At 65.0% G+C, this 55,391-nt stretch carries 56 protein-coding genes, 2 tRNA genes and 1 pseudogene (1 of these 59 running past the window's edge); 26 read left to right on the plus strand and 33 right to left on the minus strand.

What is annotated here, in order from left to right:
* Positions 1–212: 212 nt before the first annotated feature.
* The 4 genes from Q8Q53_RS08580 to Q8Q53_RS08595 all read right to left on the minus strand — a co-directional run bounded on the left by Q8Q53_RS08580 (position 213) and on the right by Q8Q53_RS08595 (position 6,060).
* Complete coding sequence (locus tag Q8Q53_RS08580; RefSeq protein ID WP_305701352.1) at positions 213–893, minus strand: spermidine synthase; 681 nt, start codon at positions 891–893, stop codon at positions 213–215.
* 166 nt (positions 894–1,059) lie between these two features.
* Positions 1,060–2,433 carry a class II 3-deoxy-7-phosphoheptulonate synthase gene (locus Q8Q53_RS08585; protein WP_305701353.1) on the minus strand — a complete coding sequence of 458 codons (1,374 nt, stop codon included), beginning with the start codon at positions 2,431–2,433 and terminating at the stop codon, positions 1,060–1,062.
* 102 nt (positions 2,434–2,535) lie between these two features.
* Entirely contained in the window at positions 2,536–5,481 is a 2,946-nt protein-coding gene (locus Q8Q53_RS08590) for a pitrilysin family protein (RefSeq protein WP_305701354.1), read from the minus strand.
* A gap of 60 nt (positions 5,482–5,541) precedes the next feature.
* A complete protein-coding gene (locus Q8Q53_RS08595; RefSeq protein ID WP_305701355.1) occupies positions 5,542–6,060 on the minus strand; it encodes an FKBP-type peptidyl-prolyl cis-trans isomerase in 519 nt (172 codons plus the stop codon).
* 116 nt (positions 6,061–6,176) lie between these two features.
* Between Q8Q53_RS08595 and Q8Q53_RS08600 the strand changes: the two genes are divergently transcribed.
* From Q8Q53_RS08600 to Q8Q53_RS08640, 9 genes are all read left to right on the plus strand, one after another.
* On the plus strand, positions 6,177–6,752 hold the full coding sequence (locus tag Q8Q53_RS08600) for a NifU family protein (protein WP_305701356.1): 576 nt from the start codon (positions 6,177–6,179) through the stop codon (positions 6,750–6,752).
* 40 nt (positions 6,753–6,792) lie between these two features.
* Positions 6,793–7,386, plus strand: a complete 594-nt coding sequence (locus tag Q8Q53_RS08605; protein WP_305701357.1) for a malonic semialdehyde reductase — start codon at positions 6,793–6,795, stop codon at positions 7,384–7,386.
* 22 nt (positions 7,387–7,408) lie between these two features.
* The gene (gene tsaB, locus Q8Q53_RS08610; protein WP_305701358.1) at positions 7,409–8,032 is read left to right on the plus strand and encodes a tRNA (adenosine(37)-N6)-threonylcarbamoyltransferase complex dimerization subunit type 1 TsaB; all 624 of its coding nucleotides are present in this window, start codon (positions 7,409–7,411) and stop codon (positions 8,030–8,032) included.
* Complete coding sequence (locus Q8Q53_RS08615; RefSeq protein WP_305701359.1) at positions 8,029–8,496, plus strand: GNAT family N-acetyltransferase; 468 nt, start codon at positions 8,029–8,031, stop codon at positions 8,494–8,496. Before tsaB ends, Q8Q53_RS08615 begins: the two co-directional genes overlap by 4 nt.
* Positions 8,497–8,668: 172 nt before the next feature.
* Positions 8,669–9,115, plus strand: a complete 447-nt coding sequence (locus Q8Q53_RS08620) for a MucR family transcriptional regulator (RefSeq protein WP_305701360.1) — start codon at positions 8,669–8,671, stop codon at positions 9,113–9,115.
* Positions 9,116–9,255: 140 nt separating this feature from the next.
* The gene (locus Q8Q53_RS08625) at positions 9,256–9,678 is read left to right on the plus strand and encodes a Fur family transcriptional regulator (protein WP_305701361.1); all 423 of its coding nucleotides are present in this window, start codon (positions 9,256–9,258) and stop codon (positions 9,676–9,678) included.
* A gap of 4 nt (positions 9,679–9,682) precedes the next feature.
* Positions 9,683–10,444 (plus strand): 1-acyl-sn-glycerol-3-phosphate acyltransferase, encoded by a 762-nt coding sequence (locus Q8Q53_RS08630; protein WP_305701362.1) that lies wholly within the window; start codon positions 9,683–9,685, stop codon positions 10,442–10,444.
* 41 nt (positions 10,445–10,485) lie between these two features.
* Positions 10,486–11,820 carry a tRNA (N6-isopentenyl adenosine(37)-C2)-methylthiotransferase MiaB gene (miaB, locus tag Q8Q53_RS08635; RefSeq protein ID WP_305701363.1) on the plus strand — a complete coding sequence of 445 codons (1,335 nt, stop codon included), beginning with the start codon at positions 10,486–10,488 and terminating at the stop codon, positions 11,818–11,820.
* A 104-nt stretch (positions 11,821–11,924) separates the two neighbouring features.
* Positions 11,925–12,959: a PhoH family protein gene (locus Q8Q53_RS08640; RefSeq protein WP_305701364.1), complete on the plus strand. Its 1,035-nt coding sequence runs from the start codon at positions 11,925–11,927 to the stop codon at positions 12,957–12,959.
* 300 nt (positions 12,960–13,259) lie between these two features.
* Here Q8Q53_RS08640 and Q8Q53_RS08645 read toward each other — a convergent pair.
* Positions 13,260–13,336 (minus strand) — tRNA-Met (locus tag Q8Q53_RS08645).
* 112 nt (positions 13,337–13,448) lie between these two features.
* On the opposite strand from Q8Q53_RS08645, the gene Q8Q53_RS16285 reads away from it, so the two are divergent.
* A complete protein-coding gene (locus tag Q8Q53_RS16285; RefSeq protein WP_371136534.1) occupies positions 13,449–13,595 on the plus strand; it encodes a hypothetical protein in 147 nt (48 codons plus the stop codon).
* A gap of 50 nt (positions 13,596–13,645) precedes the next feature.
* Here the strand turns inward: Q8Q53_RS16285 and Q8Q53_RS16290 are convergent.
* Together Q8Q53_RS16290 and Q8Q53_RS08655 are read right to left on the minus strand one after the other, a co-directional pair.
* Positions 13,646–13,921 (minus strand): annotated as a pseudogene (locus Q8Q53_RS16290) (2'-5' RNA ligase family protein); the annotation flags it as partial.
* A 79-nt stretch (positions 13,922–14,000) separates the two neighbouring features.
* Positions 14,001–14,546: a peroxiredoxin gene (locus Q8Q53_RS08655; protein ID WP_305701365.1), complete on the minus strand. Its 546-nt coding sequence runs from the start codon at positions 14,544–14,546 to the stop codon at positions 14,001–14,003.
* Between the two features lie 168 nt (positions 14,547–14,714).
* Between Q8Q53_RS08655 and Q8Q53_RS08660 the strand changes: the two genes are divergently transcribed.
* The 3 genes from Q8Q53_RS08660 to Q8Q53_RS08670 are packed head-to-tail and all read left to right on the plus strand — an operon-like array spanning position 14,715 to position 18,144.
* Complete coding sequence (locus Q8Q53_RS08660; RefSeq protein WP_305701366.1) at positions 14,715–16,676, plus strand: alkyl/aryl-sulfatase; 1,962 nt, start codon at positions 14,715–14,717, stop codon at positions 16,674–16,676.
* A 35-nt stretch (positions 16,677–16,711) separates the two neighbouring features.
* A complete protein-coding gene (locus tag Q8Q53_RS08665; protein WP_305701367.1) occupies positions 16,712–17,197 on the plus strand; it encodes a YbjN domain-containing protein in 486 nt (161 codons plus the stop codon).
* Positions 17,197–18,144 carry a DUF3617 family protein gene (locus tag Q8Q53_RS08670; protein WP_305701368.1) on the plus strand — a complete coding sequence of 316 codons (948 nt, stop codon included), beginning with the start codon at positions 17,197–17,199 and terminating at the stop codon, positions 18,142–18,144. Before Q8Q53_RS08665 ends, Q8Q53_RS08670 begins: the two co-directional genes overlap by 1 nt.
* A gap of 13 nt (positions 18,145–18,157) precedes the next feature.
* Here the strand turns inward: Q8Q53_RS08670 and mltG are convergent, their stop codons facing one another.
* From mltG to aspS, 4 genes are all read right to left on the minus strand, one after another.
* Positions 18,158–19,120, minus strand: a complete 963-nt coding sequence (gene mltG / locus Q8Q53_RS08675; protein ID WP_305701369.1) for an endolytic transglycosylase MltG — start codon at positions 19,118–19,120, stop codon at positions 18,158–18,160.
* A complete protein-coding gene (fabF, locus tag Q8Q53_RS08680; RefSeq protein WP_305701370.1) occupies positions 19,120–20,382 on the minus strand; it encodes a beta-ketoacyl-ACP synthase II in 1,263 nt (420 codons plus the stop codon). Before fabF ends, mltG begins: the two co-directional genes overlap by 1 nt.
* Before the next feature lie 209 nt (positions 20,383–20,591).
* Positions 20,592–20,828 carry an acyl carrier protein gene (locus Q8Q53_RS08685; protein ID WP_305701371.1) on the minus strand — a complete coding sequence of 79 codons (237 nt, stop codon included), beginning with the start codon at positions 20,826–20,828 and terminating at the stop codon, positions 20,592–20,594.
* 173 nt (positions 20,829–21,001) lie between these two features.
* Complete coding sequence (gene aspS / locus Q8Q53_RS08690) at positions 21,002–22,786, minus strand: aspartate--tRNA ligase (protein WP_305701372.1); 1,785 nt, start codon at positions 22,784–22,786, stop codon at positions 21,002–21,004.
* A 114-nt stretch (positions 22,787–22,900) separates the two neighbouring features.
* Here aspS and rnd point away from each other — a divergent pair, with 114 nt between their 5' ends.
* Both rnd and Q8Q53_RS08700 read left to right on the plus strand, forming a co-directional pair.
* Positions 22,901–24,202, plus strand: coding sequence for a ribonuclease D (gene rnd / locus Q8Q53_RS08695; RefSeq protein WP_305701373.1), 1,302 nt, complete (start codon positions 22,901–22,903; stop codon positions 24,200–24,202).
* On the plus strand, positions 24,199–25,095 hold the full coding sequence (locus Q8Q53_RS08700) for a hydrogen peroxide-inducible genes activator (RefSeq protein ID WP_305701374.1): 897 nt from the start codon (positions 24,199–24,201) through the stop codon (positions 25,093–25,095). Before rnd ends, Q8Q53_RS08700 begins: the two co-directional genes overlap by 4 nt.
* 193 nt (positions 25,096–25,288) lie before the next feature.
* On the opposite strand, the gene pgsA is transcribed toward Q8Q53_RS08700, so the two are convergent.
* A complete protein-coding gene (gene pgsA / locus Q8Q53_RS08705; protein ID WP_305701375.1) occupies positions 25,289–25,882 on the minus strand; it encodes a CDP-diacylglycerol--glycerol-3-phosphate 3-phosphatidyltransferase in 594 nt (197 codons plus the stop codon).
* Between the two features lie 113 nt (positions 25,883–25,995).
* Here pgsA and Q8Q53_RS08710 point away from each other — a divergent pair, with 113 nt between their 5' ends.
* Complete coding sequence (locus tag Q8Q53_RS08710; RefSeq protein WP_305701376.1) at positions 25,996–27,300, plus strand: MFS transporter; 1,305 nt, start codon at positions 25,996–25,998, stop codon at positions 27,298–27,300.
* Between the two features lie 4 nt (positions 27,301–27,304).
* Here Q8Q53_RS08710 and Q8Q53_RS08715 read toward each other — a convergent pair whose 3' ends face one another.
* The gene (locus Q8Q53_RS08715) at positions 27,305–27,502 is read right to left on the minus strand and encodes a hypothetical protein (RefSeq protein ID WP_305701377.1); all 198 of its coding nucleotides are present in this window, start codon (positions 27,500–27,502) and stop codon (positions 27,305–27,307) included.
* Positions 27,503–27,669: 167 nt separating this feature from the next.
* Here Q8Q53_RS08715 and Q8Q53_RS08720 point away from each other — a divergent pair, with 167 nt between their 5' ends.
* On the plus strand, positions 27,670–29,340 hold the full coding sequence (locus tag Q8Q53_RS08720) for a thiamine pyrophosphate-binding protein (RefSeq protein WP_305701378.1): 1,671 nt from the start codon (positions 27,670–27,672) through the stop codon (positions 29,338–29,340).
* Here the strand turns inward: Q8Q53_RS08720 and Q8Q53_RS08725 are convergent.
* Entirely contained in the window at positions 29,337–29,756 is a 420-nt protein-coding gene (locus tag Q8Q53_RS08725; RefSeq protein ID WP_305701379.1) for an EVE domain-containing protein, read from the minus strand. The genes Q8Q53_RS08720 and Q8Q53_RS08725 overlap by 4 nt on opposite strands.
* A 63-nt stretch (positions 29,757–29,819) precedes the next feature.
* Between Q8Q53_RS08725 and Q8Q53_RS08730 the strand changes: the two genes are divergently transcribed.
* The 8 genes from Q8Q53_RS08730 (at position 29,820) to Q8Q53_RS08765 (ending at position 38,037) form a co-directional block, all read left to right on the plus strand.
* Positions 29,820–30,755, plus strand: a complete 936-nt coding sequence (locus tag Q8Q53_RS08730; protein WP_305701380.1) for an isopenicillin N synthase family oxygenase — start codon at positions 29,820–29,822, stop codon at positions 30,753–30,755.
* Between the two features lie 88 nt (positions 30,756–30,843).
* Positions 30,844–32,517: a putative bifunctional diguanylate cyclase/phosphodiesterase gene (locus Q8Q53_RS08735; protein WP_371136537.1), complete on the plus strand. Its 1,674-nt coding sequence runs from the start codon at positions 30,844–30,846 to the stop codon at positions 32,515–32,517.
* A gap of 46 nt (positions 32,518–32,563) precedes the next feature.
* Positions 32,564–33,382: a diaminopimelate epimerase gene (dapF, locus tag Q8Q53_RS08740; RefSeq protein ID WP_305701382.1), complete on the plus strand. Its 819-nt coding sequence runs from the start codon at positions 32,564–32,566 to the stop codon at positions 33,380–33,382.
* Positions 33,379–34,551: a MiaB/RimO family radical SAM methylthiotransferase gene (locus Q8Q53_RS08745; RefSeq protein WP_305701383.1), complete on the plus strand. Its 1,173-nt coding sequence runs from the start codon at positions 33,379–33,381 to the stop codon at positions 34,549–34,551. Before dapF ends, Q8Q53_RS08745 begins: the two co-directional genes overlap by 4 nt.
* Complete coding sequence (gene ftsY, locus Q8Q53_RS08750; protein WP_305701384.1) at positions 34,548–35,471, plus strand: signal recognition particle-docking protein FtsY; 924 nt, start codon at positions 34,548–34,550, stop codon at positions 35,469–35,471. The genes Q8Q53_RS08745 and ftsY overlap by 4 nt, the downstream gene beginning before the upstream one ends.
* Entirely contained in the window at positions 35,468–36,136 is a 669-nt protein-coding gene (locus Q8Q53_RS08755; RefSeq protein ID WP_371136535.1) for an inner membrane-spanning protein YciB, read from the plus strand. The genes ftsY and Q8Q53_RS08755 overlap by 4 nt, the downstream gene beginning before the upstream one ends.
* Before the next feature lie 92 nt (positions 36,137–36,228).
* Positions 36,229–36,801 carry a urate hydroxylase PuuD gene (locus Q8Q53_RS08760; protein WP_305701386.1) on the plus strand — a complete coding sequence of 191 codons (573 nt, stop codon included), beginning with the start codon at positions 36,229–36,231 and terminating at the stop codon, positions 36,799–36,801.
* Positions 36,802–36,891: 90 nt separating this feature from the next.
* Positions 36,892–38,037 (plus strand): pyridoxal phosphate-dependent aminotransferase, encoded by a 1,146-nt coding sequence (locus tag Q8Q53_RS08765; protein WP_305701387.1) that lies wholly within the window; start codon positions 36,892–36,894, stop codon positions 38,035–38,037.
* On the opposite strand, the gene Q8Q53_RS08770 is transcribed toward Q8Q53_RS08765, so the two are convergent.
* The 9 genes from Q8Q53_RS08770 to Q8Q53_RS08810 all read right to left on the minus strand — a co-directional run bounded on the left by Q8Q53_RS08770 (position 38,034) and on the right by Q8Q53_RS08810 (position 45,255).
* Complete coding sequence (locus Q8Q53_RS08770) at positions 38,034–40,004, minus strand: potassium transporter Kup (protein WP_305701388.1); 1,971 nt, start codon at positions 40,002–40,004, stop codon at positions 38,034–38,036. The genes Q8Q53_RS08765 and Q8Q53_RS08770 overlap by 4 nt on opposite strands.
* Positions 40,005–40,101: 97 nt before the next feature.
* Positions 40,102–40,761 carry a tetratricopeptide repeat protein gene (locus tag Q8Q53_RS08775; protein ID WP_305701389.1) on the minus strand — a complete coding sequence of 220 codons (660 nt, stop codon included), beginning with the start codon at positions 40,759–40,761 and terminating at the stop codon, positions 40,102–40,104.
* Entirely contained in the window at positions 40,761–41,183 is a 423-nt protein-coding gene (locus Q8Q53_RS08780; protein WP_305701390.1) for a cytochrome c-type biogenesis protein, read from the minus strand. The genes Q8Q53_RS08775 and Q8Q53_RS08780 overlap by 1 nt, the downstream gene beginning before the upstream one ends.
* Complete coding sequence (locus Q8Q53_RS08785; RefSeq protein WP_305701391.1) at positions 41,180–41,743, minus strand: DsbE family thiol:disulfide interchange protein; 564 nt, start codon at positions 41,741–41,743, stop codon at positions 41,180–41,182. The genes Q8Q53_RS08780 and Q8Q53_RS08785 overlap by 4 nt, the downstream gene beginning before the upstream one ends.
* Positions 41,740–43,683: a heme lyase CcmF/NrfE family subunit gene (locus Q8Q53_RS08790; RefSeq protein WP_305701392.1), complete on the minus strand. Its 1,944-nt coding sequence runs from the start codon at positions 43,681–43,683 to the stop codon at positions 41,740–41,742. The genes Q8Q53_RS08785 and Q8Q53_RS08790 overlap by 4 nt, the downstream gene beginning before the upstream one ends.
* A complete protein-coding gene (ccmE, locus tag Q8Q53_RS08795; RefSeq protein WP_305701393.1) occupies positions 43,680–44,138 on the minus strand; it encodes a cytochrome c maturation protein CcmE in 459 nt (152 codons plus the stop codon). The genes Q8Q53_RS08790 and ccmE overlap by 4 nt, the downstream gene beginning before the upstream one ends.
* Positions 44,135–44,275 (minus strand): heme exporter protein CcmD, encoded by a 141-nt coding sequence (gene ccmD, locus Q8Q53_RS08800; RefSeq protein WP_305701394.1) that lies wholly within the window; start codon positions 44,273–44,275, stop codon positions 44,135–44,137. Before ccmD ends, ccmE begins: the two co-directional genes overlap by 4 nt.
* Positions 44,268–44,999: a heme ABC transporter permease CcmC gene (gene ccmC / locus Q8Q53_RS08805; protein ID WP_305701395.1), complete on the minus strand. Its 732-nt coding sequence runs from the start codon at positions 44,997–44,999 to the stop codon at positions 44,268–44,270. Before ccmC ends, ccmD begins: the two co-directional genes overlap by 8 nt.
* Before the next feature lie 179 nt (positions 45,000–45,178).
* Positions 45,179–45,255, minus strand: a tRNA-His gene (locus tag Q8Q53_RS08810).
* 313 nt (positions 45,256–45,568) lie between these two features.
* Here Q8Q53_RS08810 and Q8Q53_RS08815 point away from each other — a divergent pair.
* The gene (locus Q8Q53_RS08815) at positions 45,569–45,850 is read left to right on the plus strand and encodes a PilZ domain-containing protein (RefSeq protein WP_305701396.1); all 282 of its coding nucleotides are present in this window, start codon (positions 45,569–45,571) and stop codon (positions 45,848–45,850) included.
* Positions 45,851–45,939: 89 nt separating this feature from the next.
* On the opposite strand, the gene rpmE is transcribed toward Q8Q53_RS08815, so the two are convergent.
* From rpmE to pyrH, 10 genes are all read right to left on the minus strand, one after another.
* On the minus strand, positions 45,940–46,164 hold the full coding sequence (gene rpmE, locus Q8Q53_RS08820; RefSeq protein WP_305701397.1) for a 50S ribosomal protein L31: 225 nt from the start codon (positions 46,162–46,164) through the stop codon (positions 45,940–45,942).
* Between the two features lie 94 nt (positions 46,165–46,258).
* Entirely contained in the window at positions 46,259–46,744 is a 486-nt protein-coding gene (gene fabZ, locus Q8Q53_RS08825; protein ID WP_305701398.1) for a 3-hydroxyacyl-ACP dehydratase FabZ, read from the minus strand.
* 21 nt (positions 46,745–46,765) lie between these two features.
* On the minus strand, positions 46,766–47,512 hold the full coding sequence (locus Q8Q53_RS08830) for an OmpH family outer membrane protein (protein WP_305701399.1): 747 nt from the start codon (positions 47,510–47,512) through the stop codon (positions 46,766–46,768).
* Positions 47,512–50,202 (minus strand): outer membrane protein assembly factor BamA, encoded by a 2,691-nt coding sequence (bamA, locus tag Q8Q53_RS08835; protein ID WP_305701400.1) that lies wholly within the window; start codon positions 50,200–50,202, stop codon positions 47,512–47,514. The genes Q8Q53_RS08830 and bamA overlap by 1 nt, the downstream gene beginning before the upstream one ends.
* Before the next feature lie 177 nt (positions 50,203–50,379).
* On the minus strand, positions 50,380–51,495 hold the full coding sequence (gene rseP, locus Q8Q53_RS08840) for an RIP metalloprotease RseP (RefSeq protein ID WP_305701401.1): 1,116 nt from the start codon (positions 51,493–51,495) through the stop codon (positions 50,380–50,382).
* Position 51,496: 1 nt separating this feature from the next.
* On the minus strand, positions 51,497–52,648 hold the full coding sequence (locus Q8Q53_RS08845) for a 1-deoxy-D-xylulose-5-phosphate reductoisomerase (protein WP_305701402.1): 1,152 nt from the start codon (positions 52,646–52,648) through the stop codon (positions 51,497–51,499).
* A 4-nt stretch (positions 52,649–52,652) separates the two neighbouring features.
* The gene (locus Q8Q53_RS08850) at positions 52,653–53,417 is read right to left on the minus strand and encodes a phosphatidate cytidylyltransferase (RefSeq protein WP_305701403.1); all 765 of its coding nucleotides are present in this window, start codon (positions 53,415–53,417) and stop codon (positions 52,653–52,655) included.
* Positions 53,418–53,663: 246 nt separating this feature from the next.
* Positions 53,664–54,350, minus strand: coding sequence for a polyprenyl diphosphate synthase (uppS, locus tag Q8Q53_RS08855; RefSeq protein WP_305701404.1), 687 nt, complete (start codon positions 54,348–54,350; stop codon positions 53,664–53,666).
* A gap of 139 nt (positions 54,351–54,489) precedes the next feature.
* Entirely contained in the window at positions 54,490–55,047 is a 558-nt protein-coding gene (frr, locus tag Q8Q53_RS08860) for a ribosome recycling factor (RefSeq protein WP_305701405.1), read from the minus strand.
* Positions 55,048–55,050: 3 nt separating this feature from the next.
* Positions 55,051–55,391 carry the final stretch of a UMP kinase gene (gene pyrH / locus Q8Q53_RS08865; protein ID WP_305701406.1) on the minus strand. The gene runs 382 nt beyond the window's last position, so the window shows 341 of its 723 coding nt (coding positions 383–723); its start codon lies off the right edge, out of view — the gene reads right to left on this strand; its stop codon occupies positions 55,051–55,053.

Consider the following 55,391-nt stretch of genomic DNA (forward strand, 5'->3'; position numbering starts at 1 on the left):
GAGACACGCCGCGCAAACGTGTCTCGACTTCGCTCGACACGAACGGTGGGTGGTTTCTGCCCTAAACCCTGAACTTGGTTCAGGGTCCAGCTATCCGCAGGCTGTGCGGTCGCAATTGCTGCGCAGGTTGCGCCTCATGTCTGGCAACCGCGCCTGCGGCCCGATGGATGCTGAAACGAGTTCAGCATGACGATGGTTTGGCGAAAAGCGCCTTAAACCTGCGCGAACCAGATCACATGGCGCGGGCCTTTGCCCTTGCCGTTCTTGTCCACGCGGGCGCGCACTTCGACTTCTTCGACTTCGAAGCCCACGTCTTCCATGCGGCGCTTGAACTTCGGATCGGGCGCGGCGGACCAGATCGCCAGAACGCCGCCGGGGGCGAGCGCGCGGCGGGCGTTGTGGAGGCCGGATTTGGAATAGATCCGGTTGTTTTCGGCCCGGACCAGTCCGTCAGGGCCATTGTCCACATCGAGCAGGATCGCATCGAGCGGTTCGGGCGCGAGCAGCATCGCGTCGGCCACGTCATCCATCCGCAGCGTCACGCGCGGGTCATCAAGGCAGCCTGCGGCGACTTCCGCCATCGGCCCGCGTGCCCAGTCGATGATTTCGGGCACCAGTTCGGCCACGGTCACATGGCCCTTCGGCCCGATCCCGGCCAGCGCCGCGCGCAAGGTAAAGCCCATGCCATAGCCGCCGATCAGCAGGCGCGGGGCGCTTACCCCGGCCAGCCGGTCCAGCGTCATCGTCGCCAGCGCTTCTTCCGAGCCGCGCATCCGCGTGCTCATCAGCTCGTTATGCCCCAGCACGATCATGAAATCGCGCCCGTGGGCGAACAGCCGCAGCTCCTCGCCGCCGGGAACCTGGGCCGTGCCAAGCAGTTCGCGCGCGATCATGCGAGCAACCCTTCGCCCGGAGCGGCACTACGCTTTGCCCCAAACCCGGCCGCCCTGAGCCTGTCGAAGGGCCGCCCTTGCACTTGCGACCATGCCTGACGCCGCGAAAGCAAAGTCAGTGCTTCGACAAGCTCAGCACGGACGGGCTTGGTGGCCAAGGGAACGATCATGCCGCGCGCTGTGCGCGGTCGACCGCTTCGAGGTTGAGCATTTCGGCCAGCATGAACGCCAGTTCGATCGACTGCGCCGCGTTGAGGCGCGGGTCGCAGTGGGTGTGATAGCGGTCCGCCAGCCCGGAATCGCTGATCGCGATCCCGCCGCCGACACATTCGGTCACGTCCTGTCCGGTCATTTCGATGTGGATGCCGCCTGCGTGGGTGCCTTCGGCGCGGTGGACCGCGAAGAAGCCCTGCACTTCGCGCAGGATGCGGTCGAACGGGCGGGTCTTGAAGCCGCTGTCGGCCTTGATCACGTTGCCGTGCATCGGATCGCAGCTCCACACCACGGGGTGCCCTTCCTGCTTCACCGCGCGGACCAGCGGAGCCAGACCGGCTTCGACCTTGTCATCGCCGAACCGGCTGATCAGCGTCATGCGGCCTGCTTCGCGCGCCGGGTTGAGCAGGTCCAGCTGGCGGATCAGCTCATCCGGCGTCATGCTCGGCCCGCACTTCATGCCCAGCGGGTTGCCGACGCCGCGCAGGAATTCAACGTGCGCCGATCCTTCAAACCTGGTCCGGTCGCCGATCCACAGCATGTGTGCGCTGGTGTCATACCAGTCACCGGTCAGCGAATCCTGCCGCGTCATCGCCTGCTCATAAGTCAGGTGCAGCGCCTCGTGGCTGGTGTAGAAGCTGGTGCCCTGCAACTGCGGCACGGTCATCGGGTCAATCCCGCATGCCTGCATGAAGTCCAGCGCTTCGCCGATCCGGTCCGCCGTTTCGGCAAACTTCGCCGACCACGGGCTGCGGTCCATGAAATCGAGCGTCCACTGGTGGACCTGCCGCAAGTTGGCATAGCCGCCGGTCGAGAACGCGCGCAGCAGGTTCAGCGTTGCGGCGGACTGGCTATAGGCCTGAAGCAGACGCTGCGGATCCGGAATGCGCGATTGCGGGCTGAAATCGATCCCGTTGATGTTGTCACCCAGATAGCTGGGCAGTTCGATACCGTCCTGCACTTCGACTGGCGAGGAGCGCGGCTTGGCGAACTGCCCCGCCATGCGGCCAACCTTCACCACCGGCTGCTTGCTGGCGAAGGTCATCACCACCGCCATCTGCAGCAGCACGCGGAACGTATCGCGGATATTGTTCGGGTGGAACTCCGCAAAGCTCTCGGCGCAGTCGCCGCCCTGCAGCAGGAAACCCTTGCCCGCCGCTACTTGCGCCAGATCGGCCTTCAGCGCGCGGGCTTCGCCCGCGAACACCAGCGGGGGAAACGTGGTGAGCGTATCGGTTACCCGCTTGAGGCCATCCGCATCGGGATAGGACGGCAGATGCCGCGCTTCCTGCGTTGTCCAGCTGCTCGGATTCCAGTTGCTTGCCACGTCTATTGCTCCTTCAAGAGCGCGCGCCATAGCGGCGCACTCGGCGAATTGCAAAAGTCGAAAAGCCGATGACGGCAATCACGCAACAAAAGTGCGGGTTGGCTAGCGTCCCTCGGTCGCGGTTCCCCGTCCTCCGGCAGTGGCAGGCCTGGCTTCCGGCACGATTGCCACGCGCCATGTTTTGCCCTTCACCAGATACTTGCGCGCCAGCGCCTGCATTTCGGCGGGCGTGGTGCGGGTGTAATCGGGCAGGATCGAGCGGATCGCACCCAGCTTGCGCGGGTCAGCGGTCGCGCCTTCCAGCTGATACATGAAGAACGCGCTGCTGGTGCTGGCGCGGGTGATCTGCTGGCGCAACGGTTCGGTCACGCGTTCCAGTTCATCCGCCGTCGCGGGGCGGGCGATCAGCTGGGCGGCGATTTCGTCCGCCGTCTGGAAGAACACCGGCACCGCCTTGGGCTGCAATTGCGCCAGCGCCATCAGCCCGCCGCCGCTGTCGAGGTCTTCCGGCCACGAATTGCTGACCTGCGGGGCATAAGCCGCGCCCAGCTTTTCGCGCATCGCCTGCATCAGCCGGTTCTGGAACAGGTTGGCCAGAATCTCCAGCTTGCGGCTTTCGGTGATGCCGGCCATCCCGCCGCCGGTCGGCCAGGTGACAAACGCCGCCGCCTGCGTCGGATCGCCGCGATGGGTCAGCGTGACCGGGGTGGCCGATGCAGGCAGCTGCGCAAAGCGCGGTGGTTGCAGGTTGCCGGGCAATGGTGCGCGGGTCGGCAATGCGCCGAACGTCTTTTGCAGGGCGGCCAGGGCTTCATTCCGGTCGAAATCGCCGAACAGCTGGATTTCGATTGGCCCCTGTTCCAGCATCGGCTGCCAGACCTGACGGAAACCGTCGGGCGTCGCCGCCTCTACCTCGGCCGGGGTCGGCACGCGAAAGCGCGCATCGCCCCCGCGCTGGAGCGAGCGGCCATCGCGCTGCCACACCCCTTGCGGGCTGGCGGCATAGCTTTCGTATTGCAGCCGCGCGGCGGCCTTGGCGCGCAGCACCGGCGCGGCATCCCAGCGCGGCTGGGCAAAGCGCGCGGCGAACAGGTACAGCTGGTCGGTCAGGTCCGCGGGCCGCGTATCGGCAGCAAACTGGAACGCGCTGTCCTTGATCTCGAAATCGAAGCCCATCTTGCGCCCGGTCGAAATCCGGTCGAGCTGTTCCTGCCCCAGCGTGCCCTGCCCGGAGCCGACCAGCGCCATGTCGCCCAGCGCGATATACGCCGCATCGGCCGGGTTGAACGCGCGGTAGCCTGCGCCCCAGCGGACCTTGACCGTCAGCCGTCCCGGTTCATCGGTCGACGGCCACAGCAGCGCCTTCACCCCGTTGGCGAATTCGACCTGATCGATCCCCAGCACGCCGGTCGCGACATCCGTTTTGATCGCGCCCGGATCGCCCAGCGGCGGCAGGTCGGCGAACGAAATCGGCTTGCTGTCCAGCCGCGCCATGCCATCGGCGGCGACCGGCGCGGCCAGCACCAGCTTGAGCGCAGCGGCATCGGCCTCACCCGCCTTGGGGGTCAGCAGGGTGGAGCGGATCACCGTCCCGGTGAACAGCTTGCGGGTGTGGTCCAGTATCGCCTGCGGGGTGAACAATGGCACCGACTGGCGGAAGATCATCTGCACCGTTTCAGGTGAGGCGATGGTTTCGTTGATGTCGAGCGCGGTGACCATGTCGTCGGCCAGCTTCGACCCGGCCAGCAGGCGGCGCTGTTCCACGCCGCTTTCGAACGCGACGCTGAATTCGGCCACTTCGCGGGCGATTTCCTCCTCGGTCGGCGCAGCGGCCATCGCATCGGCGATCACCGCGCGCACATCGGTCAGCGCCTGCTTCCAGTCCTCGGTCAGCGGAGTGATCGATACGAACGTCGCATCGGTGGAGCGGTTGAGCTTTTCCTGGTTCACTTGCGCGAACAGGAAACTGCCGCCGCCGCGCGCGCGCGCTTCGAGCCGACGGTTGATGATCGCCTGCGCCAGCGAATCGATCATGATCCCCTGGTTATAGACAATCGTGTCCTTGACCGGCCGCCAGGGCCGCATCACCGCATAGTTGACCCCGCGCGGCAGGTCCGGCTCCACGATCACGCGGGTTTCGCCGACCGGGTTGGCCGGGTCCGCACCGGCAGGCGCAACCGGATCGCCGAAATCGGGCGCGGGTTCCGCCGGACCGGTCACCGGCCAGTCGGCAAAGTATTTTTCGATCAGGCTGGCCATCAGCGCCGGATCGGCATCGCCCACCGCGATCACCACCGCGCGTTCAGGCCGGTACCAGCGCGCATGGAACGCGCGGACGCGGGCCTGATTGGCCGCCTTCAGCGTCGCGTCGGTGCCGATGACCGAGCGGATTGCCATGCGCTGTCCGGCGAACAGGGTCTGCTGGGTCGCCTCGGCCACGCGGGCACCCGTCCCGCCGCGTTCGCGCTTTTCGGCCAGCACGATCGGCACTTCGGTGCGGACGTTGCGTTCCGACAGCACCGGCGCGATCATCATGCCCGACAGCAGCTTGAAGCTTTCCTCCAGCGATGTGGCGGTGATGTTCGGCAGGTCCAGCTTGTAAGTCGTGGAGATGGGTGACGTTTCGGCGTTGGTATCGCTGCCAAAGGTCGCGCCCAGCCGCTGCCAGGTGGGAATGGCCTGCCCCTGCCCCAGGTATTTCGACTGACGGAAGACCATGTGCTCCAGCAAGTGGGCATAGCCGCGTTCTGCATCGCGTTCATGCAACGAACCGACATCCATGCGGATCCGGATCGAAACCTGCCCCGGCGGCACGCCGTTCCTGCGCACGACATAACGCATGCCGTTGGGCAGTTCGCCGAACTTCCATTCCTTGTCCTGCGGCACATCGCTGCCGCGATAGAGCCACGGCACTTCGGCGGCGGCATCTGCCGCCGCAGCGGTCCGCGTGGCCCGGTTCTGCGTCTGCGCCGAAGCAGCCGACGGGACGATCAGGAGCAGCGCAAGAACGCTGGCAATGGAGCGCGAGGCGCAAGAATTGAAACGCATGGCGCAGATATAGGCAGCCCCAAGTTTAAGGGCCAGTGAATAGACCTGTCTGCGGCGCGACTATTTCGCCTTGGCCGGGTTCACGGTGACGAGTTCCACCTGAAACACCAGATCGGCTGCTGGCGGGATCGGCCCGCTGCCATCCTCGCCGTAACCCAGCGTGTGGGGCACGCAGAGCCGATAGATACTGCCCGGCGTCATCAGCTTCAGTCCGTCCGAAAAGCCGGGAATCACCCGCGTGACCGCAAACGTCACGTCGCGGCCCTGATCGAACACCTCACCGTCCTTGGCCAGATAGCCGATATAGTGGACCTGCACCCGGTCGGCATCGGTCGGCATGACGCCCGCGCCGGGGCGCAACTGCTTGTAACGCAGGCCGGTCGCGGTGGCGGTGTCGCACAGCCGCTGCCGTTCAGGGATCAGCAGTTTCAGCGGCAGCGCGATCGCCAGCGCTGAGGGTTTCAGCGGCGCGGCCTTCGCAGGAGCCTTCTTTCTGGCGGCGGCAGCGGCCGTCATGGCGGGTGTTGCAATCAGCGCCAGCGCGGCACAGGCGGAAAGGGTGCGCAAAATCATCGACATGACCGCGTCATAGGTGCGGCGGAGCATGTCCGGCAAGAGCATACGTGCCGTCCGGCCCGCGCAGAGAGTGGGGCTGCACGCTTGACCACGGCGCGCGCACGCCCATATGGGCAAGCATGTTCATTGAAACCGAAACCACTCCGAACCCCGCGACCATGAAGTTCCTGCCCGGTGAACCGGTGATGCAGGCTGGCACCCGCGAATTCCGCGATGATGAAGAAGCCGCGGCTTCTCCGCTGGCAACTGCGCTGTTTGATCTGGGCGATGTGACCGGCGTGTTCTTTGGCCGCGATTTCGTGTCGGTCACCGCCGGACAGGGCACCGACTGGGCGGCGCTGAAACCGCAAGTCGTGGCGATCCTGCTGGATCATTTCATCACCGCCGCGCCGCTGTTCAACGGACCCGATGCCAGCGGGATCGTCGTGCCGGGTGAGGACGATGATTTTGGCGACGATCCGGCCCAGGCCGATATCGTGGTGCAGATCAAGGAACTGATCGAAACCCGCGTGCGTCCCGCCGTGGCGAATGACGGCGGCGATATCGTCTATCGGGGTTTCCGTGAAGGGGTGGTCTACCTGTCGATGCAGGGGGCCTGTTCGGGCTGTCCTTCATCCACCGCCACGCTCAAGAACGGGATCGAGACGCTGCTCAAGCATTACGTCCCCGAAGTGATCGAAGTCCGCGCGGCCTGACGCCGCCCGTCTTTTCTATCTGAACAGGAAACCCGCCTTCATGTCCCAGCCGATTGCCGACGCCGCGCTCGACCAGCTGTTCCGCACTGCCCGCACCTATAACGGCTATCACGACAAGCCGGTGTCGACCGGGCAGCTTCACGCGATCTGGGATCTGATGAAGATGGCGCCGACGTCGGCCAACCAGCTGCCCGCGCGGCTGGTGTGGTGCACCACGCCCGAAGCCAAGGAAAAGCTCGCCGCCTGCTCCGCGCCGACCAACGCGCCCAAGATCATGTCGGCCCCGGTGTCGGTGATCATCGCGATGGACACGCAGTTCCAGGAACAGCTGCCCTGGCTGTTCCCGCACGCCGACGCGCGCAGCTGGTTCACCGGCAACGATGCGCTGCGCGAACGCTCCGCCTTCATCAACACCACGCTCCAGGCTGCCTATTTCATTATGGCAGCGCGCGCGATCGGGCTGGATACCGGGCCGATGACCGGCTTTTCGAACGATGCAGTGGACGCCGCGTTCCTGTCCGAAACGCCGGACTACAAGTCGGTGATGATCTCCACCCTGGGTTACGGCGATCCCGCCACGATCTTCGATCGCAGCCCGCGCCCGGATTTCGATACGTTCAACCGCATCGCCTGACACCCCCGGTCCGGTCCCGTCCATGCTGACTCTGGCGATTGATAGCGCGACCGAAGCCTGTTCGGTTGCGCTGCTGGACGGCGCTACGCTGATCGCCGGTGACTGGCGGATGCTGGGGCGCGGCCATGCCGAACTGCTGGTGCCGATGATCGCCGCGCTGCCGGACAAGGGCCGCGCGCCCCGCATCGTGGTGGCGCTTGGCCCCGGCAGTTTTACCGGCCTGCGTGTGGGTCTGGCCGCCGCGCGGGCGCTGGCGCTGGCCTGGCGGGCAGAACTGTCCGGCTATTCCACCCCCGCCCTGATCGCAGCCATGGCCCGGGCGGAGCGCGGGGCGCAGCCGGTCACGGTTGCCACCACCGGCGGCCACGGCGAATGGTTCGTCCAGGATTTCGGCGCAGACGGGACTGCAACAGCGCCGCTGCAATCGCTGCCCCCTGCGGCGGCGGCGGCGCGCGGCGGGGCGGAGCTGGTGGCCGGCAGCCAGGCCGAGGCGCTGGTCGCGGCGCGCGGGTCCGGCACCGCACTGCCGCTCTGGCCCGATGCACGGAGCCTGATGCTGCTGCCGCCTGCGGCCTTCACCCCGGACGTCAGCCTGCACTATGGCCGTGCGCCCGATGCCAGATTGCCCGGCGGCATAATCCCATGACCCCGCCCGGTGACGATCTGGACCAGATCATGGCCGTGATGGCGACCGCGTTCGATCCCGCCTATGGCGAGGCGTGGAATCGCCGTCAGGTTGAAGACGCGCTGGTGCTAAGTAATTGTCATTATGGCCTGATCGCCCCGCACGGCGGCGAACCGGAACCGGCGGAGGAGGCAGCGGGCTTTTTCATGTCACGCACCGCGTTTGACGAAGAAGAACTGCTGCTGATTGCCATTGCCCCACAGTATCGCGGCCGTGGCCTTGGCCAGACCTTGCTGGCGCGCTTCGCCGGCGCGGCGCGGCAGCGCGGGGTAACCCGGCTGTTGCTGGAAATGCGGCGCGGCAATCCGGCTGAGCGACTCTATCGCCAGGCCGGATTCTTGCCAGTGGGTGAACGACCCAACTATTACCGCATGACTCATGGCGAAAGAATTGACGCCATCACCTTTGCTTGTGCGATTGATTAGCGAAAATCCCTCAACTTGACTGAATTTCAGTCAATTTCATCAGTAATGGCCCCATCTCGTCGATTCTTGCTTGTATTACTGGCAATCGCAGCTAATCGCCCTTCGGTAATGCTGGTGCTCGTTTCCGGCAGGACAACAAAACAACGTGTCGCCAAAACGAAGGGATGAAGCCATGGAAATGATCCAGGCCGATATGAATGAAACGCTGATCACGCTGACGTCGGATATCGTCGCCGCGCATGTCAGCAACAACAGTGTCACGGTTGAAGACGTGCCGACGCTGATTTCCAACGTCTATGGTGCGCTGGCCCAGCTTGGCCAGGCCGCGCCCGCGCCGGTGGCTGAACCGCTCAAGCCGGCCGTCTCGATCCGCGCTTCGGTCAAGCCCACGCATATCGTGTGTCTCGATTGCGGCATGGAACTCAAGATGCTGAAGCGCCATTTGATGACGCATCACGGCATGAGCCCGGATGACTATCGCGCCCGCTGGAACCTGGCCGCCGATTATCCGCTGGTCGCCCCCAATTATGCCGAAACCCGCCGCGAACTCGCCAAGAAAATTGGCCTGGGCCGCAAGCCGGGCGTAAAGCGCGGACGCAAGCCCAAGGCAGCGGCGTAATTCAGGCGGTGCAGCCGGGCCACCTGCCCGGCCAGCCAATCGCGAATACGAATGGTGCACCACTTAATAACGCGTATCAGTTGAAGAATCGCCGGGCCGGTCTATGATCGTCCCGGCGTTTCTTTTTTGACGGATCAATCGTGCATCAGGCCATCGACATCGAAGCACTTTGTGCAGAACGCGGGCTGCGGATTACCGATCAGCGCCGGGTGATTGCCAAAGTGCTGTCCGAAAGCACCGACCACCCAGATGTCGAGGCGCTGCACGAACGCGCCTCGGCCGTCGATCCGCGCATTTCGATCGCCACTGTCTATCGCACGGTCCGCCTGTTCGAAGAGGCGGGGATTCTCGATCGCCATGATTTCGGCGATGGCCGCGCCCGGTATGAAGCCGCGCCCGAAGCGCACCACGATCACCTGATCGACGTGGAAACCGGCCGGGTGATCGAATTCGTCGATCCCGAACTCGAAGCCTTGCAGCGCCAGATCGCGGAAAAACTGGGCTACCGGCTGGTCGATCACCGGATGGAACTGTTCGGCGTCCGGCTGGAGCGGGACGCCTGAACTGATGCCGGTCGCGCTGCCCCGGCCGCGTCAGGTATCCGTGCTGGGCTGGCTGCGCATTTCGCTGCGCATCCTGGGCATGGCCGCGCTGCTGCTGGTCTGCGTGCCGCTGTATTACGGCTGGAACCTGTTCACCCGGCACAACCCCTGGCCGCGCGCATTTCTGGGCGGGGTGACCTGGCTGGCGGGCGTGCGGCTGCGCGTAGAGGGGGAGAAAGTCCATCGCGGCGCGTTCCTGCTGGCCAACCATGTCAGCTGGATCGACATTCCCGCGATCGCCGGGGTCACCGGCAGTGCGTTTGTGGCGCATGACGGGTTGGCGATGGTGCCGCTGCTGAAATGGCTGTGCGAACTCAACGATACCGTGTTCGTCGCGCGGCATGACCGCAAAAGCGTGGCCGCGCAGGTGCGGGCCGTGCGCACCGCGCTGTCCGAAAATGGCGCGCTGACGGTGTTTCCCGAAGGCACCACCAGTGATGGCACCGGCCTGTTGCCGCTGAAATCCTCGCTGCTCTCCGCGCTGGAACCGCTGCCAGATGGCATCGCGGTCCAGCCGGTCGTGCTCGATTACGGGCCGGAAGCCGGGGGCGTGGCCTGGGTCGGGGATGAACCGGGGCTCGACAATTTCCTGCGCATCCTTGCCCGCCGCCGCCCGGTCGACCTGACGCTGCGCTTCCTGCCGGTGCTGGCGGGGGAGCAACTGGCGGGCCGCAAGGCGATGGCCGCCGCCGCGCGCGAGGCGATGCTGGCCGCGCTGGTGCGATAGCGCTTCAAAACCCGCGCCGATTGGCGTATCGGGCGGCGCTTATGTCCACCACCCCGCCTCCGCAGACCTACCGCGTCAAAAGCTTCGGCTGCCAGATGAACGTCTATGACGGCGAACGCATGGCAGAATTGCTGGCCCAGCAGGGTATTCGCCCCGCGGCTGAGGGCGAGGACGCCGATCTGGTCGTGCTGAACACCTGCCACATCCGCGAAAAGGCCGCGGAAAAGGTCTATTCCGACATTGGCCGAATTGTGAAGGATTGGGGCCGTGACGATGGCTCCAGCCCGCTGATCGCGGTCGCCGGGTGCGTCGCCCAGGCGGAGGGCGAGGAAATCATGGCCCGCGCTCCCGCCGTGAAAATGGTGGTCGGCCCGCAGGCCTATCACCGCCTGCCCGCGATGATCGAGCAGGCCACGCTGGGCAAGCGCGCGGTCGATACCGACATGCCTGCCGAGACGAAGTTCGGCGCGCTCCCCGCCCGGCGCAAGGTTGGTCCAACCGCCTTCCTGACCGTGCAGGAAGGGTGCGACAAGTTCTGCACTTATTGCGTTGTCCCCTACACCCGCGGCGCAGAAATATCCCGCCCGTTCAACGATCTGGTGGCCGAAGCGCAGCGGCTGGTCGAAGCCGGCGCGCGCGAGATCACGCTGCTGGGCCAGAACGTCAACGCCTGGCGGGACACCGGGCGCGATGGCAGCAACCGGGGGCTTGAAAAGCTGATCGAGACGCTGTCGGACATCCCGGAACTGGCCCGCATCCGCTATACCACCAGCCACCCCAACGACATGACCGAAGGGCTGATCGCAGCGCATGGTGACTTGCCGAAACTGATGCCGTTCCTGCACCTGCCCGTGCAGGCCGGGAGCGACCGGGTGCTGAAGGCGATGAACCGCAGCCACACGATCGACAGTTACTTGCGCGTGCTGGACCGGGTCCGCGCGGTGCGGCCCGACATTGCGCTGTCGGGCGATTTCATCGTCGGCTTTCCGGGCGAAACCGATGCGGAGTTTGAAGAAACGCTGAAGCTGGTGGACGCGGTCGGCTATGCCCAGTGCTTCAGCTTCAAGTATTCGCCCCGCCCCGGCACCCCCGCCGCGACGATGGCCGATCAGATCCCGGCAGAGGTCATGGACGAACGCCTGCAACGCCTGCAAGCCGCGCTCAACCGCAACCAACTGGCCTTCAACCAGCGCAGCGTGGGCCAGCGCTGCACCGTGCTGGTGGAGCGCAAGGGCAAGCATCCGGGCCAATGGCTGGGCAAGTCCCCCTGGCTCCAGTCGGTCCACTTCACGGGTGCTGCCGAGATCGGCTCGCTGGTGGAAGTGGACCTGGTAGAGGCCGGGCCGAACTCGCTTTCGGGGCGGTTGCTGGGCTGAACCCCAAAATATCCACCATCGCCTGCCCACCCCCGGCTTGCGCCCGGACCCAACGCGCCTATCTTCCGAATCAGGGCTGACCACGGCCCGTTTGAAAGGAGCGCATGGCCCGCAAACCTGTCCGCGCCCATGAACCGGCGCATACCCGTTCCGACTTCCCCCAGCGCAGCCATTCGTCGCGCGCCCGGACAGAGGTCGAGTTTGAAGAAGCCACCATCCTGGGCGCCTTGTTCGGACAGTTTGATGCCAATCTGGTGCTGATCGAAAACCGGCTGGGCGTGTATATTTCCGCACGCGGCAACCGGGTGCAGATCGAAGGCCCGGAAGACGCCGTCGCCCGCGCCCGCGATGTGCTGAAGGGGATGCACCAGCGGCTGATTCAAGGGCATGAGCTGGACAGCGGCACAGTCGAATCGCTGATTTCGATGTCGGCAGAACCGACGCTTGAAGGGATCGTATCAGGCGGGCAGGACGCGCCGTCGGTGGTGATCCGCACCCGCAAGAAAACCATCGTTCCGCGCAGCGCGATGCAGATCGAATACATGCGCGCGCTGGCCAGCCGCGACGTGATCTTCGCGCTCGGCCCGGCGGGCACCGGCAAGACTTATGTCGCGGTGGCGCAGGCGGTCAGCCAGCTGATCACCGGCAGCGTCCAGCGCCTGATCCTGTCGCGCCCCGCAGTCGAGGCCGGGGAACGGCTGGGCTTCCTGCCCGGCGACATGAAGGAGAAGGTCGATCCCTATCTCCGCCCGCTCTACGATGCGCTGTATGATTGCATGCCGCCCGAACAGGTGGAACGCCGGATGGCATCGGGCGAGATTGAAATCGCGCCGATCGCGTTCATGCGCGGCCGCACGCTGGCCGACGCGTTCGTGATCCTGGACGAAGCGCAGAACACCACGCCTGCGCAGATGAAGATGTTCCTGACCCGGTTCGGCCAGAACAGCCGGATGGTGATCTGCGGCGATCCCAAGCAGGTCGACATCCCCGGCGGTCCGCAGATGAGCGGGCTGAACGACGCGGTGACGCGGCTGGAAGGGATTGAAGGCATCGCCGTGACCCGCTTCAGCATCGCCGACGTGGTCCGCCACCCGATCGTCGGGCGGATCGTGGAAGCGTATGAGGGCCCGGATAGCTAAGCGTCCCGGTTGACAGCGCAATGCGGGTCAAGCTTAAACGGGCTGTCCGTCTGCACATCCCCGGGGGGTTCAGACGCGCCAGGCTCTGGCCCAAATAAATGAGGATATTCCTGATGCAGATCCACCTCGGTCGCCCGTTGATTACGCTGGCATTGCTGGCAACGCTTGATGCCGCCGCCATCGCAGGCCCCCACCTGATTCGGCACCAGACCGGACCGAACGGAAGCTTACAACGCCTAAGTGCTTTGATTAAGGACGCTTTTCCGACCGCACAGCGGCACAGGCCTTAAGAAACAGACTTGGTAGCGGAGGAGGGACTCGAACCCCCGACACGCGGATTATGATTCCGCTGCTCTAACCAACTGAGCTACTCCGCCACACGGTCTGCGCCAGCCATTTCGCGTGGGCAGGCGGCGCACATACGGTGGGTTGCGCGGTTGGTCAACCACCCTGTTTGCCGCGAAAGCGCCATGTTCCCTGCGCTTCCCAATGCGGGTTGCAATAGCGGTGGAGACCCAGCCCGGTGAACTTGAACCGGCGCTGCTCCAGCGTCGCGGCCAGCTCTGCCTGAAGCGCCCGCGCCGCCGCTGGCTGGACCTTGTTCTGGATCGTGATGTGCAGGCGCGGGGGTGTTGATCCTGCGCAGTCAGCGCGCCGTGGAAGTGATCCGCAATGCCCGCGCGGATTGCCAGCAGGCCGGGGCTGGTGATCGCCAGCGCGGTGCCGTTGCCGAGGTTCATCAACCCGTCGATCCGGGCGGGCGGCGCGGCGTGGCTCGCCGCAATCTGGCTCAGCAGCCCCAGCACTTCCCCGCGCAGCGACGGCGCGAAGGAATGGAACAGCGTGACGTGGGCCTGCAACCAGTTGCGTTCCGGCGGGAAATGCGTCCGCCGCAGGCCGTCCGCCCAGCGAAAAATCTCGGGCGGAAGCTCTGCGGTGACGATGAACGGGGATGAAGTCATAGCCCCTGATAGTCGTGCGGGCGGCGAACCGGGAGGGGGGAGGGCAATTTGGCTCGCCGCCCGCAAACCGAAGCAGCGTTCAGGCCGCTTCGGTGAACTGTCCGGTCAGTGCGCCCAGCAGCTTTTCCGGCATGGTTTCGCCGTACGGATCGCTGTCTGCGCCAGTGTCGTTGATGCCCGGTTCTTCGAACCAGCTGGTCACGGTGTTGTCATCGACGATCATCGCATAACGCCAGCTGCGCATACCGAAACCAACGTGGTCCTTGTTGATCAGCATGCCCATGCGGCGGGTGAAGTCGCCCGAACCGTCCGGCAGCAGCTTGACCTTTTCCAGGCCCAGGCTCTTGCCCCACTGGTACATCACGAACGCATCGTTGACCGAGATGCAGTAGACTTCATCCACCCCGGCGGCCTTGAACACGTCGTACAGGCGTTCGAAGTTCGGGCACTGTTCGTTGCTGCACGTCGGCGTGAACGCGCCGGGCAGCGAAAACACCACCACTTTCTTGCCGGCAAAGGCCTGCCGCACCGCCATATCTTCCCAGCGGAACGGGTTTGCCCCGCCGAGCGATTCGTCGCGTACGCGGGTTTTCAGGGTAACATCGGGAATGGAACGGTTGATCACGGTTAGGCTCCTTCAAAAGCGTTGGGGGCGCATTAGCCCCGGCATTGAAATCGATCCAATTGGACAATGTGGATAGTTTGATCGGATTTACCCATCAAAAGCAGACTCGCTTGCCAAACTGCTGACAGGCCAGCAAAGTTCCCGGCAAACAGCGGGAGAGGACCCCACATGACCCTGAATCGCCGCCCGACCGCACTGATCGGCCTGGCAACATTGGCCCCGCTCCTGCTGGCCAATGCCCCCGGCCCGCTCGATCCCAAGCCCGCCTCACCCGCCACAGTCGCGGCGCAGCAGGCCATGGCACGCGCACTGCCAGCCGATTCCGGGCGTGATGCAGAGTTCGCGGCCCGCGGCTTTATCGGCACGCTGACCGATCCGGTGATCAAGGATGCCAAGGGCCGCCCGGTGTGGAATCTGGCGGCTTATGAATGGGTCGATGGCCCCGCCCCGGCCTCGGTCAACCCGTCGCTGTGGCGGCTGATGCGGCACCTGAAGCGGCACGGGCTGTTCAAGGTGGCGGACGGCGTATGGCAGGTGCGCGGGTTCGATCTGGCCAACATGACCGTGGTTGAGGGACAGACCGGCTGGATCCTGATCGACCCGCTGACCGCCCGCGAAACGGCGGCCGCAGCGCTCGCGCTGGTCAACCGCGAACTCGGCGCGCGGCCCGTGAGTGCCGTGATCTATAGCCACAGCCATGCCGACCATTATGGCGGCGTGCGCGGCGTAGTGAACCAGGCCGATGTGGCAGCGGGCAAAGTAACCGTGATCGCGCCCGAACACTTCGTGACAGAGGCCGCTTCTGAGAACGTCATGGCCGGATCGGCAATGGGCCGCCGGGCACAGTACCAGTTTGGCGCAGGCCTCTCCCCCGGCGTGCAGGGGCAGATGGGCAGCGGGATCGGCATGGCCGTGGCCACTGGCGAAATCACGCTGATCCAGCCGACCGATACGATTACCCAGACCGGCGAAACCCGCGTGGTCGACGGGGTTCCGCTGGAATTCCAGATCGTGTCCGGCAGCGAGGCACCGTCAGAACTCAACGTGCTGATTGCGCCGCGCCGCGTGTTCCTTTCGGCCGAAATTTCCACCTGCACGATGCATAACATCCTGACCCCGCGCGGGGCGAAAGTGCGTGACGCCCACGCCTGGGCCGCGTTCCTGGACGAAGCCGCCACCCGCTTTGCCCCGCGCGCCGATGCGGTCGTGTCCAGCCATTGCTGGCCGACGTTCGGGCGCGATGCGGGCACGGCGATGCTGGCGGGCCAGCGCGACAACTATCGCTATCTCCACGATCAGACCGTGCGCCTGATGAACCGGGGCGAGACGATGGTGGAAATCGCCGAACAGGTCACTCAGCCGCCCGCGCTGGCGCAGCAGTGGGACAACCACGGCTATTACGGCACGTTCAGCCACAACGCGAAGGCGATCTACCAGCACTATCTGGGCTGGTACGATGCAGTGCCCGCCAACCTTAATCCGCACCCGCCAGTGGAACGCGCGCGCCGCACGATTGCGCTGATGGGCGGCGCGAACAAGGCCGTCGCCGCCGCGCGCAAGGCGATGAAGGCGGGCGATTATCGCTGGTCGTCCGATCTGCTCAGCCAGGTGGTGTTTGCCGATTCCGCCAACAAGGCGGCCCGCGCGCTGCTGGCCGACAGTTATGAGCAGCAGGGCTATCAGGCCGAAAGCGCGATCTGGCGCAACCAGTTCCTTGCCGCCGCGAAGGAATTGCGCGCGGGCAAGACGGTCAGCTTCAGCAACCAGAGCGCCGACATGATCGGGGCGATCCCGACGCGGCTGTTGCTCGATTCCGCCGCGACGCGGTTCGATCCGGCCAAGCTGGGCGGGCGCAAGCTGAAACTGAACCTGGTTATGCCCGAACGGCGGGAGACGGCGGGGATCGAACTGACCGGCATAACCATGCTGGCGCGGATGGAAGCCAATGCCGCGCCCGACGCCACGATCACCGGCCCGCGCCAGTTGCTGCTGGCGCTGCTGTTCCTGAAAATGCCGCTGAGCCAGCTGGAGCAGGCCGGACTGAAAGTCAGCGGGGACCGCGCGGCAGTTGAAAGCTGGCTGAATGCAATTGATTCGATCGGCGGGACGTTCAATATTGCGGAACCATAAGCGGCGCGCGATCATTCGAACCGGGAATGCAAGGAATGAAGAAGTTTTTCGGTCGCGCCCTGATCGGCGCGGGCCTGTTGCTGGCGCTGGCCGGTCCGGGGCAAGCGCAATCTTTCGCCAGCCAGTTCACCACGGACCAGGTGCGGCGCGTCGCCCTGGCTGGGCCGGTCGCACCTTTCAAGTCGGCTGAAGTTGTCACGCTCGCCAACGGCAACAAGGCAGTCGTGCTGATCACGCCCGGTGGAACCGTCGTGTCGGTGTTTGGCTCAACCTGCGCGCCCACCGGCTGCAAGGAAGCGCGCTTCCTCGCAACGGTCAATCCTCCCGCAGGGAAGGACCGCCAGCAACTGGTCGATCGCTTCAACGAACAACCGCGCTGGGCCGCCGCCTATGTCGATGGCAGCAAAGTGACGCTGGTCGGCAGCCTGCTGTATGAAGGCGGGATCAGCGACGCCAATCTCGCCCAGTATCTGGCGTCGATGGCCCACCATGCGGCGCGGCTCGCGGCGGGAGAGGCCTGATGCGGCGCGCGCTCACTATCGCGGCAGTCATCGCGCTGGCCGGGGCCGCAGGCGTGGGGGCCAAGCCCAAACCGGCCAAAGTCGCCCCCCCGGTTGCCGCCCCTGCCCCGCCGCTGCCAACCAGCGTGGACCGCTTCGACATCGAGCAGTTTGAAGCCCTGGTGAAGAGCTTTGGCTGGCAGGCGTACGTCCCTGGCAATGGCCGCGCCGAGCGTTACATGGGGGTCACGAGCCCGCTAGGCATGCCCTATGTGCTGGACGGCGTGCAGTGCCCCGACGCCACGAGCAGCAGCTGCGAGGCCATCCGGCTGCGATACATGAACCCGCTCCAGCACCCCAACGCGGCCAGCATCGCGCGGGAAATCAACGCGCGGCAGTTCTTTCTGCGCTTCCGGTTTCAACCCGATACGCAGGGCGGCGAACCATACCTGTTCCCCGAACGCACGATCATCCTGAAAGGCGGCGTCAGTCCCGCCCAGTTGAAGGCAAACCTCGTCGAATACGACCGCTGGATGATCGAGGTCATCCCTTCCATCGGCCTGAGCCTGCCCGGTTCCTACACCGGCCCCCGCCCGCAGCGCGCCGCTCCGCCCGCTCCGGCTGCGCCATCAGGCTCTGGCCTGACGCCGGGGCTCTATAGCATGACGATGTCGACCGGTTCCGGCTCGTTCAGCCAGAACATCTGCCTGACGCCGTCCGATGTGCGCGATCCGCTCCTGAAAGTCGCGGCGGACATGACCAATGGCGGCAGTGGCTGCTCGGTTTCCAACGGCACCGGATCGGCCACGATGCAGTGCACCGGACGGATCGTGGAGGGCAACATTTCCGCCACCGGCATGAGCGCCAGCCTGCGCTTTTCCGGCAACGCGCTGATTGATACCGACAGTATGGGCGGGCGGGCGCGCATCCAGTTTCAGGGCAGCGCCAGCCGCACCGGGGAGTGCTGACCCGCCGCCGCGCTCAGAAGTCCCCGCGCGCCTTGCGGATCGCGTACCAGCGTTCGACGTTGGCGTTATGCTCCGGCAGGGTTTCGGCAAACAGATGCCCGCCGGTGCCGTCCGCCACCATGTAGAGCGCCCGCGTTTGTGCCGGGTTCAGCACGGCGGCGATCGATTCCTTGCCCGGATTGGTGATCGGGCCGCGCGGCAGCCCGATCATGCTGTAGGTGTTATAGTCGTTCACCGCCTGGATCTCGCTCTGGCGGATGCGGCGGCCCAGCGGCTTGCCACGGGTGATCGGATAGATGATCGTGGGATCAGCCTGAAGCATGATCCCCTGCCGCAAACGGTTGGAATACAGCCCGGCCACGACCCGCCGTTCCGATGGCTTGCCGGTTTCCTTTTCGACGATCGCCGCCAGGCTCAACGCCTCTTCCGGGGTCTTGACCGCGATGTTTGGCCCGCGCCCGGCCCATAGTTCGGCCAGCGTGCGGCGCATCGCCGCCTGCATCCGCAGCACCACATCCTGACGGCTTTCACCGCGCCTGATTTCATAGGTGTCGGGCAGCACGGAGCCTTCGGCCGGGACTGCAAGCGCTCCGGTCAGCAACGGCTGCGCCATCAGCCGCTCATGGACCATGATCGACGGCATCCCTTCCGGGATCGTCACGAACCGGCGCAGCACGGCATCGCCTTGCAGGATCGAGAGAATCTTCGACGGGCTGCCCCCCTTGGGCAGCAGGAATTCGCCCGCCTTGATCGGTGCGCCGCCGCCAAAGATGCGCGCGCGCAGGCGGAACGCATCGGCGGAGGCAATCGCCCCTTCCGCTTCCAGCTTGGCCGCGACCGTGCCCAGACTGGAACCATCGGGCACCATGAAGGGCGTATCCTTGCCCAATGGCCCTGAACCGTACCAGCCGGACACGAACCAGCCGAGCAGCAGAACGGCCGCAAGGGCGGCGGCCAGCGCGCCGCGGCGGATCATCAGTCTTCTACCGCCTTCACGATCACGCTGGCGTTGGTGCCGCCAAACCCGAAGCTGTTGTTGAGCGCAGCGCGCACCACGCGCTTGCGGGCAACGTGCGGTACCAGATCAACGCCGTCGGTGCCGTCGTCCGGATCGTCCAGGTTCAGTGTCGGAGGCACGATCTGATCGCGGATCGCCAGGATGCAGAAGATCGTTTCCACCGCGCCCGCGCCGCCCAGCAAGTGGCCGATAGCCGACTTGGTGCTGCTCATCGACGCGCCGGTCAGGTCATCGCCCAGCACGCGCTTGACTGCAGCCAGTTCGATCGTGTCGGCCATGGTCGAAGTGCCATGGGCGTTGACATAGTCAATGTCCCCCGGACCCATCCCGGCCTTCTTCAGCGCCATGCGCATCGCCAGTTCCGCGCCCTTGCCTTCGGGGTGCGGGGCAGTGACGTGATAGGCATCGCCCGACAGGCCGTAACCCACCACTTCGGCATAGATCTTCGCGCCGCGCGCTTTGGCGTGTTCGTATTCTTCGAGCACGACCACGCCCGCGCCTTCACCCATCACGAAGCCGTCGCGGCCCTTGTCATAGGGGCGGCTGGCCTGTTCAGGGCGGTCGTTATAGCTGCAATTGAGCGCGCGCGCCTGGGCGAACCCGGCCACACCCAGCGGGTTGACGGTGCCTTCCGCGCCGCCTGCCAGCATGATGTCGGCATCGTCATCGCGGATCATCCGCGCGGCATCGCCGATCGAGTGCGCCCCGGTGGAGCACGCCGTCACCACCGCGTGGTTCGGACCCATCAGCCCGTACTTGATCGAAACCTGACCGGAAATCAGGTTGATCAGGCGGCCATGCACGAAGTGCGGCGATACCCGGCCCGGTCCTTTTTCATGCAGGACAATCGATTCGCTTTCGATCCCTGGCAGCCCGCCGATGCCCGAACCGATGGAGCAGCCGGTGCGGATTCGCATCGCTTCGTCCATTTCGGTCAGCCCGGCGTCTTCCAGCGCCTGCCCGGCGGCGTCGATGCCATAGATGATGAACGGATCGACCTGGCGCTGGACCTTATGGTCAACGCGCTTGTTCGGATCGAATCCGTATTCATGGTCGGCCGGCTTCACTTCGCAGGCGATGTGGCACTTGTGGTCGCTGGTATCGAACCGCGTGATCTTCCCCGCGCCGGACTTGCTGGCGAGGAGGTTCTTCCAGACCGTTTCGACATCCGCACCCAGCGGAGTGACAAGGCCCAGACCAGTTACGACTACACGACGCATAGAAAGCTCCGAAAATACCGGCATTCAGGCCTGACAGTGCAAACGGCAGGCCTGAAAACACAACAGGCCCGAAAAACACAACAGGCCCAGACCCTCGCGGGCTGAGCCTGTCGAAGCCCCGTCCTTCACTTCGCACAAATCGGGAAGAAAGGGCAGCCCATCGACACGCTCAGGGCAAACGGGGAATGGTTGGGCTGTGCAGCCCGCGATCAGCCCTTGTGATCGTTGATGAACTTGATCGCGTCCGAGACGGTAGCGATCTTTTCAGCCGCATCGTCAGGGATTTCCACGCCAAACTCTTCTTCAAAGGCCATGACGAGTTCGACGATGTCGAGGCTGTCGGCACCCAGGTCGTCGATAAAGCTCGCGTCCTCGGTGACCTTGTCGGCTTCGACGCCGAGATGCTCGACGACTATCTTTTTAACCCGATCAGCGGTGTCGCTCATTCTTGTGCCCCTTCAAAAACGGAAGATGGAATATCGAATGCCGCCCTAATACCCGCATTGCCCGCTGGCAAGAGCAATGCGGCGCGGTCCATACCACTTCATCCGCAGTTATTCGCAGTTATCCGGCGGTTCACCGCAACCCGGTTACCCGCCAGCCGACCAGTCGCTGCCGATCACTGCGCCTTGGGCGGTTCCACCACGCGCAAGTGCAGTTCGCGCAGCTGCCTGTTTTCCGGCAGCGAGGGCGCACCCATCAGCAGGTCTTCGGCGCGCTGGTTCATCGGGAACAGCGTGATTTCACGCAAGTTCTGCGCGCCGCACAGCAGCATCACGATCCGGTCGACGCCAGCGGCCATCCCGCCATGCGGCGGTGCGCCGTACTGGAACGCCCGGTAAAGCCCGCCGAAGCGGTCTTCCACGTCCTGCTGCGACAGCCCGGTCAACTCGAACGCCTTGACCATCAGGTCCGGGTGCTGGTTGCGGATCGAGCCGGAGGCGATTTCGAAGCCGTTGCAAACCAGATCGTACTGATAGGCCAGAATCGTCAGCGGGTCCTGATTCTGCAGCGCGTCCATCCCGCCCTGCGGCATCGAGAACGGGTTGTGCGCGAAATCGACCTTCTTGTTGTCCTCGTCCCATTCGTAGAAAGGGAAATCGACGATCCAGCACAGTTCGAACCGGTCCTTGTCGATCAGGCAGAGCTGATCGCCGACGCGGGTGCGCGCGGCCCCGGCCAGCTTCGCGGCCTGCTCTTCCTTGCCCGCGGCAAAGAACGCACCGTCATCGGGGCCAAGGCCGAGCGCATCGAACAGCGCGGCCATCTTGTCCTCGCCGTGGTTCTTGGCGATCGGCCCGCCGAACACGCCCGCCTTGCGGGTGACATAGCCAAGACCCGCATGGCCTTCGCTGCGCGCCCAGTCGTTCATTTCGTCGAAGAACTTGCGGCTCTTTTCCGCCGTGTTCGGGGCCGGGATCAGACGCACGACGCCGCCGGTGCCGACGATCTTTTCGAACAGGCCAAAGCCCGACGCGGTGAACTCGCTCGTCACGTCACGGATGATCAGCGGGTTGCGCAAGTCCGGCTTGTCCGAACCGTAATCCAGCATCGCCTTGGCATGGGCGATGCGCGGGAAGCTGCCCGCCGGGGTTACGTGGCGGCCCTCGGCAAAGGCTTCGAACACGCCCGCCAGCACCGGCTCCATCGTTTCCCAGACTTCTTCCTGGGTGACGAAGCTCATTTCCAGATCGAGCTGATAGAACTCGCCCGGCAGGCGGTCAGCGCGCGGGTCTTCGTCGCGGAAGCACGGCGCAATCTGGAAATAGCGGTCAAAGCCCGCCACCATCAGCAGCTGCTTGTACTGCTGCGGGGCCTGCGGCAGAGCATAGAACTTGCCCGCATGAATGCGGCTGGGGACCAGAAAGTCGCGCGCCCCTTCGGGGCTGGAGGCGGTCAGGATCGGGGTCGAAAACTCGGTAAAGCCCACCCCTTCCATCCGGCGGCGCATGTCCGAGATGATCCTGGTGCGCTTGACGATATTGGTGTGCAGCGTTTCGCGGCGCAGATCGAGGAAGCGATAGCGCAGGCGGATGTCTTCCGGGTATTCCTGTTCCCCGGCCACCGGCAGCGGCAGTTCCTCGGCGCGGCTGAGGACCGTGGCGGCGCGGGCGAACACTTCGATTCCGCCGGTCGGCAGATTGGGGTTCACGGTCGCCGCATTGCGGGCCTTGACCTCACCGTCGATGGTCACGACGCTTTCGGCGCGCAGCGATTCAAGGATGGCCAGCGCCGGGCTGTCGCTGTCGGCGACGATCTGGGTGATCCCGTAATGGTCGCGCAAGTCGACGAACAGGACGCCGCCGTGATCGCGCTTGCGATGAACCCAGCCGGACAGGCGGATAGTCTGGCCAACATCGGCTGCGTTGAGCGCGCCGCAGGTGTGCGAACGATAGAGATGCATCGAAACTCTTTCCAATCGGCTGCCGATCAGGCAGGGGGAAGTCGCGGCTAACAGGCGATAGCGGCGTTTTTGTCAAGCCACGGGCTCGCACGGGCCCACTTACAGAAAAGCACCATGAAGATACATCCACTGATTACGACGACCGAGGCGCTGGCTGAACTGTGCGAACGCCTGTCCAAAGCGCAGTTCGTGTGCGTCGATACCGAGTTCATGCGGGAAAACACGTATTGGCCGGAACTCTGCCTGATCCAGATCGCCGACACGCACGAAGCTGCCGCGATTGATCCGCTCGCGCGGGGCCTTGATATGGCGCCGCTGCTCGACCTGCTGGTCGATAACGAGGACGTGCTGAAGGTGTTTCACGCCGGCGGGCAGGATGTGGAAATCATCTACAACCTGACCGGCAAGACCCCGCACCCGATCTTCGATACGCAGATCGCGATGATGGCGGTCAGCCAGTCCGAACAGATCGGCTATTCCAACCTGGTCGAAGCCTGGCTGGGCCTGACCGTCGACAAGGGCGCGCGCTTTACCGACTGGTCGCGCCGCCCGCTGAGCGAACGCCAGATCGAATATGCCATCGGCGATGTCACCCACCTGTCAAAGATCTTCCCCAAACTGCTCAATCGCCTGATGAAAACCGGGCGCGGCGAATGGCTGGATATCGAGATGGAAAAGCTGGCCGATCCGGCCAACTATCGCAACGATCCCGGTGCCGCATGGCAGCGGATCAAGGCGGCGGGCCGCAATCCGGCAATGCTGGGCCGCCTTAAAGCCATGGCCGCGTGGCGCGAACTGGAAGCGCAGGACAAGAATATCCCGCGCGGCCGGATCGCCCGCGATGAAACCCTGGCCGACATGGCCAGCCACCCGCCCCGCCAGCAGGCCGACCTTGCCAAAGTGCGCGGGCTGTCCGCCGGGTGGAAAGACAACGAAATCGGCAAGCGGCTGATGGCCACGCTCGAAGCGGCGACACCGCTGACCGACGCCGAACTGCCCCCGCGCACCCCGCGCGGCGCGCCGCTGGGCAAGGAAGGCGCGCTGGTGGCCGATCTGCTGAAGCTGCTGCTCAAGATCCGCAGCCGCGAGATCGACGTGGCCGCCCGGCTGATGGCCCGCAGCGAGGATCTGGAACTGCTGGCCGCAGGTGTGCGGCAATTGCCGCTGCTGGATGGCTGGCGGTTTGAACAGTTCGGCAAGGATGCGCTGGACCTTGTGGAGGGAAAGCTCGCCTTCGCCGTGGTGAACGGCAAGCTGAAGATGACCCGGATCGAAGACGCCCAGCGCGAAGCCGACGCCGCCGACGACGCCGCCAATGAGGCTGGGGATAAGGTTGTGGATGAAGCTGGGGATGAGGCTGATCTGGCCAGGGCTGATGACGCCGGGGCCGATGAGCTCGCCGAGGTCACCGAATGAGCAGCTACCTGCCCACGCTCAAGCAGTTGCAATATCTTGTTTCACTGCATGAACATGGGCATTTCGGCCGCGCGGCAGAGGCGTGTTTCGTCTCGCAATCCACGCTGTCGGCGGGCCTGCGCGATCTCGAAACCTTGCTGGGCGTGGTGCTGGTGGAACGCACCAAGCGCGCGGTGCGGTTCACCCCGCTGGGCAACGCGGTCGTCGCGAAAGCGCACCGCCTGTTGCGTGAGGCCGAGGAACTGTCCGACATGGTCCAGTCCGCCGGACAGCCGCTGTCAGGCGAAGTTCGGATGAGCGTGATCCCCACGATTGCTCCGTTCCTGCTGCCCCGAATGCTTCCGCGCCTGCGCCGCGAGCGCCCCGCGCTGAAGCTGTTCCTGCGCGAGGAACCCAGCGGCGCGGCAATCGAATCGCTGCATCACGGCCGGTCAGACTGCGTGCTGCTCGCCCTGCCCTATCCGACCGGCGAGGTGGAAAAGGAAACGATCGAGCTCGACGCGCTGTTCGTCGCCTTCCCCAAGGACGATCCGCGCGACCCGCCGATGGAAATCTCGCCCGACCTGATCGACGAGAACCGCCTGTTGCTGCTGGAAGACGGCCACTGCCTGAAGGAACACGCGCTGGCCGCGTGCAACCGCCCGGAACTGCGCGCCTCGGCCACAATGATCGGCACCAGCCTGCATACGCTGGTGCAGATGGTCGACAATGGGCTGGGTCTGACCATGCTGCCGGAAATGGCGCTGGATGCGGGCATTCTCAACGGCACCAACGTGGTCGCCCGCCCGCTCAAATCCGACACCGCCAACCGCGAAATCGCCCTCGTCTGGCGCAAGAACAGCCCCCGCTCCGAAGAATTCCGCCTGCTGGCCGAGGAACTGCGCGCGGGTTAGTCCCGCCCCAAGCCTGCACACATGCCGTCATGCTGAACTTGTTTCAGCATCCATCAGGCCGCAGGCACTGGTCTATCAAGTTTTAGCGTGGCGGAGCGGCCGTTGCCTCCACTGCACCATCAGTTCTGGCGGGGAAATGGACCCTGAAACAAGTTCAGGGTGACGGGTAAGGGTAAGGGGAAGGGCTCCCCCCTCAATCCATGTGCTTCAGGCCAACTCGCAGGTAATCCCAGCCCGTAATCACGGTCAGGATCGCCGCCGCCCACAGCGTGGTCAGGCCCACGGTGTGCGGCACGTTGATGACCTCGCCCATGACATCGACCGTCCAGCGCGGCAGGGCGCGGCCCAGGATCAGGGCGCCCAGCGCGACCATCTGGAACGTGGTCTTCCACTTGGCCAGCTGCGACACCGGGATCGACACGCGCAGCCCGCCCAGGAATTCGCGCAGGCCCGACACCGCGATTTCGCGGATCAGGATCACCAGCCCGGCGACCACGTGCAGATCGCCGACATACGGCCCGGTCAGCACGCCCTTGGCCGCGAGCGCCAGAATCACTGCGGCGATCATGATCTTGTCCGCGATCGGATCGAGGAACTGGCCCAGTTTCGACACCGCCCCCTGGCTGCGGGCGACATAGCCATCGAAGTAATCGGTGATGCCCATCAGGCAATAGAGCGCAAACGCCCAGACATAGCCCCCTTCCCAGCGCGGCCACCACAGCAGCGCGACAAGCAGGGGCACCGCGACGATCCGCGACAGGGTGAGCAGGTTGGGCAGCGTCAGCATGGGTGCAACGCATAACCGGCATGACGCCTGCGCAAAAGGGGCTGATTGGGGGTTGTTGCGTCATAATTCGCAGCTAGGGTCCGCCCCGACATGAGCGGCCGCAAAGTGAACGCATGACGACCCAGACCCATCTGATCCACAGCCGCCGGTTTCTGCCGCTGTTTGTTACCCAATTGCTGAACGCCTTCAACGACAACCTGTTCAAGAACGCGATGGTGCTGTTCGCGATCTATGGGATCTATGAAACCGAGGAACAGGGGGCCGCGTTCAGCGCGCTGGCTTCGGCAGTATTCATCCTGCCGTTCTTCCTGCTCTCGGCGCTGGCCGGGCAGCTGGCCGACGCGCGCGACAAGGCGCGGATCATCCGCATCGTCAAGGCGTGCGAAATTGTGATCATGATCGTCGGTGCGGGCGGACTGCTGCTGGCGTGGCAGGGCATGGCGGTGAACACGCTGGCGATGCCGCTGCTGATGCTGGCGCTGTTTGCAATGGGCGTGCATTCCACGTTCTTCGGCCCGATCAAGTATGCGATCCTGCCGCAGCACCTGCACCCGCACGAAGTGCTGGCCGGAACCGGACTGGTCGAAGCGGGAACCTATATCGCGATTCTGACCGGCACGATTCTGGCCGGGTGGCTGGATGTCGAATGGGCCGCGCTGGGCGTGATGCTGACCGCGCTGGTCGGTTACGCCGTCAGCCGCCACGTCCCGCCCGCGCCGCCGGTGGGAACGCCCGAACCGCTCGATTACAATATCCTGCGCTCCTCCATCGCGCTGGTCGGCAACACGGTGCATGACCGTCGGGTGTTCCTGGCGATCATGGCGATCAGCTTTTTCTGGACGATCGGGTCGGTGCTGTTCATCCAGTTCGGCCCGCTGGCCAAGAACGTGCTGACCGCCAGCAAGGAAGTGGCCAGCCTGTTTCTGGTGATTTTCTCGGTCGGGGTGGCAATCGGCTCGATCTCGGTCAACGCGCTGCTCAAAGGCACGGTTTCGGCGCGCTACTCGCCGGGATCGGTGCTGGTGATGGGGCTGTTCGTGGTCGGCTTCTTCATGGTCTGCCGCCACTGGACCCCGCACCCCGGCGGCGAACTGATGGACGCGGGCCGGTTCATGGCCGAACCGCTGGCCGTGCCGCTGCTGCTGATGTTGCTGGGCATTGCGGTATCAGGGGGGATGTTCGTGGTCCCGCTCTATGCGTTCCTGACCACGTTCGTGGAAAAATCGCAGACCGCGCGGACCGTGGCGGCGAACAACATCGTCAATTCGGGCGCGATGGTGGCAGGATCGCTGCTGGCGTTCGGGCTGTCGGCTGCGGGCGTGGCGATCGTCACGCAGTTGCTGCTCAGCGCGGCAATGTGTCTGGTCTCAGCCTGGCTGGGCGCGCTGCTGGTCAAGGCGGAGCGTGCCGCCGCCTGAACGATCAGGCGATGAACGTGCCGACCGCCACGAAGCAAACGCAGTAGGCCACCAGAAAGTCGCGGATTTCGTCCATCGACAGCCAGCGCGGGCGGCGCACCGCCTGCACCGGCTCGGTCCCGCGCCGCACATGCGGGGGCAGGCTCGCCAGAAACGGGTGGCGGGCAGTTTCATCAGTAAGGACCAGCGACCGTCTTTTCATGTTTTTCATGCGTCCCGGTTAAGAAGATATTTACCACCCCGCCACCCGGAAAATCGCGGTTAACGGCGGCCTTCCCGAAGTGGGACAGTAACCATTCCTGTTGGTTACTGTCCCGCGCGGCGTCGCCCGCGTTGCCGAGCGCGCGCGGCGCGGCTAGCATTCGGGCCATGACCCAAACCCAGACCGTTACCGGTGGCCGCCTGCTGGTCGATTGCCTGATCGCGCAGGGCTGCGACCGCATCTTCACCGTGCCGGGCGAAAGCTTTCTGGCCGTGCTCGATGCGCTGCACGATTCGCCTGAAATCGACACCGTCGTCTGCCGCCAGGAAGGCGGCGCGGCGTTCATGGCCTGCGCGGATGGCACGATGACCGGCCAGCCCGGCGTCTGCTTCGTCACGCGCGGACCCGGCGCGACCAACGCCAGCATCGGCGTGCACGTGGCGATGCAGGATTCGCAGCCGATGATCCTGTTCATCGGCGACGTCGATCGGGGGATGCGCGACCGCGAAGGGTTTCAGGAAGTCGATTTTCAGGCGATGTTCGCGCCGCTGAGCAAATGGGCCGCGCGGATCGACGATCCGGCCCGCATTCCCGAATATATCGCCCGCGCCTGGTCGACCGCGATCTCCGGCCGCCCCGGCCCGGTCGTGCTGGCCCTGCCGGAAGACATGCTGCTGGAACCGGTCACCGGCCAGACCCCCCGCCCCGCTGTCACCCGCCCGGCGCAGGCCGTCTGCCCCGATGCGCTGGGCGCCGCGCTGGAGCTGGTCGGAGAAGCTGCGGCCCCCATCGCGATCATCGGCGGCGCGGGCTGGAACGCCAAGGCGCGCGAACACTTCACCCGCTTCGCCGAAAAGATCGGCCTGCCCGTGGCCGGTGCGTTCCGGCGGCAGGACGCGATTCCCAATTCCAGCAAGGTCTGGGCGGGGAACCTGGGCTATGGCCCCAATCCCAAGCTGGTAGAACGGATCAAGCTGGCCGACGTCGTGCTGGTGGTCGGCGCACGGCTGGGTGAGGCGACGACCGACAGCTACACCCTGATCACGCCCGAGCATCCCGGCCAGACGCTGATCCACATTCACCCCGATCCCGACGAACTGGGCCGCGTCTATCGCCCGGATCTGGCGATCTGCGCCGACATGGCGGAATTTGCCGAAGCCGCCGCGCTGTGGTGCGATGATGTAATCCCGTTCGACGCGGGCGAACTGGCGCACGCGGAATGGCTGGACTGGACCACCGCCAAGCCCGCCGCCTATCGGCTCGACATGGCCGCCTGCGTCACCGCGATGCGCGCCGCGCTGCCGGATGACAGCTTCATCTGCAACGGCGCGGGCAATTTTTCAGGCTGGTGGCACCGCTATTGGCACTACAACGGCTTTCCCTGCCAGCTGGCCCCCACCGCCGGGGCGATGGGTTACGGCGTTCCCGCCGCCGTCGCCGCCGCGCGCCGGTTTCCGGACCGCACCGTGGTGGCGCTGGCCGGCGACGGCGATTTCCTGATGAACGGACAGGAACTGGCCACTGCCGCGCAATATGGCTGCAACCTGCTGGTCGTGCTGGTCGACAACGGCGCTTACGGCACGATCCGGATGCATCAGGAGCGCGAATTTCCGGAGCGCGTTTCCGCCACCACGCTGGCCAACCCCGATTTCGCCGCCCTCGCCCGCGCGTTCGGCGGCTGGGCAGAGCGGGTGGAAACCACCGCCCAGTTCACCGCCGCGCTGGCCGAAGCGCAGGCGCGCGAGGGCTTGCGGCTGCTGCATCTGGTAATCGACGTGGAACAACTCAGCGCGGGCGGCGCGACGATTTCAGGGTTGCGGGCGAAAGCGGGAAGTTAGCCCTCGGCCAGCGTCAGGATATAGTCCCATTCCGACGGCTTCACCGCGCTGACGGAGAGGCGGAACTTGGTCAGCAGGTCCATGTCGGCCAGCGCCGGATCGGCCTTGATTTCCTTCAGCGTCACGGTGCGCGCCAGCTTGCGCACGGGCTTCAGCTTCACGGCGGACCAGCGGCCGGTATCGTCGGTCGGGTCGGGGATGTTCGATGCGGTAATCTCTGCGATTCCAACGATCTCTACCCCGATATTGGAGTGATAGAAGAACACCTGATCGCCCGGCTGCATCGCCCGCAGGTTGTTGCGCGCGGTGTAATTGCGCACCCCGTCCCACGTGCCTTCGCCCTCGGCCACCAGATCGTCCCAGCTGTAGGCATCGGGTTCTGATTTCATCAGCCAGTAGGATTTGATTTTGGTCATGCCAGCACTCACGAAAACGACTATGGCCGGGGCATAGCCACAGATTTTCGGAAACGTCCACTTATGCCACTTACCACTTTGCCCGTGCTGTCGCTGGCCGACGATGCGGCCGCCTTTTCCCAGGCGATCGGGGACAGCTTCAAGACCTTCGGCTTTGCCATGGTCAAGGATTTCGACATCGACCCTGCCCTGATCGACCGGGCGTGGCAGCTGTCGGAACAGTTCTTTGCCCTGCCCGAAGCGGAAAAGCGCAGCTATCACGATCCCGCGATTGCCGGTGCGCGCGGTTACACCCCGTTCGGCACCGAAATCGCCAAGGGCGCGAAGGCGCACGACCTCAAGGAATTCTGGCACATCGGCCGCGACCTGCCCGATGGTAGTCCGCTGGCCGATTCGATGCCGCCGAACGTCTGGCCCGCCCAGCCTGAAGGTTTCCGCGAGGTGTTCCGGGAGCTCTACGCCCAGTTCGACCGCACCGGTGCGACGATCCTGTCGCGCATCGCCATCTACCTCGGGCTGGATGAACACTGGTTCGATGCCGGGATCGAGGACGGCAATTCGGTCATGCGGCTGCTGCACTATCCGCCGCTCGACATTACCGATGGCGAAGCGATCCGCGCCGGGGCGCACGGCGACATCAACCTGATCACCCTGCTGCTGGGGGCCGAGGAAGCAGGCCTTGAACTGCTGGGCAAGGACGGCAGCTGGATCAGCGCGTCCCCGCCCGAAGGCGCGATGGTGATCAATGTCGGTGACATGCTGGAGCGGCTGACCAACCATGTCCTGCCCAGCACGATCCACCGCGTGCGCAATCCCAACCCGGAACGCGCCCGCTTCAGCCGCTATTCGATGCCGTTCTTCCTGCATTTGCGCAGCGACTTTCCGATTGCGACCCTGCGGCAGTGCGTGACGCCGGAAAACCCGGATCGCTATCCGCAGCCGATCCTGGCGGACGATTTCCTGCAACAGCGGCTGCGCGAAATCGGCCTGAAAAAGTAGGCGGGACCGGTGCCATGAGGATTAACGCAATCTTCAGCACGGTTTGCGATATTTCCCCAAACCATTGGCGAGGGGGCATATGCCAGCCATGCAAGCGAAGGGGTTCAATTCCGGCACCAACAGCCGCCAGCGCAAGTTGCGTCTTGGTGCGGCGGAGCGGGATATCGTCACGCTGGGCATCGCCCTGGCGGCAATCCTGCTGTTTGTCGGCACCGGCAGCCATGTCCTGCCGGACGTCATGCGGTCGATCCACGGCACCGGCAAGGGCCCGGACCAGACGCTGGCCACCGCGCTGCTGCTCAACATCGCCCTGATCATCTTTGGCTGGCGGCGTTACAAGCAGCTGACCGGTGAAGTCAACGAGCGCCGCAAGGCCGAGGAACAGGCCCGCATCCTGGCGGAAACCGATCCGCTGACCGGGTGTCTCAACCGCCGCAGCGTGGCCCCCGCCACCGACCGGCTGATCGCCCAGGCCCGCCAGCGCGGGCAGGCGATTGCGTTCGTGATGCTCGATCTCGACAATTTCAAGATGGTCAACGACCTCAACGGCCACGCCACCGGCGATGTGCTGCTGCGCGCGGCGGCCGAGCGGATTGCCGCCCAGGTTCCGGCGGACGGCTTGCTCGCCCGGATCGGCGGGGACGAATTCGCCGTGGTGATCGCATTTGATCCGGCCGAGCCAGCTGTGGTTGACCGGCTCGCATCGCGGCTGATCGACGCGGTCGCGCAGGCGGTGTTCGTCAACTCGCTGGAAATCGAAAGCACCGTTTCGGTCGGCCTGAGCCGCAGCGACGGCGATGACGCGCCGGTCGATGCGCAAACGCTGATGCATATGGCCGATATCGCCATGTACCACGCCAAGAAACGCGGCCGGAACCGCTATTACTGGTTCGAGCATTCGATGGAGAGCGAACTGCGGTTCCGCAGCGAGCTGGAAGCAGGGATTCGCCGGGGCGTTCCGGCGGGCGAATTCGTGCCCTATTACGAAAAACAGATCGATCTGGCCACGGGCGAGATCGTCGGATTTGAAATGCTGGCGCGGTGGAATTCGCCGTCGCTGGGGCTGGTCAGCCCGGAACTGTTCATCCCCGTGGCCGAGGAAATCGGCGTGATCGCCGACTTGTCGGAACATGTAATCCGTCAGGCCTTGCAGGATGCCAAACACTGGAACCCGAAGCTGACGCTGTCGGTCAACATCTCGCCGGTTCAGCTGCGCGATCCGTGGTTCGCGCAAAAACTGCTGAAACTGCTGGTCGAGGCCAACTTCCCGCCCAACCGGCTGGAAATCGAAATCACCGAAAGCAGCCTGCATGACAACATCGGGCTGGTCCGCTCGATGATTACCAGTCTGAAAAATCAGGGTATCCGGGTCAGTCTGGATGACTTTGGCACCGGCTACAGCTCGCTCTCGCAGCTGCGTACCTTGCCGTTTGACCGGATCAAGATCGACCGCAGCTTCATCACCTCGCTGCCGGACAGCAAGGATTCGGCCACCATCGTTCAGTCGATCGTCGCGCTGGGCGAAGGCCTGGGCCTGCCGATTACGGCCGAAGGCGTGGAGAGCGAGGAAGTGCTGCGCGAACTGCGCAAGTTCAGCGGCCTGAAAGCGCAGGGCTATCTCTATGGGATGCCTGAAACCGCCCAGACCACCCAGACCGAGCTGGCCCAGCTGGACCTGCTGCTGGACCGCGCCAAGGCGTTGCCAGTCGCCCCGCTGATCGACCTGCCAATCGACGACCTGCCGACCCAGCGTCAGGCCTGACGCACACAGACTGGACCTGACCCCGCGCAGCCCCTAAAGCGCGGGCATGCGCGTTCCTTTCATCAAGATGCACGGTCTGGGCAACGATTTCATCGTGCTCGACGGGCGCGTGCAGGCCGTGCCGCCGATGACCGGCGCATTGGCCGCCGCGCTGGCTGACCGGCATACCGGGATCGGCTGCGACCAGCTGATCCTGCTGGAACCGTCCTCGACCGCCGATTTCCGGATGCGGATTTTCAATGCCGATGGCAGCGAAGTGGAAGCCTGCGGCAACGCCACCCGCGCGGTCGGCGTGCTGCACGGCGCGGCCGCCCGGATCGAGACGCTGGGGGGCGAGCTGATGGCCACCCCCGCAGACGGCGGCATCGCGGTCGATATGGGACTGCCCCGGTTCGAGTGGGACCAGATTCCGCTGGCCTATCCGATGGACACCCACTCCATGCCGGTCGCGTGGGAGGAACTGGATCAGCCCACCGCCGTCAACGTCGGCAATCCGCACGTGATCTTCTTCGTGCCCGATACCGATGCGCTGGAACTCGACCGGCTGGGTCCGGAGATCGAGCATGATCCGCTGTTTCCGCAGCGCGTGAACGTCAATGCCGCGACGGTTCTCAGCCGCACGCACATCCGCCTGCGGGTATGGGAACGCGGCGTCGGCCTGACCCGCGCGTGCGGCACCGGGGCCTGTGCGACGGCCATCGGCGCGATGCGCCGGGGGCTGGTGGAGCGCAGCGTGACCGTATCTCTCCCCGGCGGCGATTTGCTGATCGACTGGACCGCCGAAGGGCGCATCCGGATGACCGGCCCGGCGGTGGAAAGCTTTCGCGGCACGTTCGATCCGGCCACTTATGGTGGCGCCGGGTGACGGTGGAAGTGATTTCGCTGGGTTGCCGGCTGAACCTGTCCGAAAGTGAAGACCTGCGACGGATGCTGGGGGCAGAGCGCGATCTGGTCGTCATCAACTCCTGCGCCGTCACGTCCGAAGCCGTGCGCCAGACCCGTCAGGCGATCCGCCGCGCACGCAAGGCCAACCCCGCCGCGCGCCTGCTGGTCACTGGCTGCGCGGCAGAAGTCGAACGCGCCGCGCTGGGGGCCATGCCCGAAGTCGACGGGCTGATCGCCAACACCGCCAAGCTCGATCCGCGCAGCTGGAATGTCGCGCCCGCGCCCGCATCCACGCTCAGCCAGCACACCCGCGCCTTCATCGCGGTGCAGAACGGCTGCGACCATGCCTGCACCTTCTGCGTGATCCCGCAAGGGCGCGGGCCCAGCCGCTCCGTGCCGGTAGCCGACGTGCTGCGCGATACGGCAAGGCAGCTCGATTCCGGGGCACAGGAAGTGGTGCTGACCGGGGTGGACCTGACCAGCTGGGGCCATGACCTGCCCGGTGCGCCGGGTCTGGGCGTGCTGGTCGCGGCGCTGCTGGATGCCTTTCCGGCCCTGCCCCGGCTGCGGTTGTCCTCGCTCGACGGGGTGGGAATCGACGCGCAGTTGTTCGAGTTGCTGGCCGGTGAACCGCGCGTGATGCCGCATGTCCATCTGTCGCTCCAGCACGGCCATGACCTGATCCTCAAGCGGATGAAGCGCCGCCACAGCCGCGCCGATGCGGTGGAGCTGGTGGCCCGCCTGAAAGACCGCCGCCCGGACATCGCCATCGGCGCTGACCTGATCGCGGGCTTCCCGACCGAGGACGATGCGGCCCACGCCGCCAACCTGTCGATCATCGCGCAGCTTGGCGTGGTCCACGGCCACGTCTTCCCCTACTCGCCGCGCCCCGGCACGCCCGCCGCGCGGATGCCGCAGCTGGACCCCGCCACGATCCGCGCCCGCGCCGCCGATCTGCGCGCCGCCGTGGCCGTCCAGCGCAGCGCATGGCTGGCCCGCCTGATCGCCCAGCCGCAACAGGTGCTTGCGGAGCGCGACGGGACGGGCCATGCGGAAAACTTCGCACGGGTGCGCCTTGCCCCCCACATCACCGCCGGAACCATCGTGACCGTGATACCTGACCGCATTACCGAAGGCCTGCTGGCATGAGCGCCGATACCTGGAGCGACCGCGTCTTTGGCGGCCTGCGCAAGACATCTGAACGCCTGTCCGAAAACCTGGCGGGCATCGTCAGCAAGGCAAAGCTCGATGACGCGCAGCTCGATGCCATCGAAGATGCGCTGATCCTGTCCGACCTTGGCCCACGCGCCGCCGCCCGCATCCGCGAACGCCTGGCCGATGACCGGTTTGAGCGCGGGATGGATGAAGCCGCGATCAAGGAAGCCGTGGCCGAGGAAATCGCCGCGATCCTGCGCCCCGTCGCCAAGCCGCTGGAGGTCATCGCCTTCCCCCGCCCGCAAGTGGTGCTGGTGATCGGCGTCAACGGATCGGGCAAGACCACCACCATCGCCAAGCTGGCGCACTTGTTCCAGGAACAGGACTATTCGGTGATGCTGGTCGCGGGCGATACGTTCCGCGCCGCCGCGATTGGCCAGCTGGGCGTCTGGGCGGACCGGCTGGGGGTGCCGCTGATCAAGGGACCGGAAGGCGGCGATCCCGCCAGCGTGGTGTTCGACGGGGTCAGGGCCGCGACCGACAAGGGCAGCGACGTGCTGATCGTCGACACCGCCGGCCGGCTGCAGAACAAGCGCGAGCTGATGGACGAACTGGCGAAAATCCGCCGCGTGCTGGGCCGCCTGAACGTCGAGGCACCGCATGACGTCGTGCTGGTGCTGGATGCCACCAATGGCCAGAACGCGCTGCAACAGATCGAGATTTTCAAGGAAGTCGCCGGGGTCACCGGCCTGATCATGACCAAGCTGGACGGGACCGCGCGCGGCGGGGTGCTGGTGGCCGCAGCAGAGCAATACGGCTTGCCGATCCATGCCATTGGCGTGGGCGAAAAGATTGATGACTTGCGCCCGTTCGACCCCGATCTGGTCGCGCGCGTGATTGCCGGAGTGGCATGATGACCGAACCTGACGCAGCGCCCCCCACTGCACCGGCCAAGCCCAAATCGGGCTGGCTCAATCTGGTGGTCGATTACGGGCCGGTGGTGATCTTTTTCGCGGTCTACCGGTTCAGTTCGCCCAGCGATCACAACAATTCGGTCGCCGAAGTGCTGGCCGTGATCAAGGGCACCGTCGCTTTCATGGTCGCCGCCGTGATCGCGCTGCTGGTGTCGAAGTGGAAACTGGGGCGCGTGTCCCCGATGCTGTGGCTGTCGACCGGGCTGATCGTGGTGTTCGGCGGGCTGACCGTGCTGCTGCAAGACAAGGTGTTCATCCAGATCAAGCCAACGGCAATCTATGTGCTGTTCGGCGCGGCCTTGCTGATCGGCGCGTGGCGCGGCAAGGCACTGCTCAAGATCCTGCTCGAAGCCGCGTTTGAGGGGCTGGACAACGAAGGGTGGATGAAACTGTCAGTCCGGTGGGGCTGGTTCTTCCTGTCGCTGGCCGCGCTCAACGAAGGGCTGCGGCACAGTCTGGATTTCGGCGACTGGATCGCGGCCAAGCTGTGGCTGTTCCTGCCGCTGTCGTTCCTGTTCACGTTCGCGCAGCTGCCGATGCTGCTGAAGCACGGGCTGGCGCAGGAGGCCGAAGCCGAAGTGCTGACCGATCCGCCGCACGAGTAGTGACAATCGCTCGCAAAAAGGCAATAACGCAGCTGTCGGCCCGTTCGGGCTGGGGACCATTCAAAATGGACGCTTCAAAATAGGGGGAAGCAATGGCCAAGTTTTTCGGAAACCTGCATCTGGTGCTTGTCGCCGGGCTCGTGTTCGCCATCGCCGTGGCGGTGTATTTCGGCGCGGCAGTCGCCATTGACAGCGTATCGCTGTTCAGCTGGCTGCACGTGTTCTTCGGCATCCTGTGGATCGGGCTGCTCTATTACCTGAACTTCGTGCAAGTGCCGACCATGCCGGCCATTCCGGCCGAGCAAAAAGGCGCGATCACCGGGCACATCGCGCCCAAGGTGTTCTTCTTCTTCCGCTGGGCGGCGCTGCTGACGGTTGTCACCGGCCTCGTGCTCTCCATTGTGAAGGGTTACGGCCATCAGGCGCTGACCTTCCAGGGTGAAGGCCAGGTTGCGCTGATCGGGCTGGGCATGTGGCTGGCGCTGATCATGGCGTTCAACGTGTGGTTCATCATCTGGCCGGCCCAGAAGAAGATCCTCGGCATCGTTGAAGCGACTGCCGAAGAAAAGGCCGCTGCCGCGCCGCGCGCCCTGGCTGCCAGCCGCACCAACCTGCTGCTGTCGCTGCCGATGCTCTATGCAATGGTAAACGCCAACCTCGGCTGATTCGGCCCCGGTTGCGGTTCGGAACAAGCGCGGCGCCCTATCCAGGGTGCCGCGCTTTTCTTTTGCCCGTGCCGTGCTAACCCCGGCGCTATGACTGCGCAGATTGATCCGTTCTATGCCATCGCCGTTTCGGGGCTGGCGCACCGCCTGAAAGCCGAAGGGCGCTCGATCATCCACATGGAGTTCGGCCAGCCCTCCACCGGCGCACCCGCCGCGGCAATCGCGGCTGCACACCACGTGCTGGACAGCGATCCAATGGGCTACTGGGAAAGCCCGGCGCTGAAGGCCCGGATTTGCCAGCACTACGCCGAAACGTACGGCGTGGACGTGGAACCGGCCCGCATCCTGCTGACCTGCGGCGCGTCCCCGGCGCTGGTGCTGGCCCTGAGCATGAGCTTTGCTCCCGGCGCGCGTGTGGCCATCGCCCGGCCCGGCTATGTCGCCTATCGCAACACGCTGAAGGCAATGCACATCGAACCGGTCGAGCTGCCGTGCGGCGAAGCGGAGCGGTTCCAGCTGACGGCGGCCGCGCTCGCCGCGCTGGAACCCGCGCCCGACGGCGTGATCATCGCCAGCCCGGCCAATCCCACCGGCACGATCATCCCGCGCGATGAATTGCAGGCGATTGCGGATGTCTGCGCGGCGCGCGGGATCACGATCATCTCCGACGAGATCTATCACGGCATCAGCTATGGCCAGCGCACCCCGTCGATGCTGGAAGTCGCGCCCGGCGCGCTGATCGTGAACAGTTTTTCGAAGTATTTCAGCATGGCCGGGTGGCGGCTCGGCTGGCTGCTGGTGCCCCCTTCGGGCATCGATGCGGCGCGGGCGCGGATGGGCAACCTGTTCCTGACCCCGCCCAGCCTCGCCCAGCACGCCGGCCTCGTGGCGATGGACTGCCGCGAGGAACTGGACGGCAACCTGCAAACCTACACCCGCAACCGCGACCTGCTGCTGGCTGCGCTGCCGACGATGGGCCTTGGCCGGATCGCCCCGCCCGACGGCGCGTTCTATATCTACGCCGACATTTCAGAGTTCACGGATGACAGCATGGAGTTCTGTCAGCAGCTGCTGCGCGATACCGGCGTTGCGACCGCACCGGGGATCGATTTCGATCCGGTGGAAGGAAACCGCTTCATGCGGATCAGCTTTGCGGTCTCCACCCCGCAGGTCGAAGACGCGATCCGTCGCATCGGTCCGTGGTTTGCCAGCCGCAACCGGCGGCCAAAACCCTAGATCTCGACCTGGCTGCCCAGTTCCACCACGCGGTTGGTGGGCAGGCGGAAAAACTCCATCGCGCTGGCCGCGTTGCGCAGCATCCACGCGAACAACTTTTCACGCCACAGCGCCATGCCCGGCTTGCGCGCCGCAATCAGGGTCTGGCGGCTCAGGAAAAAGCTGGTCTTCATCACCTCGAACGGTTCCCCGCACATCCGCACGTCCTTCAACGCTTCGGGTATGTTGGTTTCCTCAAGGAAGCCGAACTTCAGCGACAGGCGATAGAAGCCCTGCCCCAGATCCTTGCCGCTGCACCGGTCGTTCGGATCGACATAGGGCACATCCTGGATCGCCACCGTCAGGATCACCACGCGTTCGTGCAGGACCTTGTTGTGCTTGATGTTGTGCAGCAGCGCCGATGGCACGCCCTTGTTGGTGGAGGCCATGAACACCGCTGTCCCCGGCACCCGCGCCGCGCTGGAATGTGCGCTTTTGGCAAAGACCTCCATCGGGATCGACCCTTCGGCCATGTTCGCCCGCATCAACGCCCGCCCGCGCGACCAGGTGGTCAGCAGGGTAAAGATCGCCAGGCCAATGACCAGCGGCACCCAGCCGCCATCCGGCACCTTGATCAGGTTGGCACCCAGATAGGCCATGTCGACAATGATGAACGCCAGCACCAGCGGCAGCGCCCGCCACAGCGGCCAGCTCCACAAGGTAATCAGCACCACTGCCAGCAGGATCGTATCGATGAGCATCGCGCCGGTAACCGCGATGCCATAGGCGGCAGCCAGCTTGCTCGACGATCCGAAGAACAGCACCAGGAACAGCACCATCACCATCAGCCCCCAGTTGATCACCGGGATATAGATCTGACCGGCGGCAGAGGCGCTGGTATGCTTGATTTGCATCCGCGGCATGAAGCCCAGCTGGATCGCCTGCTGGGTGAGCGAGAATGCGCCCGAAATGACCGCCTGACTGGCGATGATCGTCGCGAACAGCGCCAGAATGACCACCGGGATGCGGACCATGTCCGGGATCATCAGAAAGAACGGGTCCTTGATCAGCGCGGCCGCTGCTTCCGGGCTGGCCTGCGACAGCACCATTGCGCCCTGCCCCATGTAGTTGAGCATCAGCGATGGCAAGACGAAGGTAATCCAGCTCACCCCGATCGGCTTGCGCCCGAAATGCCCCATGTCGGCGTAAAGCGCCTCTGCGCCGGTCACGGCCAGCACCACACTGCCCATTGCCACGAACGCGCGGAACCCATCGGCAATGAAGAAGTTGACCGCGTTCAGCGGGTTCAGGGTTTCCAGGATGATGGCGGGCATCGCCGCCATATGCATCAGGCCCAGCGCCGCCAGCGTCAGGAAATAGACAATCATGATCGGCCCGAACAATCGCCCGACCTTTTCCGTCCCGCGCGCCTGAATGGAGAACAGACCAACCAGAATCGCCACCGCAATCGGCACGATCCATTGCTTGAAGCCGGGGTGGACGTATTGCAGCCCTTCCGTGGCGGACAGCACCGACATGGCCGGTGTAATCATCGAATCGCCATAAAACAGCGCGGTCGCGAACACCCCGAGCAGGATGAACGGCGCGGTCCAGCGGGCGCTGGCGGACTTGCGGTTGATCAGGGCCAGCAGTGCCAGGCTGCCGCCTTCGCCCTTGTTGTCCGCGCGCATGATCGTCAGCACGTATTTGAACGTCACCACGATCATCATCGACCAGAACACCAGGCTCAGCACGCCGTGGATGTGGACCGGATCGACCTGAATCCCCGGCGCGCCGTGGTGCGAGGCAAAGGTTTCGCGGAAAGCGTAAAGCGGGCTGGTGCCGATGTCGCCGAACACCACGCCAATCGCGCCGATGGCCAGCGCAGCCACACCGGCCTTGCGATGGCCATGGCCACCTTGTTCATGGGTAGCAGCAGTGGGCAGCGGTGGCTGGGAATCCACGCCTTCGCTAACAGCTTGACTCATAAGACCCAGCGTCCCTCAAAGAGGCCATATTGGCAGCGGCGATTAGCAGCCTTGCCGCCTGCCCGCAAACGAAAGCGCAGCCCGGTGGAGCAGCCCCTCAGCGAGCCGCCGGGGCAGCGGCGGCGGGCTTGTCCTGCGCGGCGATAAACGCATCGAGCCGTACCAGCCGATCGACCAGATCGGCGCGCCACGGCGCATCCTTGGGGGCGCGGACCAGCAAATCGGCCCACAGCGCGCGGCCTTCCGCGAACCGGCCGTTCTGCGCCAGCGCCAGTCCCTGAAAGAACGCCGGCCCCGGATGCTGCGGATCGGCGGCGGCGGCGCGGGAATAGGCATAAAGCGCCGCAGGTGACAGCACGCCTTCGGTATGGCCCATCAGGTAATTGCCAAGCGCCAGCCAGGCGTCGGCGTTCTTCGGATCCTTCTCGATCGCGCCGAGCACGACCCCGGCGGCATCGCTGTACTGGCCGTTGCGGGCCAGTGCATCGCTGATCATCACCCAGCTGCTGGCGTTGGCAGCGCCGTCGCGGGCCAGTTCCTGGCGCGCCGCAACCAGCGCCGCTGCGCCTTCGCGCGTTTGCGCGGCTGGCAGCTTCGGCGCGCCGGGCTGCGCCGGGCTGCCTTGCAGCGCATAGCCCGCAACCCCCAGCATCAGCGCCGCGCCAATCGCTTCCCAGCCCTTGCGCGGAGCCTTGAATCCCCACACCAGCGCCGCGAACACCAGCGCGGCGAGCGCGCCAACCAGAACCCAGCCCATCACGCGCTCCTTGTCGTCAGGCGCCGCCGCAGCACCACCCCTATCACCAGCACCAGCAGCACGGGAATGGCAAACAGCGGCCAGGTCAGCGCGTTCACCACCGGCGCATAGCTGACATAATCACCATAACTTTCAATCAGTTGCGCGCGGATTGCTTCCGGCTCAACCCCGGCCTCGATCCGCACGCGGACCTGATGGCGCATGTCCCCGGCAATCGGCGCGTCGGAATCGGTGATCGACTGGCCCTGGCATTGCAGGCAGCGGAGTGTCTGCATCAGCGCGTGGGCCTTGGCCTCCTGCGCGGGATCAGCCAGCTGCCGATAGGCATAGGGCGCGGGCGGCAGCTTGTCCTGTGCCGCCAGCGGCAACGCCGACGGCAGGGCCAGCACAACGGCAAGCGCGATCAAAAGGAACCGGATCATCGCCCCGCCTCCTTCATTTTCTCAAGGATTACAGGCACATGCTCAGGGCGGATTTCGCCGATGTGCTGATACCGGATCACGCCCTTGCCATCGATTACAAAGCTTTCCGGCACGCCGGATGACCCAATCGCGAACTGGATCGCGCTGACGTTGTCCGCACCGATCCGGGCGAACGGATTGCCGTGGCGGGCCAGAAATGCCTCCACATCCTCGCGCTGGTCGCGGATCGCGACGCCGTCAATCTGCACCCCGGCCTGCTTCAGCGCCAGCAATTGCGGGGCTTCCACCGCGCAGGGGATGCACCAGCTGGCGAAGATATTGAGCAGCCGCGGCTGGCCGGTGGCCATGTCGGCGCGGGCGAACCCGGGGCGGTCCGCGACGGCCGGTTGCAGCGAAAACTCCGGCATGGGCTTGCCAATCATCTTGCTGCGCACTTCGCGCTCGGCGGGGCGGAGCAGCCCGAACAGGACCAGCACCACAAAGCCACCGAACAGCACCAGCGGCAACCACAGCGCCCAGCGCGGAGCCTTGGGCGGCACAGACGGGACCGGATCGTTCATCGGCCCTGCCTGAGCTTGCGATAGGCGATCTTGTCGCGCGCAATCCCCCGGCGCAGGTCGCTCAGCACCCGGCCGATCAGCGCGAGCAGGCCGCCCAGTGCAATCAGGATGCCGCCATACCAGATCATCGTCACGAACGGCTTCCACCACAGCCGCAACTGCCAGCGCCCGTCCTCACCGCGCTCACCCAGCACGGCGTAAAGCTGGCCGTTCCAGCGCGTTTCCAGCGCGGATTCGCTGGTCTGCTGCGGCGGGGTCCAGAAGCTGCGCGACTGGGGCTGCAATTTGACGGCCGATCCGCCGTCATAGCGCGCCGACAGCGTCGCCTGCAAAGCCGTCCAGTTCGGTCCGGCGACCGGCTCGATCACGACCAGGTCGATCTGCCATGGGCCGACCGCCACGGTATCGCCTTCGCGCAGGGCGACCAGTTTTTCGGTGGTATAGGCGCTGTCGCAGGCCATCCCGAACAGCGACACCGCAACACCAAAGTGCGCCACCACCATGCCCCACAGCGGCAGTTTCACCTGACGCAGCTTGCGCCCGCGCAGCGGCAGGAACGCGGCGACCACCAGCCCGGCTGCCAGCGCAATACCCAGCAGCGGCAGCACCGCGACGCCCTGCATCGCCAGCACGATCCCGGCGATCAGCATCAGCACGAGCGGCACGATCACGCTCAGCCGGACGCGCGCCAGCGAATCGCGCCGCCAGCGCAGCAACGGGCCGATCCCCATCACCACCAGCATTGGCACCACAAATACCGCGCCCATCGGGTTGAAATAGGGCGGGCCGACCGAAACTTGCGCGCCAAACGCTTCGGCCAGCAGCGGATAGAGCGTCCCCAGCAGGACAATCCCCAGGATGGCCGACAGCATCACGTTGTTGAACACCAGCGCGCCTTCACGGCTGGTCATCGCAAAGCGTTCGCCCTCGGTCACGGTCCCGGCGCGCAGGCCGAACAGCGCCAGCGCACCGCCGATGTTGATCAGCAGCAGCGCCAGGATGAAACTGCCGCGCTCCGGATCGACCGCAAAGGCGTGGACGCTGGTCAGGATGCCGGAGCGGACCAGGAACGTCCCCACCATCGACATCGAGAACGCCACCACCGCCAGCATCATGGTCCATGTCCGCAGCGCGTTGCGCGCCGCCAGCACGCTGACCGAATGGAGCAGCGCCGTCGCCGCGAGCCACGGCATCAGCGAGGCGTTTTCAACCGGGTCCCAGAACCACCAGCCGCCCCAGCCCAACTCGTAATAGGCCCAGTAAGACCCCGCCACGATCCCCAGCGTCAGGAAAACCCATGACCCCAGCACCCAGGGCCGCATCGTGCGGGCGAACGCCGGACCAACTTCGCGCGTAATCAGCGCCCCGATCGCAAAGCTGAACGCCACCGACAGTCCGACATAGCCGATATACAGCGTGGGCGGATGGAACGCGAGGCCGGGGTCCTGGAGCAGCGGGTTCAGCCCCTGCCCTTCGGGTGCAGCGGGATTGAGCCGCTCAAACGGATTGGAGGACAGCAGCAGGAAGGCATAGAACCCCAGGCTGACAAACGCCTGCCCGGCCAGCGTCGCCAGCATCGTCCGTTCGGGCAAGCGGCGCTCCACCAGCGCCACGGTGCTGCCCGCCAGCCCCATGATCGTGACCCACAGCAGCATCGAGCCTTCGTGGTTCCCCCACGCCCCCGCCAGCTTGTAGAGCATCGGTTTGGCCGAATGCGAATTGGCCGCCACCAGTTTCACCGACAGGTCGGTCTGCCAGAACAGCGCCATCAGCGCGGCGAACGAGAGCAGCGTCAGCACACCCTGCACCACCGCCACGGGGCGCACGATCGTGCCCAGCACCGCGCCGCGCGCCGTCAGCCCCAGCGCACCCGCGACGAGTTGCAGCGCGGCCAGCGCCGCCGCCAGCCACAGCGCGGCCAGGCCCAGTTCCGCGATCATTGCGTTTCCGCCACGGCGGCGCGCGCCTGTGCTTCGGTCATGTCCTTCATCTCACGCGGCACGTATTTTTCGTCATGCTTGGCCAGCAGGTTGTCGGCCACGAACGTGCCGTTCGCAGCCAGCTTGCCTTCAGCCACCACGCCGGAATTTTCCTGGAACAGGTCAGGGGCGAGGCCCTTGAACGACACCGGCACACGCTCCTTGCCGTCGCCGACCACGAACTGGATCGTCACGCCGTCCGCCGCGGTCCGGATTGATCCGGCTTCAACCATGCCGCCGAGTCGCACCGCCCGATCTGGCTCTGGCGGATTGGCCATCATGTCGGCCGGGACATAGAAATACGACGCCTGATTGCGCAGTGCCCACGCCGCCAGCAGCCCCGCGCCAATCAGCGCGATCAGCGCGATCAGCACCAGCACGAGCCGCTGATGCTTGGGCTTCACGAATTCACTCATTGCTCACGGCTCCGGTCACGGCGGGCTTCAGCGCGGCGCATTCCCCACCACGACCACGCGACCAGCCCTACGGTGCCGATCACGCCCATCGCATAGGCCGCATAAACGAATGGCCAGTGGTCCAGCCCCTCACGCATCGACCGCCTCCATCGCGCGGCGGCGCAGACGGGCTTCGGCCTGATTGTTGGCCAGGATCATCCGCATCCGCGCCAGCACCACGCCGCCGAACAGCAATGAGAAGCCGACCGTCGCGGCCAGCAGCACCCAGAGAAACTCCGGGGCCATTTCCGATTTGCCCAGCGTGATGCTGGGCGGCTGGTGCAGGCTGTTCCACCACAGCACCGAATAATGGATGATCGGAATATTCACCGCGCCGACCAGCCCGAAAATTGCCGGAATGCGCGACTGGCCGTCCCCGTCCTTGCTCGCCGCGTCGGCCAGCGCCAGATAGGACAGATAAAGGAAGAACAGCACCAGCATGCTGGTCAGCCGCCCGTCCCAGACCCACCATGTGCCCCACGCCGGACGGCCCCAGACCGAACCGGTGACCAGACACAGCAGCGCAAAGAATGCCCCCGGCACCGCCGCAGCGCGCGCGCCGATTCCTGCCAGCGGATGGCGCCAGACCAGTTCGACAATGCTGGCAACGGCAATCGCGGTCCAGCCGCCCATCCCCAGCCAGGCAGCGGGAACATGAACGAACAGGATCCGGACGCTATCGCCCTGCAACCGTTCGGCCGGGGCCTGAAACAGCCCCCACCACAACGCGGCGGCCGCAATCAGTCCCCCAATGACCAGCAACGGGGCGGTCAGTGGCCGGGCAAGGCGAAGGAATCGAGCAGGATTTGCGAAGGCGTGCATGGGTGCCATCAAGCGAGTTCCCGCGCCCTTTGGCACCGCTTCGCGAGCGGGGCAAGGCAATTGCGCGCGCGCCTCTGCGAACGGTCATCGCGGATCGGCGAACAGCCCGCAAAGCGGCGCGCCCGGCGCTGACGGTCCGGCGACTGGTGGGCAAGTGTGCAGGGGGTGCTGATCAGGAATGGGGCGACCGATGGGGTTCGAACCCACGACCTCCGGTACCACAAACCGGCGCTCTAACCAACTGAGCTACGGTCGCCACATTCTGAAAGGCCTGCTGCGAAACGCGGGTCAGGCCGTGCAACGGACCAGCAGCAAGCCGCGTTCCGTGCAGGCGCGGCCTTTTGCATAGGCGGGGCGCTATGGGAAGCAAAAATTGCGCACGCCGGGTGGCGAAATGCTGCACGGCGCGGCAGCGCGCCATGCTGACGATTCTTTTGCGCGCCCACCCCCGCACTGGCAAATCCTTAACCATCGCGCCTTACTCACTCAGGGAACACACCGATAGAGTCGTTGCCAACATGACAGCAAAAATCCTCGAACAACAACGTCTTGCTCCCACCAACCGGCCGTTGACGCGCAGGGCGTCACGCCGTCCGGCGCGCGGCACGGTGGCGGTGCGATCATCCCACGGTGACCGGACCCGCGCCGAACTGCACGACTTTTCCGCATTCGGCTGCAACATCGTCAGCGATGCCACGTGGTTGCGGATCGGATCGTTCATCACCCTGACGCTGAGCGAGGATAGTACCACGCAGGCCATCGTCCGCTGGGTGCGGAGCGGATCGTGCGGCGTCGAGTTTCTGCGCCCGCTGCCCTATGCGGATGCCGAACTGCTCGCCGCGCAGTTCTGAGGCTGCGGGGACGTCCTGCGCGACCTTCGGAAAACGAAAAAGGGCGGCCAACTGGCCGCCCTTTTTGCATTCTGGCAGGTTGCCGCCGCTCACTTCTTGAGCGTGAGGCCACCGAAGCGCTTGTTGAACTGGGCAACGCGGCCGCCCTGATCGAGCTGGCGGGTGCCGCCGGTCCATGCCGGGTGCGACGTCGGATCGATTTCCAGCGCGAGCGTCTCGCCTTCCTTGCCCCAGGTGGAGCGGGTTTCGAACACGGTGCCGTCGGTCATCTGCACCTTGATCATGTGGTAATCGGGATGGATATCGGCCTTCATGGTTCAACTCTTTCGCTAGGGCCGGTTCCGACCGGCCTGAAAAGGAAGCGGCGCGGATAACCGCGCGGCTCGGATTTGTCCAGTCCTAAGCTGATCAGGCGTCCGCGATCATGGCGGTGAACTGCACGTCGCAGGTCACCTTGCCTTCGATCGAGGCCTTGCCCCAGAACTTGCAGACCCGCGACCGCTTCTGGATGAAGCCGACTTCAAGGTCGAGCAGCACACCCGGTTCAACCGGCGCGCGAAACTTCGCCTCGTCGATCGACATGAAATAGACCAGCTTGCCCGACCCGGCCAGGTCCAGCGATTCGATCGCCAGGATCGCGGCCGTCTGCGCCAGCGCCTCGATCTGCAAGACGCCCGGCATGATCGGCCGGCCGGGGAAATGGCCCTGAAAGAACTGTTCGTTGAAGGTCACTGCCTTCACCGCGTGGATGCTTTCACCCACGACCATCGCCTTGACCCGGTCCACCAGCAAGAGCGGATAGCGGTGCGGCAGCGCGCTCAGGATCTTGCGGATATCATAGCCCAGCACGGCGGCCGAAGCCGCCGTGCTGTCTGCTGAAGTGGTCTCGCTCATCGCTGCCCCCAACGACTTCGCTTAGCGGCCTTCGGGCTGCGGACCGGCCGGGGTCACCGGACGCGGAGCCGGAGCTGCGCCGCCCTGGGCCGCAGCCGCCTGGGCAGCCTGCTGGGCGCGCGCTTCACGCACCTGGCGCGGTTCCCAGCCGGTCGGCGGGACGAGCTGTGCGGAGGGGACCAGCAGGTTCAGTTCGGCCACGATCTCGTCGGTCAGGTCATAGCTGACCGAGCGCGCGATAACAGCGTTGGGCTGAAGCAGCAGCGAAACGTTGTACTTGGTCATCGCCTGCTGCACCGCCTGGTCCAGCTTGGCTTCGATCTGTTCAGCCACATAGGCTTCCGACAGGGCCACCGGCATCAACTGCTGCTGGATTTCCTGCTTGCCGCGTTCCTGCAGTTCCTGAAGGACGCGCGCCTGCTGCTGCAAGGCGGGGACGTTGGGCTTGGCAGCCTGACGATCCGCTTCGAACTTGGCAACCAGCGGCTTGAGCTGGTTTTCCAGCGCCTGACCGCGCGCGTTGGCGCCATCGAAGTTCGGCTTGTAGGTCACGGGACGCTGCTGTTCGGCAACGCGGAAGGCATTGGTGCCGGCAATCGCGGCGTCAAGGCTGGCAACGGCGATGCCCTGCACGGCGACCGGGCCTGCGGCTGCGGCGACCGGGGCGGCATCGCCCTTTTTCTTGTCCTTGGCGGCCAGGGCCGGCTGGGCAGTCGCGACGGCGAGAAGAAGGCCGGCGACCAGCGCGGGCTTGCTGAACTTGGTCATCAGAATTGGGTTCCTACGTTGAATGTAAAGCTCTTGGTGTCATCCCCAGGGCGCTTCAGCAGCACTTTGGCAAAGTCGATCCGGAACGGGCCGAACGGTGAATTCCAGTTCACCCCGATCCCCACCGACACACGCGGCTTGGCCGAATCGCCGACATAGATTTCCTGGAACGGCGAAACGCTGTTGCCCAGCGCGGTGTTGGCAGCGCTGCTCAGGCACGCTGGCGGAGCTGGGTTGGTCGGACTGGTCACCTGCGACGTTGTGGTGGCGTTGCAGCTGGCATCCACGGCATCGATCTGAAGATACAGCGCGTTGCCGGCCGTATCGCGCGACGGGATGAAAATGCCGTTCGGGAACGGGCTGGATTGCAGCACCGGACGACGCACGCCCCAGACCGAACCGATATCCAGGAACACCGACGGACGCAGGCCCATTTCGCGCGCACCGGACCCCAGCGGGATTTCCAGTTCGAAGTGCGACAGGTAATAATATTTGCCGCCCAGCGCATCATCGACCACCTGGTTGCGGTCGGTGACGACCACCGGGTTGCCCGCGCCGTCATCGACAATCGGCTGGCGGATCACGCGCGGACCGACGCCGCGAATATCGAAGCCGCGCATTTCCGGCTCACCCAGATAGAACCGGTCGGTCAGGCGGACATCATCGATCCCCAGCGCGGCACTGCCACGGTTTTCCAGCGACTTGATCGCCCCGGCCTCACCCCGGATCGAGAAGATGAAGCCCTTGCCCAGCGGCCAGTACTGCGACGCGTTGGCACGCACCCGCGCGTATTTGACCGACCCGCCCAGCCCCGCGAATTCGGCCGTCACCGAAGCTGCCCGGCCGCGCGTCGGGCGCATCCGGTTGTCCAGCTTGTCATAGATCAGCGACATCCCCAGGATCGAGCTGGTCCGCTTGCCCAGCGCTTCGCACAGATACCGGCCAGCCAGCAGCGAATCGCACTCATTCAGGGTGGGATTGACGCGGTTGGTGAAGAACTGGTTCTTGTCGAGCGAGATGTCGTCGATGTTGAACGTATAGCTGCCGACGGCAGAGATATACTCGGTCACCGGGATGCCCGCGCGGATCTGAAGCCCGGTGGTGGCCTGCTTGTACGTCGTGTTGCGCGAATTGTTCAGGTAGTTGAACGAGTTGTAATCGCGGCGATAGACGTTGACGCCCAGCGAGATGTTGCGATCGAACACATAGGGTTCGGTAAAGCTGACTTCGGCGCTTTTCGAATAGTTCGAATAGGACAGCGACAGCCCGATCGTCTGCCCGCGACCACGGAAGTTGCGCTGCTGGATCGAGCCCTGGAAGATCAGCTTTTCAAGGCTGGAATACCCCGCCGAGAGCTGCAATTCGCCGGTCGGCTTTTCCTCGACATTGGCTTCCAGCACGATCCGGTCGGGCGCGCTGCCCGGCTTCTGTTCAACTTCGAACTTTTCCTGGAAATAGCCCAGCGAGTTGATGCGGTTGGTCGAGCGCTTGACCTGGAGCGAGTTGAACGCGTCCCCTTCGGCCAGGCGGAATTCGCGGCGGATCACCTTGTCCTGGGTCAGCGTGTTGCCGTTGACGTCGATCTTTTCGACATAGACGCGCGGCGCTTCGGCGATCTGGAAGGTGATCCCCATCGTCAGATCGTCCTTGCTACGGTCATAGCTCGGGCGGATATCGGCGAAGGCATAGCCGAACGTGCCGGCGGTTTCGTTCAGCTTGTCGATCGTGTCCTCGACCAGCTTGGCGTTATACCAATCGCCTTTCTTCATCGGCAACTGGCTGGCCAGACGATCGCCGTCGAAGTCACGCAGCTGGCTTTCCACCTTCACGTCGGCAAATTTGTAGCGCTGTCCTTCCTCGACCACATAGGTCAGGATGAAGTCCTTCTTGTCCGGCGTCAGCTCGGCCACGGCCGACACGATGCGGAAATCGGCGTAGCCCTGGGTCAGGTAATACTGGCGCAGCTTCTGCTGGTCGAACGCCATCCGGTCCGGGTCATAGCTGGTGCCGGAACTGAAAATGCGGGTCAGCCCGGTTTCCTTGGTGACCATTTCGTCCTTCAGGTCACCATCCTTGAAGTTTTCGTTCCCGATGATGTTGATCTTGCGGACCTTGGACTTCGGGCCTTCGCTGATCTCATAGACGATATCGACGCGGTTCTGCTCCAGCTGCACCATCTTGGGTTCAACCAGCGCGGCAAACCGGCCCTGCCGCTTGTACAGTTCAATGATCCGCGCGACATCGGCGCGGACCTTGGACCGGGTGAAGATCTGGCGCGGGGACAGCTTGATCTCGGGGAGGATCTTCTCCTGCTTCAGGCGCTTGTTCCCTTCCAGGATAATCCGGTTGATCACCGGGTTTTCCTTGACCTGGATGGTCACCGCGCCGCTGTTGTTGCTGATCTGGACGTCAGAGAACAACTCGGTCGCGAACAGGTCCTTCAGCGCCATGTCGGCGGCGACCTGGGTATAGGGCTGGCCCAGCCGCAGCTTGATGTAGGACCGGATCGTATCCGGTTCCAGCCGCTGCGAACCGATCACGCTGATCGACGTGATCGTCTGCACCGCTTCAGGCGCTTCGGCGGCTGCCGGAGTGGTATCGGTCTGGGCCAGCGCTGCGGTGGGCAGTCCAGCCAGAACGGTAGTTCCCAGCAAAGCCGCAGCAAGGCGGAATTTGGCGGTGCAGTGCATAGGGCGTTGGTCTTTCGGCACGGCTGTTCCTGTCAATTGTGCAATTCACCTGCCGCCCACCCCCGTGCGGGGCGTCAGGCGCACTGCAGACATGTCGCCGCCCTCTGCCCGATGCGTCACCGCCAATCAAGCAGGGTTGGCCAAACCGTCCGCAGTTAATTTCCCATCCAGTTCCGCCTACCTGCCGAAAATCGGCAGCGAGGCGATGTCATTCAGCGTCACGAACAGCATCAGCGCCAGCACAAAAGCCAGTCCGGTGCGGAACGCCCATTCCTGACTGCGCGCACCCAGTGGCTTACGGCGGACTGCTTCCGCGGCGTAGAAAACCAGGTGCCCACCGTCGAGTGTCGGGATTGGCAGCAGGTTGATGAATGCCAAGTTAATTGAAATCAGCGCCGCGAACGACACGAATTCCAGCCAGCCCAAAGACAACCGCTCGCCCGAATACTTGGCGATCTTGATCGGCCCGCCCAGTTCCTCGACCGAACGTTGCCCGGTGATGATCTGGCGCAGCCCTTCGACCATCGTCCGCATGATCCCGATCGACTGGTCGAACCCGGTCGCCACCGCGCCGACCGGCCCGACCGGTTCGAACTTCACGCCCGCCGAGCGCACGCCCAGCAGCCCGCGCCGCAATTCGTTGCCGAACTGGTCGAACTGCACATCGGTCAGCAGCTTGATTGGCACCGATGTTTCGCGGCCAGCGCGTTCATAGGTGACCGTCACGGTCTTGCCGGGGTTCAGCGTCACGCGTTCGGCAATGTCGAAAAACGTCTCGATCCGGTTGCCGTCGATGGCGACGATCCGGTCGCCTTCTTTCAGTCCGGCCACTTTCGCGGGCGAATTGTCCGAAAAGCCGCCCACTTCCGGGCTGGCCGTGGGCACACCATAGGCCATGTTGAACGCGGCAAAGATTGCCACGGCGACAAACAGGTTCATCAGCGGCCCGGCCAGCACGATCAGGCTGCGCTGCCACAGCTTTGCGCCCTGAAACGTCCCGCGCAGCTCCTCGCGGCTGGCTTCGGCCAGCGCCGGATCAGGCACGGAGGCCGCGTTCATGTCGCCCGCGAACTGGACATAGCCGCCCAGTGGCAGCGCGCAGAGCTTCCAGCGAGTGCCGCGCTTGTCGGTCCACCCGGCCAGTTCCTTGCCGAACCCGACCGCAAAGGCATCGGCGCGTACGCCGAACAGGCGCCCGACCAGATAGTGGCCCAGCTCGTGCAACACCACCAGCGGCCCCAGCACCAGCAGGAACGCGCCAATCATCATCAGCACCGACGGGGAATTGTCCAACTTACAGCGACTCCAGCAATTCGCGCGACCGCACCCGCGCCTGCGCATCGACCGCGATCACCGCGTCGAGCGTCGTGGGTGCCTCAGGAGCATAGCGCTCCAGCATCCGTTCGACCAATACGGCGATCTGGGTGAACCCGATCTGACCAGCCAGAAACGCCGCCACCGCGATTTCGTTCGCGGCGTTGAGCACGGCCGGGGCCGCGCCGCCCGCCTCAGCCGCCTGCCGCGCCAGCCGGGTGGCGGGAAACCGCACTTCATCGGGCGCGCGGAAGGTCAGCTCGCCAATCGCGGCCAGATCCAGCGGCGCGCAGGGCGTGCCCATCCGCGCGGGCCAGGCCAGCGAGGAGGCAATCGGCACGCGCATGTCCGACGGCCCCAGCTGCGCCAGGGTCGATCCATCACGGTATTCGACCATCGAATGGATCACCGATTGCGGATGGACGATGATCCGCAGCCGCTCCAGCCCGACCGGGAACAAGTGCCACGCCTCAATCAGTTCAAGCCCCTTGTTGAACATCGTCGCGCTGTCGACGCTGATCTTCGCGCCCATGTCCCAGTTGGGATGCTTGATCGCCTGCGCCGGGGTGGCGGTGTGCAGCTGTTCCAGCGTCCAGTCGCGGAACGGCCCGCCGCTGGCGGTCAGCGTGATCCAGCGGACATCGGCCAGATCATTGCCGTGCAGGCACTGGAAGATCGCGTTGTGTTCGGAATCGACCGGCAGCAGCGTCGCGCCAGTGCGCGCGACGGCAGCAAGCATCACATCCCCGGCGGACACCAGCGCTTCCTTGTTGGCCAGCGCCACGGTCTTGCCGCACTCGATCGCGGCCATCGTCGGGGCCAGCCCCGCGCAGCCGACAATCGCCGCCACGGTCAGGTCCGCGCCGCGCGCCGCCGCCTCGACCAGCGCTGCGGCCCCGCCTGCCGCCGCGATGCCGCTGCCCGCCAGCGCCTCGCGCAGCGCAGGCAAGCTGGCCTCGTCCGCCACGACCGCGATTTCCGCTCCGAATTCGCGCGCCAGCCGGGCCAGATCGGCGGCGTTGCCATTGGCCGTCAGCGCCAGCACCCGCCAGTCATCCGGCGCGCGCCGGATCAGGTCGAGCGTCGATGCGCCGATCGAACCGGTTGCGCCCAGGACCGAGATCGTCCGCACCGGGTCAGCCCCCCGCCAGGCCCAGCGCCGAGGCAAGCGCCAGCGCGAACAGCACTGCCAGCAGCCCGTCGACCCGGTCGAACAGCCCGCCATGGCCGGGGATCAGTCGCCCGGAATCCTTCACGCCCGCGCGGCGCTTCATCCAGCTTTCAAAGAAATCACCGGCTTGCGCGATCACGGCCACAGCTGGCCCCGCCATGATGATCAGCGGCCACGGGATCAGCAGTTCCGGCGCGGCCGAAGTTACCGTGACACCGTTCACCGTGGTCACCGCCAGATCGTCCGGCCCCAGCCCGCCCGCGAACTTCCAGCTCAGCCAATAGGCCAGCGCCATGCCCCCGCCCGCACCGACCATCCCGCCCAGCAGGCCGGACCAGGTCTTGGACGGGCTGATCGCAGGCGCGATCTTTGGCCCGCCAATAGTCCGCCCGGCAAAGTAGGCGCCGATATCGGTGCCGATCACGGCCAGCACCACGACCAGCACGGTCGCGACGCCATATTCGCCCAGCCGCAGCCCGAACAGCATCAGCGCGGCCATGCCGATGTAGACCAATCCGCCCAGCAGCCACGCGGCCAGCGCAGAGCGGGTTTTTGCCAGCGCCCGGGCCAGAGCGACGTATTCCCACATCGTGCCCAGCGCGACCAGCGCCACAAATCCGGCCCAGACCGTTCCGCCCAGCCACAGCGCCGCGCCCGCCACCGCGATCATCACCACGGCCGACGCCGCGCGGACCGGCAGGTCGGAGGTTTTTGCTGGCACCTCAATCATGCATTCGGCCCTGACCTTGTTGCGTCACCCTGAACTTGGTTGGCGCTTATCCCCTTCGCCACCGTAAAGTCTAAACCGTCATGCTGAACTTGTTTCAGCATCCATTTCTCGGCCCGCACTGTCCGTGCAGGAGGTGAGATGGACCCTGAAACAAGTTCAGGGTGACGCAGGTGCTGGGCCCGTATGTAAACGGGATAAGCGCCAACCAAGTTCAGGGTGACGGGAATTGCCGGGCTTGAGCCAAACTCAACGGCCGCCATAGCGCCGCTCCCGGTTGGCGAATTGCGCCAGCGCTTCTTGCAAGTGCGCAGGCTTGAAATCAGGCCACAACACGTCGGTAAACCACAGTTCGGCATAGGCCGCCTGCCACAGCAGGAAGTTCGACAGCCGCACTTCGCCCGAGGTGCGGATCAGCAGGTCAAGCGGCGGCAGGCCCGCAGTATCGAGTTCCGCCTCAATGCTTTCGGGCGTGACCGCCCCCTTGGCCGCAGCCTGTGCGGCGGCGCGGGCGATTTCATCCTGCGCGCCGTAATTCAGCGCGATGACCAGCGTGGTGCCATCGTTGTGCGCGGTTTTCGCCAGCGCATCCTCGATCAGCGCGACCAGATCGGGGGCCAGCGCCTGATAATTGCCGATGATCCGCAGCCGCACGTTGTTGGCCACGAATTCGTCAAGATCGGCAATGATATAGCGCCGCAGCAAGCCCATCAGCGCCGAGACTTCATCTTCCGGCCGCCGCCAGTTCTCGGTGCTGAAGGCGTAAAGCGTCAGTGCTTCCAGCCCCATTTCCCGCGCCGCGCGGACCAGTTCGCGCACGGCCTCGACGCCGCGCTGGTGGCCGACCACGCGCGGCAGGTGGCGCTGTTTCGCCCAGCGCCCGTTGCCATCCATGATGATCGCGACGTGACGCGCGAGCGGAGCGTCTGCGCTCAAAGCCCCCTCCTCTTCAGAGGAGGGGGTTGGGGGTGGTGATCACCGGGCGCAAGATCGCTACGCGAACAAGGCTGCGCCTTGCCACCACCCCTGCACCCCTCCTCTGAAGAGGAGGGGAAACTGTAGGCAGCACCGGGCCTCACTTGCCCAGGATTTCCTTTTCCTTGGCCGCAGCGGCTTCGTCGCACGCCTTGATCTGCTCGTCGGTGATCTTCTGGACGTCGGTTTCGGCGCGCTTGCGCTCGTCTTCCGAGATTTCCTTCTTGGCCTCGTCCGCCTTCAGCGCTTCCATCCCGTCGCGGCGCACGTTGCGGATCGCGATGCGGGCGTTTTCGGCATACTTGCTGGCCAGCTTGGCCAGTTCCTTGCGGCGTTCCTCGGTCAGATCGGGGATCGGCAGGCGAATGTTGTTGCCGTCGTTGATCGGGTTCAGCCCCAGCCCGGCCGAGCGGATCGCCTTTTCAACGGGCGTCACGTTCGACTTGTCCCAGACCTGCACCGACAGCAGGCGCGGTTCGGGCGCAGACACGGTGGCCACCTGGTTCAGCGGCATCTGCGCGCCGTATACGTCAACCGTGATCGGATCGAGCAGCGCGGTATTCGCGCGGCCGGTGCGAAGGCCCGAAAGATCGCCCTTCAGCGATTCCACCGCACCCTTCATGCGGCGTTCCAGATCGGCCTTGTCATACTTGGCCATGGCTCAGTTTCCTTTTGTCACGATGGTCTGCGTCCCCTCGCCCCGCAGCACCTGGGCCAGATTGCCCTGCTCACGGATCGAGAAGACGACGATGGGAATGGAATTGTCACGGCACAGCGCCACGGCACTGGCATCCATGACTTTCAGGTTCTGCGCCAGAACCGTGTCGTAATCGACTGTATCATAACGGATTGCGTTCGGATTGGTCTTGGGATCGGAATCATAGACCCCGTCAACGCTGGTGCCCTTGAGCAGCGCGTCGCACTTCATTTCCGCCGCGCGCAGTGCTGCGCCGCTGTCGGTCGTGAAGTACGGTGCGCCCACGCCCGCGGCAAAGATCACCA

This window comes from Novosphingobium sp. (assembly GCF_030699305.1).
Taxonomy (GTDB): domain Bacteria; phylum Pseudomonadota; class Alphaproteobacteria; order Sphingomonadales; family Sphingomonadaceae; genus Novosphingobium.

Bases quoted from the DNA above. Each gene is read 5' to 3' on its own strand.
- miaB (WP_305701363.1), top strand. From the start codon at position 10,486: ATGTCCACCACCCCGCCTCCGCAGACCTACCGCGTCAAAAGCTTCGGC.
- Q8Q53_RS08710 (WP_305701376.1), top strand. From the start codon at position 25,996: ATGACGACCCAGACCCATCTGATCCACAGCCGCCGGTTTCTGCCGCTG.
- Q8Q53_RS08720 (WP_305701378.1), top strand. From the start codon at position 27,670: ATGACCCAAACCCAGACCGTTACCGGTGGCCGCCTGCTGGTCGATTGC.
- Q8Q53_RS08595 (WP_305701355.1), bottom strand. From the start codon at position 6,060: ATGTCGATGATTTTGCGCACCCTTTCCGCCTGTGCCGCGCTGGCGCTG.
- rnd (WP_305701373.1), top strand. From the start codon at position 22,901: ATGAAGATACATCCACTGATTACGACGACCGAGGCGCTGGCTGAACTG.
- Q8Q53_RS08685 (WP_305701371.1), bottom strand. From the start codon at position 20,828: ATGAGCGACACCGCTGATCGGGTTAAAAAGATAGTCGTCGAGCATCTC.
- Q8Q53_RS08735 (WP_371136537.1), top strand. From the start codon at position 30,844: ATGCAAGCGAAGGGGTTCAATTCCGGCACCAACAGCCGCCAGCGCAAG.
- Q8Q53_RS08715 (WP_305701377.1), bottom strand. From the start codon at position 27,502: ATGAAAAGACGGTCGCTGGTCCTTACTGATGAAACTGCCCGCCACCCG.
- Q8Q53_RS16285 (WP_371136534.1), top strand. From the start codon at position 13,449: ATGCGGGTTGCAATAGCGGTGGAGACCCAGCCCGGTGAACTTGAACCG.
- Q8Q53_RS08580 (WP_305701352.1), bottom strand. From the start codon at position 893: ATGATCGCGCGCGAACTGCTTGGCACGGCCCAGGTTCCCGGCGGCGAG.
- Q8Q53_RS08725 (WP_305701379.1), bottom strand. From the start codon at position 29,756: ATGACCAAAATCAAATCCTACTGGCTGATGAAATCAGAACCCGATGCC.
- Q8Q53_RS08785 (WP_305701391.1), bottom strand. From the start codon at position 41,743: ATGAACGATCCGGTCCCGTCTGTGCCGCCCAAGGCTCCGCGCTGGGCG.
- mltG (WP_305701369.1), bottom strand. From the start codon at position 19,120: ATGATCCGCCGCGGCGCGCTGGCCGCCGCCCTTGCGGCCGTTCTGCTG.
- tsaB (WP_305701358.1), top strand. From the start codon at position 7,409: ATGCTGACTCTGGCGATTGATAGCGCGACCGAAGCCTGTTCGGTTGCG.
- fabZ (WP_305701398.1), bottom strand. From the start codon at position 46,744: ATGAGCGAGACCACTTCAGCAGACAGCACGGCGGCTTCGGCCGCCGTG.
- Q8Q53_RS08605 (WP_305701357.1), top strand. From the start codon at position 6,793: ATGTCCCAGCCGATTGCCGACGCCGCGCTCGACCAGCTGTTCCGCACT.
- Q8Q53_RS08755 (WP_371136535.1), top strand. From the start codon at position 35,468: ATGATGACCGAACCTGACGCAGCGCCCCCCACTGCACCGGCCAAGCCC.
- aspS (WP_305701372.1), bottom strand. From the start codon at position 22,786: ATGCATCTCTATCGTTCGCACACCTGCGGCGCGCTCAACGCAGCCGAT.
- Q8Q53_RS08790 (WP_305701392.1), bottom strand. From the start codon at position 43,683: ATGATCGCGGAACTGGGCCTGGCCGCGCTGTGGCTGGCGGCGGCGCTG.
- Q8Q53_RS08660 (WP_305701366.1), top strand. From the start codon at position 14,715: ATGACCCTGAATCGCCGCCCGACCGCACTGATCGGCCTGGCAACATTG.
- Q8Q53_RS08770 (WP_305701388.1), bottom strand. From the start codon at position 40,004: ATGAGTCAAGCTGTTAGCGAAGGCGTGGATTCCCAGCCACCGCTGCCC.
- Q8Q53_RS08620 (WP_305701360.1), top strand. From the start codon at position 8,669: ATGGAAATGATCCAGGCCGATATGAATGAAACGCTGATCACGCTGACG.
- Q8Q53_RS08665 (WP_305701367.1), top strand. From the start codon at position 16,712: ATGAAGAAGTTTTTCGGTCGCGCCCTGATCGGCGCGGGCCTGTTGCTG.
- Q8Q53_RS08640 (WP_305701364.1), top strand. From the start codon at position 11,925: ATGGCCCGCAAACCTGTCCGCGCCCATGAACCGGCGCATACCCGTTCC.
- Q8Q53_RS08670 (WP_305701368.1), top strand. From the start codon at position 17,197: ATGCGGCGCGCGCTCACTATCGCGGCAGTCATCGCGCTGGCCGGGGCC.
- Q8Q53_RS08775 (WP_305701389.1), bottom strand. From the start codon at position 40,761: ATGGGCTGGGTTCTGGTTGGCGCGCTCGCCGCGCTGGTGTTCGCGGCG.
- Q8Q53_RS08760 (WP_305701386.1), top strand. From the start codon at position 36,229: ATGGCCAAGTTTTTCGGAAACCTGCATCTGGTGCTTGTCGCCGGGCTC.
- Q8Q53_RS08630 (WP_305701362.1), top strand. From the start codon at position 9,683: ATGCCGGTCGCGCTGCCCCGGCCGCGTCAGGTATCCGTGCTGGGCTGG.
- Q8Q53_RS08830 (WP_305701399.1), bottom strand. From the start codon at position 47,512: ATGACCAAGTTCAGCAAGCCCGCGCTGGTCGCCGGCCTTCTTCTCGCC.
- Q8Q53_RS08850 (WP_305701403.1), bottom strand. From the start codon at position 53,417: ATGATTGAGGTGCCAGCAAAAACCTCCGACCTGCCGGTCCGCGCGGCG.
- ccmC (WP_305701395.1), bottom strand. From the start codon at position 44,999: ATGCACGCCTTCGCAAATCCTGCTCGATTCCTTCGCCTTGCCCGGCCA.
- fabF (WP_305701370.1), bottom strand. From the start codon at position 20,382: ATGCGTCGTGTAGTCGTAACTGGTCTGGGCCTTGTCACTCCGCTGGGT.
- Q8Q53_RS08780 (WP_305701390.1), bottom strand. From the start codon at position 41,183: ATGATCCGGTTCCTTTTGATCGCGCTTGCCGTTGTGCTGGCCCTGCCG.
- bamA (WP_305701400.1), bottom strand. From the start codon at position 50,202: ATGCACTGCACCGCCAAATTCCGCCTTGCTGCGGCTTTGCTGGGAACT.
- rpmE (WP_305701397.1), bottom strand. From the start codon at position 46,164: ATGAAGGCCGATATCCATCCCGATTACCACATGATCAAGGTGCAGATG.
- Q8Q53_RS08600 (WP_305701356.1), top strand. From the start codon at position 6,177: ATGTTCATTGAAACCGAAACCACTCCGAACCCCGCGACCATGAAGTTC.
- Q8Q53_RS08590 (WP_305701354.1), bottom strand. From the start codon at position 5,481: ATGCGTTTCAATTCTTGCGCCTCGCGCTCCATTGCCAGCGTTCTTGCG.
- Q8Q53_RS08615 (WP_305701359.1), top strand. From the start codon at position 8,029: ATGACCCCGCCCGGTGACGATCTGGACCAGATCATGGCCGTGATGGCG.
- pgsA (WP_305701375.1), bottom strand. From the start codon at position 25,882: ATGCTGACGCTGCCCAACCTGCTCACCCTGTCGCGGATCGTCGCGGTG.
- ftsY (WP_305701384.1), top strand. From the start codon at position 34,548: ATGAGCGCCGATACCTGGAGCGACCGCGTCTTTGGCGGCCTGCGCAAG.
- ccmD (WP_305701394.1), bottom strand. From the start codon at position 44,275: ATGCGTGAGGGGCTGGACCACTGGCCATTCGTTTATGCGGCCTATGCG.
- Q8Q53_RS08730 (WP_305701380.1), top strand. From the start codon at position 29,820: ATGCCACTTACCACTTTGCCCGTGCTGTCGCTGGCCGACGATGCGGCC.
- dapF (WP_305701382.1), top strand. From the start codon at position 32,564: ATGCGCGTTCCTTTCATCAAGATGCACGGTCTGGGCAACGATTTCATC.
- Q8Q53_RS08765 (WP_305701387.1), top strand. From the start codon at position 36,892: ATGACTGCGCAGATTGATCCGTTCTATGCCATCGCCGTTTCGGGGCTG.
- Q8Q53_RS08700 (WP_305701374.1), top strand. From the start codon at position 24,199: ATGAGCAGCTACCTGCCCACGCTCAAGCAGTTGCAATATCTTGTTTCA.
- ccmE (WP_305701393.1), bottom strand. From the start codon at position 44,138: ATGAGTGAATTCGTGAAGCCCAAGCATCAGCGGCTCGTGCTGGTGCTG.
- frr (WP_305701405.1), bottom strand. From the start codon at position 55,047: ATGGCCAAGTATGACAAGGCCGATCTGGAACGCCGCATGAAGGGTGCG.